This window comes from Rhodococcus sp. MH15 (assembly GCF_019266045.1).
GTDB lineage: Bacteria > Actinomycetota > Actinomycetes > Mycobacteriales > Mycobacteriaceae > Rhodococcus_F > Rhodococcus_F qingshengii.
The window spans coordinates 1-53,864 of sequence record NZ_LPNP01000059.1; the positions used below are offsets into that span (position 1 = coordinate 1).

At 61.0% G+C, this 53,864-nt stretch carries 60 protein-coding genes, 1 pseudogene and 1 riboswitch; of the genes and pseudogenes, 42 read left to right on the plus strand and 19 right to left on the minus strand.

Annotation, left to right across the window (positions count from 1 at the left end):
* Positions 1-311: pseudogene (locus ATN37_RS06340) on the plus strand (acetyl-CoA C-acyltransferase); the annotation flags it as partial.
* 85 nt (positions 312-396) lie between these two features.
* On the opposite strand, the gene ATN37_RS06345 reads toward ATN37_RS06340, so the two are convergent.
* Positions 397-612, minus strand: coding sequence for a BldC family transcriptional regulator (locus tag ATN37_RS06345; protein ID WP_003945782.1), 216 nt, complete (start codon positions 610-612; stop codon positions 397-399).
* Between the two features lie 111 nt (positions 613-723).
* On the opposite strand from ATN37_RS06345, the gene ATN37_RS06350 reads away from it, so the two are divergent.
* Positions 724-1,131 carry a RidA family protein gene (locus tag ATN37_RS06350; RefSeq protein WP_007734708.1) on the plus strand — a complete coding sequence of 136 codons (408 nt, stop codon included), beginning with the start codon at positions 724-726 and terminating at the stop codon, positions 1,129-1,131.
* Positions 1,132-1,153: 22 nt separating this feature from the next.
* Here the strand turns inward: ATN37_RS06350 and ATN37_RS06355 are convergent, their stop codons facing one another.
* On the minus strand, positions 1,154-1,423 hold the full coding sequence (locus tag ATN37_RS06355) for a DUF4235 domain-containing protein (RefSeq protein ID WP_218694927.1): 270 nt from the start codon (positions 1,421-1,423) through the stop codon (positions 1,154-1,156).
* Positions 1,424-1,610: 187 nt separating this feature from the next.
* On the opposite strand from ATN37_RS06355, the gene ATN37_RS06360 reads away from it, so the two are divergent.
* The gene (locus ATN37_RS06360) at positions 1,611-1,826 is read left to right on the plus strand and encodes a hypothetical protein (protein WP_003945874.1); all 216 of its coding nucleotides are present in this window, start codon (positions 1,611-1,613) and stop codon (positions 1,824-1,826) included.
* A 7-nt stretch (positions 1,827-1,833) separates the two neighbouring features.
* Here the strand turns inward: ATN37_RS06360 and ATN37_RS06365 are convergent, their stop codons facing one another.
* From ATN37_RS06365 to ATN37_RS06380, 4 genes are all read right to left on the minus strand, one after another.
* Positions 1,834-2,991, minus strand: coding sequence for an AI-2E family transporter (locus ATN37_RS06365; RefSeq protein WP_064688488.1), 1,158 nt, complete (start codon positions 2,989-2,991; stop codon positions 1,834-1,836).
* A 64-nt stretch (positions 2,992-3,055) separates the two neighbouring features.
* On the minus strand, positions 3,056-3,532 hold the full coding sequence (locus tag ATN37_RS06370; protein ID WP_003945539.1) for a hypothetical protein: 477 nt from the start codon (positions 3,530-3,532) through the stop codon (positions 3,056-3,058).
* A gap of 135 nt (positions 3,533-3,667) precedes the next feature.
* The gene (locus ATN37_RS06375) at positions 3,668-3,823 is read right to left on the minus strand and encodes a DUF6131 family protein (RefSeq protein WP_003945564.1); all 156 of its coding nucleotides are present in this window, start codon (positions 3,821-3,823) and stop codon (positions 3,668-3,670) included.
* A gap of 164 nt (positions 3,824-3,987) precedes the next feature.
* Entirely contained in the window at positions 3,988-4,389 is a 402-nt protein-coding gene (locus ATN37_RS06380; RefSeq protein WP_007734703.1) for a nuclear transport factor 2 family protein, read from the minus strand.
* 101 nt (positions 4,390-4,490) lie between these two features.
* Between ATN37_RS06380 and ATN37_RS06385 the strand changes: the two genes are divergently transcribed.
* Positions 4,491-5,831 (plus strand): DUF1254 domain-containing protein, encoded by a 1,341-nt coding sequence (locus ATN37_RS06385; RefSeq protein ID WP_217018462.1) that lies wholly within the window; start codon positions 4,491-4,493, stop codon positions 5,829-5,831.
* Between the two features lie 50 nt (positions 5,832-5,881).
* On the opposite strand, the gene ATN37_RS06390 is transcribed toward ATN37_RS06385, so the two are convergent.
* Together ATN37_RS06390 and ATN37_RS06395 are read right to left on the minus strand one after the other, a co-directional pair.
* On the minus strand, positions 5,882-6,673 hold the full coding sequence (locus tag ATN37_RS06390; protein WP_217018461.1) for an SDR family NAD(P)-dependent oxidoreductase: 792 nt from the start codon (positions 6,671-6,673) through the stop codon (positions 5,882-5,884).
* A 166-nt stretch (positions 6,674-6,839) separates the two neighbouring features.
* Positions 6,840-6,998 (minus strand): hypothetical protein, encoded by a 159-nt coding sequence (locus ATN37_RS06395; RefSeq protein WP_155419158.1) that lies wholly within the window; start codon positions 6,996-6,998, stop codon positions 6,840-6,842.
* A 156-nt stretch (positions 6,999-7,154) separates the two neighbouring features.
* Between ATN37_RS06395 and ATN37_RS06400 the strand changes: the two genes are divergently transcribed.
* From ATN37_RS06400 to ATN37_RS06430, 7 genes are all read left to right on the plus strand, one after another.
* Positions 7,155-8,012, plus strand: coding sequence for a siderophore-interacting protein (locus ATN37_RS06400; RefSeq protein ID WP_217018460.1), 858 nt, complete (start codon positions 7,155-7,157; stop codon positions 8,010-8,012).
* Between the two features lie 41 nt (positions 8,013-8,053).
* Positions 8,054-8,235: riboswitch (cobalamin riboswitch) on the plus strand.
* A 57-nt stretch (positions 8,236-8,292) separates the two neighbouring features.
* Positions 8,293-9,306, plus strand: coding sequence for an ABC transporter substrate-binding protein (locus tag ATN37_RS06405; RefSeq protein WP_042452430.1), 1,014 nt, complete (start codon positions 8,293-8,295; stop codon positions 9,304-9,306).
* Positions 9,307-10,059, plus strand: a complete 753-nt coding sequence (locus ATN37_RS06410) for a trans-aconitate 2-methyltransferase (protein WP_217018459.1) — start codon at positions 9,307-9,309, stop codon at positions 10,057-10,059.
* Positions 10,056-11,096: an iron ABC transporter permease gene (locus tag ATN37_RS06415; protein WP_042452436.1), complete on the plus strand. Its 1,041-nt coding sequence runs from the start codon at positions 10,056-10,058 to the stop codon at positions 11,094-11,096. Before ATN37_RS06410 ends, ATN37_RS06415 begins: the two co-directional genes overlap by 4 nt.
* A complete protein-coding gene (locus ATN37_RS06420) occupies positions 11,093-11,866 on the plus strand; it encodes an ABC transporter ATP-binding protein (RefSeq protein ID WP_075832411.1) in 774 nt (257 codons plus the stop codon). Before ATN37_RS06415 ends, ATN37_RS06420 begins: the two co-directional genes overlap by 4 nt.
* 25 nt (positions 11,867-11,891) lie before the next feature.
* Positions 11,892-12,752, plus strand: a complete 861-nt coding sequence (locus ATN37_RS06425; RefSeq protein ID WP_165639142.1) for a hypothetical protein — start codon at positions 11,892-11,894, stop codon at positions 12,750-12,752.
* A 138-nt stretch (positions 12,753-12,890) separates the two neighbouring features.
* Positions 12,891-14,093 (plus strand): CaiB/BaiF CoA-transferase family protein, encoded by a 1,203-nt coding sequence (locus ATN37_RS06430; RefSeq protein ID WP_217018458.1) that lies wholly within the window; start codon positions 12,891-12,893, stop codon positions 14,091-14,093.
* On the opposite strand, the gene ATN37_RS06435 is transcribed toward ATN37_RS06430, so the two are convergent.
* Positions 14,051-14,659, minus strand: coding sequence for a TetR/AcrR family transcriptional regulator (locus tag ATN37_RS06435; protein ID WP_007734687.1), 609 nt, complete (start codon positions 14,657-14,659; stop codon positions 14,051-14,053). The genes ATN37_RS06430 and ATN37_RS06435 overlap by 43 nt on opposite strands.
* A gap of 115 nt (positions 14,660-14,774) precedes the next feature.
* Between ATN37_RS06435 and ATN37_RS06440 the strand changes: the two genes are divergently transcribed.
* The 6 genes from ATN37_RS06440 to ATN37_RS06465 all read left to right on the plus strand — a co-directional run bounded on the left by ATN37_RS06440 (position 14,775) and on the right by ATN37_RS06465 (position 21,014).
* Complete coding sequence (locus ATN37_RS06440) at positions 14,775-16,331, plus strand: long-chain fatty acid--CoA ligase (protein ID WP_063315142.1); 1,557 nt, start codon at positions 14,775-14,777, stop codon at positions 16,329-16,331.
* Positions 16,332-16,343: 12 nt separating this feature from the next.
* The gene (locus ATN37_RS06445) at positions 16,344-17,528 is read left to right on the plus strand and encodes an acyl-CoA dehydrogenase family protein (RefSeq protein WP_217018457.1); all 1,185 of its coding nucleotides are present in this window, start codon (positions 16,344-16,346) and stop codon (positions 17,526-17,528) included.
* 59 nt (positions 17,529-17,587) lie between these two features.
* The gene (locus tag ATN37_RS06450; protein WP_081557457.1) at positions 17,588-17,959 is read left to right on the plus strand and encodes a YidH family protein; all 372 of its coding nucleotides are present in this window, start codon (positions 17,588-17,590) and stop codon (positions 17,957-17,959) included.
* The gene (locus tag ATN37_RS06455) at positions 17,956-18,270 is read left to right on the plus strand and encodes a DUF202 domain-containing protein (protein WP_217018456.1); all 315 of its coding nucleotides are present in this window, start codon (positions 17,956-17,958) and stop codon (positions 18,268-18,270) included. Before ATN37_RS06450 ends, ATN37_RS06455 begins: the two co-directional genes overlap by 4 nt.
* A 132-nt stretch (positions 18,271-18,402) precedes the next feature.
* Positions 18,403-19,728 carry an MFS transporter gene (locus tag ATN37_RS06460; protein WP_083058333.1) on the plus strand — a complete coding sequence of 442 codons (1,326 nt, stop codon included), beginning with the start codon at positions 18,403-18,405 and terminating at the stop codon, positions 19,726-19,728.
* Positions 19,729-19,802: 74 nt separating this feature from the next.
* A complete protein-coding gene (locus tag ATN37_RS06465; RefSeq protein WP_217018454.1) occupies positions 19,803-21,014 on the plus strand; it encodes a serine hydrolase in 1,212 nt (403 codons plus the stop codon).
* Positions 21,015-21,029: 15 nt separating this feature from the next.
* Here ATN37_RS06465 and ATN37_RS06470 read toward each other — a convergent pair whose 3' ends face one another.
* Positions 21,030-22,406 carry a wax ester/triacylglycerol synthase family O-acyltransferase gene (locus ATN37_RS06470; protein WP_042452456.1) on the minus strand — a complete coding sequence of 459 codons (1,377 nt, stop codon included), beginning with the start codon at positions 22,404-22,406 and terminating at the stop codon, positions 21,030-21,032.
* Positions 22,407-22,775: 369 nt separating this feature from the next.
* Between ATN37_RS06470 and ATN37_RS06475 the strand changes: the two genes are divergently transcribed.
* The 3 genes from ATN37_RS06475 (at position 22,776) to ATN37_RS06485 (ending at position 25,171) form a co-directional block, all read left to right on the plus strand.
* On the plus strand, positions 22,776-23,648 hold the full coding sequence (locus ATN37_RS06475) for a hypothetical protein (protein WP_058038890.1): 873 nt from the start codon (positions 22,776-22,778) through the stop codon (positions 23,646-23,648).
* A 70-nt stretch (positions 23,649-23,718) separates the two neighbouring features.
* Positions 23,719-24,507, plus strand: coding sequence for a hypothetical protein (locus ATN37_RS06480; protein ID WP_003945568.1), 789 nt, complete (start codon positions 23,719-23,721; stop codon positions 24,505-24,507).
* Between the two features lie 49 nt (positions 24,508-24,556).
* Complete coding sequence (locus ATN37_RS06485) at positions 24,557-25,171, plus strand: hypothetical protein (RefSeq protein WP_054827310.1); 615 nt, start codon at positions 24,557-24,559, stop codon at positions 25,169-25,171.
* Positions 25,172-25,295: 124 nt separating this feature from the next.
* On the opposite strand, the gene ATN37_RS33115 is transcribed toward ATN37_RS06485, so the two are convergent.
* Positions 25,296-25,769, minus strand: coding sequence for a MarR family winged helix-turn-helix transcriptional regulator (locus tag ATN37_RS33115; protein WP_374103510.1), 474 nt, complete (start codon positions 25,767-25,769; stop codon positions 25,296-25,298).
* Between the two features lie 47 nt (positions 25,770-25,816).
* Between ATN37_RS33115 and ATN37_RS06495 the strand changes: the two genes are divergently transcribed.
* Together ATN37_RS06495 and ATN37_RS06500 are read left to right on the plus strand one after the other, a co-directional pair.
* The gene (locus ATN37_RS06495; RefSeq protein ID WP_054827312.1) at positions 25,817-26,692 is read left to right on the plus strand and encodes a haloalkane dehalogenase; all 876 of its coding nucleotides are present in this window, start codon (positions 25,817-25,819) and stop codon (positions 26,690-26,692) included.
* A 168-nt stretch (positions 26,693-26,860) separates the two neighbouring features.
* On the plus strand, positions 26,861-27,499 hold the full coding sequence (locus ATN37_RS06500; protein WP_218694931.1) for a PAS and ANTAR domain-containing protein: 639 nt from the start codon (positions 26,861-26,863) through the stop codon (positions 27,497-27,499).
* A gap of 139 nt (positions 27,500-27,638) precedes the next feature.
* On the opposite strand, the gene ATN37_RS06505 is transcribed toward ATN37_RS06500, so the two are convergent.
* Entirely contained in the window at positions 27,639-27,785 is a 147-nt protein-coding gene (locus ATN37_RS06505; protein WP_003945804.1) for a hypothetical protein, read from the minus strand.
* A 181-nt stretch (positions 27,786-27,966) separates the two neighbouring features.
* Between ATN37_RS06505 and ATN37_RS06510 the strand changes: the two genes are divergently transcribed.
* The 4 genes from ATN37_RS06510 to ATN37_RS06525 all read left to right on the plus strand — a co-directional run bounded on the left by ATN37_RS06510 (position 27,967) and on the right by ATN37_RS06525 (position 31,202).
* Complete coding sequence (locus tag ATN37_RS06510; RefSeq protein WP_054827313.1) at positions 27,967-29,154, plus strand: zinc-dependent alcohol dehydrogenase; 1,188 nt, start codon at positions 27,967-27,969, stop codon at positions 29,152-29,154.
* Between the two features lie 114 nt (positions 29,155-29,268).
* The gene (locus tag ATN37_RS06515) at positions 29,269-29,796 is read left to right on the plus strand and encodes an SRPBCC family protein (RefSeq protein WP_058037542.1); all 528 of its coding nucleotides are present in this window, start codon (positions 29,269-29,271) and stop codon (positions 29,794-29,796) included.
* A gap of 51 nt (positions 29,797-29,847) precedes the next feature.
* Positions 29,848-30,435, plus strand: coding sequence for a TetR/AcrR family transcriptional regulator (locus tag ATN37_RS06520; protein WP_007734655.1), 588 nt, complete (start codon positions 29,848-29,850; stop codon positions 30,433-30,435).
* On the plus strand, positions 30,432-31,202 hold the full coding sequence (locus ATN37_RS06525; protein WP_003945779.1) for a glucose 1-dehydrogenase: 771 nt from the start codon (positions 30,432-30,434) through the stop codon (positions 31,200-31,202). The genes ATN37_RS06520 and ATN37_RS06525 overlap by 4 nt, the downstream gene beginning before the upstream one ends.
* 44 nt (positions 31,203-31,246) lie before the next feature.
* On the opposite strand, the gene ATN37_RS06530 is transcribed toward ATN37_RS06525, so the two are convergent.
* A complete protein-coding gene (locus ATN37_RS06530; protein WP_058037543.1) occupies positions 31,247-31,732 on the minus strand; it encodes a hypothetical protein in 486 nt (161 codons plus the stop codon).
* A 384-nt stretch (positions 31,733-32,116) separates the two neighbouring features.
* Here ATN37_RS06530 and ATN37_RS06535 point away from each other — a divergent pair, with 384 nt between their 5' ends.
* The 3 genes from ATN37_RS06535 (at position 32,117) to ATN37_RS06545 (ending at position 36,781) form a co-directional block, all read left to right on the plus strand.
* Positions 32,117-33,004 (plus strand): class I SAM-dependent methyltransferase, encoded by an 888-nt coding sequence (locus ATN37_RS06535; RefSeq protein WP_047269285.1) that lies wholly within the window; start codon positions 32,117-32,119, stop codon positions 33,002-33,004.
* A 191-nt stretch (positions 33,005-33,195) separates the two neighbouring features.
* Positions 33,196-34,437 carry a serine hydrolase gene (locus tag ATN37_RS06540; protein WP_308125197.1) on the plus strand — a complete coding sequence of 414 codons (1,242 nt, stop codon included), beginning with the start codon at positions 33,196-33,198 and terminating at the stop codon, positions 34,435-34,437.
* 1,165 nt (positions 34,438-35,602) lie between these two features.
* Positions 35,603-36,781: a glutamate--cysteine ligase gene (locus ATN37_RS06545; protein WP_064688501.1), complete on the plus strand. Its 1,179-nt coding sequence runs from the start codon at positions 35,603-35,605 to the stop codon at positions 36,779-36,781.
* On the opposite strand, the gene ATN37_RS06550 is transcribed toward ATN37_RS06545, so the two are convergent.
* The gene (locus ATN37_RS06550; protein WP_003945912.1) at positions 36,775-36,930 is read right to left on the minus strand and encodes a DUF6131 family protein; all 156 of its coding nucleotides are present in this window, start codon (positions 36,928-36,930) and stop codon (positions 36,775-36,777) included. The two genes, ATN37_RS06545 and ATN37_RS06550, sit on opposite strands and share 7 nt — an antisense overlap.
* Positions 36,931-37,075: 145 nt before the next feature.
* Here ATN37_RS06550 and ATN37_RS06555 point away from each other — a divergent pair, with 145 nt between their 5' ends.
* The 3 genes from ATN37_RS06555 to ATN37_RS06565 all read left to right on the plus strand — a co-directional run bounded on the left by ATN37_RS06555 (position 37,076) and on the right by ATN37_RS06565 (position 39,675).
* Positions 37,076-37,279 carry a hypothetical protein gene (locus tag ATN37_RS06555; RefSeq protein ID WP_003945456.1) on the plus strand — a complete coding sequence of 68 codons (204 nt, stop codon included), beginning with the start codon at positions 37,076-37,078 and terminating at the stop codon, positions 37,277-37,279.
* Positions 37,280-37,356: 77 nt separating this feature from the next.
* Entirely contained in the window at positions 37,357-38,439 is a 1,083-nt protein-coding gene (locus tag ATN37_RS06560) for a M48 family metallopeptidase (protein ID WP_042452503.1), read from the plus strand.
* 201 nt (positions 38,440-38,640) lie between these two features.
* Positions 38,641-39,675: a hypothetical protein gene (locus ATN37_RS06565; protein WP_007734628.1), complete on the plus strand. Its 1,035-nt coding sequence runs from the start codon at positions 38,641-38,643 to the stop codon at positions 39,673-39,675.
* Between the two features lie 40 nt (positions 39,676-39,715).
* On the opposite strand, the gene ATN37_RS06570 is transcribed toward ATN37_RS06565, so the two are convergent.
* Positions 39,716-40,882, minus strand: coding sequence for a MinD/ParA family protein (locus ATN37_RS06570; RefSeq protein ID WP_003945525.1), 1,167 nt, complete (start codon positions 40,880-40,882; stop codon positions 39,716-39,718).
* Positions 40,883-41,191: 309 nt separating this feature from the next.
* Positions 41,192-41,899: a hypothetical protein gene (locus ATN37_RS06575; RefSeq protein WP_218694932.1), complete on the minus strand. Its 708-nt coding sequence runs from the start codon at positions 41,897-41,899 to the stop codon at positions 41,192-41,194.
* A gap of 220 nt (positions 41,900-42,119) precedes the next feature.
* Between ATN37_RS06575 and ATN37_RS06580 the strand changes: the two genes are divergently transcribed.
* The 4 genes from ATN37_RS06580 to ATN37_RS06595 all read left to right on the plus strand — a co-directional run bounded on the left by ATN37_RS06580 (position 42,120) and on the right by ATN37_RS06595 (position 45,925).
* Positions 42,120-42,650, plus strand: a complete 531-nt coding sequence (locus ATN37_RS06580; RefSeq protein ID WP_218694933.1) for a hypothetical protein — start codon at positions 42,120-42,122, stop codon at positions 42,648-42,650.
* 108 nt (positions 42,651-42,758) lie between these two features.
* Complete coding sequence (locus tag ATN37_RS06585; protein WP_063314929.1) at positions 42,759-44,189, plus strand: PepSY domain-containing protein; 1,431 nt, start codon at positions 42,759-42,761, stop codon at positions 44,187-44,189.
* 25 nt (positions 44,190-44,214) lie between these two features.
* Entirely contained in the window at positions 44,215-44,715 is a 501-nt protein-coding gene (locus tag ATN37_RS06590; protein ID WP_063314930.1) for a copper chaperone PCu(A)C, read from the plus strand.
* Positions 44,708-45,925: a Dyp-type peroxidase gene (locus ATN37_RS06595; protein WP_063314931.1), complete on the plus strand. Its 1,218-nt coding sequence runs from the start codon at positions 44,708-44,710 to the stop codon at positions 45,923-45,925. Before ATN37_RS06590 ends, ATN37_RS06595 begins: the two co-directional genes overlap by 8 nt.
* 80 nt (positions 45,926-46,005) lie before the next feature.
* Here ATN37_RS06595 and ATN37_RS06600 read toward each other — a convergent pair whose 3' ends face one another.
* Positions 46,006-47,142: a GIY-YIG nuclease family protein gene (locus ATN37_RS06600; protein ID WP_047269279.1), complete on the minus strand. Its 1,137-nt coding sequence runs from the start codon at positions 47,140-47,142 to the stop codon at positions 46,006-46,008.
* Between the two features lie 45 nt (positions 47,143-47,187).
* Positions 47,188-47,775 (minus strand): TetR/AcrR family transcriptional regulator, encoded by a 588-nt coding sequence (locus ATN37_RS06605; protein ID WP_223304676.1) that lies wholly within the window; start codon positions 47,773-47,775, stop codon positions 47,188-47,190.
* Between the two features lie 178 nt (positions 47,776-47,953).
* On the opposite strand from ATN37_RS06605, the gene ATN37_RS06610 reads away from it, so the two are divergent.
* The 3 genes from ATN37_RS06610 (at position 47,954) to ATN37_RS06620 (ending at position 51,161) form a co-directional block, all read left to right on the plus strand.
* On the plus strand, positions 47,954-49,519 hold the full coding sequence (locus ATN37_RS06610; RefSeq protein WP_218694934.1) for an LVIVD repeat-containing protein: 1,566 nt from the start codon (positions 47,954-47,956) through the stop codon (positions 49,517-49,519).
* Positions 49,516-50,172: a DUF305 domain-containing protein gene (locus ATN37_RS06615; RefSeq protein WP_007734614.1), complete on the plus strand. Its 657-nt coding sequence runs from the start codon at positions 49,516-49,518 to the stop codon at positions 50,170-50,172. The genes ATN37_RS06610 and ATN37_RS06615 overlap by 4 nt, the downstream gene beginning before the upstream one ends.
* Before the next feature lie 65 nt (positions 50,173-50,237).
* On the plus strand, positions 50,238-51,161 hold the full coding sequence (locus ATN37_RS06620) for a DUF2797 domain-containing protein (RefSeq protein ID WP_054187969.1): 924 nt from the start codon (positions 50,238-50,240) through the stop codon (positions 51,159-51,161).
* 7 nt (positions 51,162-51,168) lie between these two features.
* Here the strand turns inward: ATN37_RS06620 and ATN37_RS06625 are convergent, their stop codons facing one another.
* Positions 51,169-51,639: a hypothetical protein gene (locus ATN37_RS06625; RefSeq protein WP_003945723.1), complete on the minus strand. Its 471-nt coding sequence runs from the start codon at positions 51,637-51,639 to the stop codon at positions 51,169-51,171.
* Positions 51,640-52,343: 704 nt separating this feature from the next.
* Between ATN37_RS06625 and ATN37_RS32420 the strand changes: the two genes are divergently transcribed.
* From ATN37_RS32420 to ATN37_RS06640, 3 genes are all read left to right on the plus strand, one after another.
* Positions 52,344-52,712 (plus strand): hypothetical protein, encoded by a 369-nt coding sequence (locus tag ATN37_RS32420; protein WP_020906454.1) that lies wholly within the window; start codon positions 52,344-52,346, stop codon positions 52,710-52,712.
* Positions 52,713-52,824: 112 nt separating this feature from the next.
* Entirely contained in the window at positions 52,825-53,190 is a 366-nt protein-coding gene (locus ATN37_RS06635) for a pyridoxamine 5'-phosphate oxidase family protein (RefSeq protein ID WP_047269305.1), read from the plus strand.
* Between the two features lie 78 nt (positions 53,191-53,268).
* Entirely contained in the window at positions 53,269-53,832 is a 564-nt protein-coding gene (locus ATN37_RS06640; protein ID WP_371734681.1) for a hypothetical protein, read from the plus strand.
* Positions 53,833-53,864: the final 32 nt, after the last annotated feature.

The window sequence follows — 53,864 nt, forward strand, 5'->3', positions numbered from 1 at the left end:
CAGGACGAAGGCATCCGCGCCGACACCACCACCGAATCCCTCGGCAAACTGCGTCCCGCGTTCAGCAAGGACGGCACCATCACCGCCGGCTCCGCCTCCCCGATCTCCGACGGCGCCGCCGCCGTGATCGTGATGAGCAAAACCAAAGCCGAAGAACTCGGCCTGACCTGGATCGCGGAAATCGGCGCCCACGGCGTCGTCGCCGGACCCGACTCCACCCTCCAGTCCCAACCCGCCCGGGCCATCGCCAAGGCCTGCGCGAAGGAAGGCATCGACCCCACCGACCTCGACCTCGTCGAAATCAACGAAGCNNNNAAGGCCTGATTACTTCCTGCTGACCAGACAGGTCGCCGAGCCCTCATCATGCTCGGCGACCTGTCTGTTTCGTGCCGAAGGTTATTGGTGATCGAGCGTCGTCGAGCGGTTACGCAGCAACGTCTCGATCTCCGATCGCCGGTACCTCCGATGCCCGCCAAGCGTTCTCAGAGTGCCGACTTTGCCCTCCCTCGCCCATCTGGACACCGTGGTCCTGTCGACGTGGAACAGTGCTGCAACCTGTTTGGTCGTCAGCCACTCGTCGACAGGTGCTGTGTGTTCTTCTTCTCGGCTCATTGGCAGTCATTCGTAGCTGCCGACTGAAGGGATGGGTCCGACGATGAATTGGCAACCCCTGGCGTGCTGTGAAAGACTCGCTGCAAAACTTTACTATTCCTTGGGGAAATAATGTCGAAGTCGGTAACTCTGATCCGTTCCACGTCACTCTCTTCGGTGGCTGAATATGCCTATGCAGCAACGGCTCCCGCCGATGCACGACTGATCTTCCTGGCCGGATCCTGCCCGTTGAACGAGGACGGCTCTACTGCCGCCATCGGTGACTACGCAGGACAGGCAGCCAAGGCCGTCGACAACCTGAGAACAGCTCTCTCGGACGCGGGCGCGTCCATCACCGACGTGATCAACACCCGCGTCCTGGTGGCGTCGAGCAATCAAGCCGACCTCGTTGCGGCGTGGGAGGTAGTCCGCGACGCGTTCGGTGATCACGACGCCCCGAGCACTCTGATGGGTGTGACCGTTCTCGGTTACGACGATCAACTGGTCGAGATCGAGGCAATCGCGGCCGTCGTCGACTGAACTCGAACCGAACCGGGCGTTCCTACCGAGGATCTTCGTGAGCAAGGGCCCGGTAGCCCTTTGCCCCCGCACGATCCACTGCGGCTCGCACAACAGCGAAGATGGCTCCCTGCAGGGCTGCGGCGATCAGGACTTCCTTGCTCGACCTGCTCAAGTCTTTGGGCTCGGGCGCATTCTTGTCGTCACCGATGCGCTTCCACACCTGCTGGAAGACAGCGCCGGCCAAGATGCCGCCCAGGACGCTGGTCGCCGGTGAGAGTGGCTTGTACATCGCTTTCGATACTGCGCTCATTGCGCGGATCCTCCGTGGTTCGATACGTACCGCCTGAGCGGCTGACCGACTCTCACTACCCAGCAGGCGAGGTGTCGAAACATTGCTCCGGCAAGGCACGAAGACGACTGTCGCACGTTGTGTTCCACGGGTTTGCCACTTCTCGAGCCGGGTAGGATCGTCTTAGCGAAAGAAGGTTGTGTAAGTCATGGAAAACTACAGAATCGAACTACCGGACGGTACAACGGTGATGGAAGATTTCGTCTCGGATCGCGCCGCAATCGCATACGCGGTCGATCTGAATCACGGTTGTAGCGAGAAAGTCTCGGTATTCCGTATCACCGCCGAGGGAGAAACCATCCCGACTCGGATGTGCCCCAAGCCGAATCCTGGTTCTCGGCGTCGCGCGCGAAGCGTCCGATAGAAGCCGGTCAAGAAGCGTCGAGGCGCGGAAAGAGCGTCTCCCTTGCAAGCAGCAGCAAGGCCGCAGCGACCGGAATCGCCAGCAACGCACCGACAATACCGAGCAACGCTCCACCCAACAGAACCGCGACAACGGTCACCAGTGCCGGGACCGCTACCGTCTTCCCGATGATCTTCGGAACGAGCAGGTAGTCCTCGAGCAGACGTAACGCAATGAAGAACGCAACTGTCGCCAATGCCGTTGGGACAGAGACTGTCAGGGAGACCAGGGCGACGACAACCCCTGCGATCGTGGAACCGACTATCGGGATCAGATCGAGCAGAGCGACCAGCAGCGCCAGGATCAACGGATACGGCACGTCGAAGATCAACAACCACACGAAGGTGCACACTGCGGTGATCACGGAGATCAGAACATTGCCGAGGACGTACCCACCCACACCTGCCAGTATCTGATCACCGATGGCGATTGCTCGTGGCCGCCGCGAATGTGGCACCAGCCGATACAGATTCGTGCGGATTCGTGGGTAGTCGATCAAGAAGTACGTCGTCAGTACAGCAACGATTCCAGCGTCGGCGACTGCGCTGAACACCGCCCGCCCCGCTCCGAGCAAACCCGTCGCGAGCGCAGACCCCGAACCGTCCAGTTGGGTGGTGAGGTGCTCCTCGAGGTGATACTTCTCGTCGAGGTCGCTGACGATCGGATACCGGTCACGAATGTGTGTCAGAAGTTCGGGAGCGTGTGATGCGAACTGACGTCCCTGCTCGACCAGCGGGGTGATCGCAGCAACCAGAAACAGCGCCAACATCACTGCAATTCCGAGGAGTACCACGGTGACTGCGATCCAGCGTCGGAAATGTCTCCGCTCCAGCCAGACGATCATCGGTTCGATGCCCACCGCGAGAAACAGCGCGACCACGATCAGGATCAGCATGCCTCGCGCCGCCAGGAGCACTTCGATCACCGCGTACGTCACGGCAACACCGGCCGCCGCGCTCAGACCGATGAAGAACGGTGAACGACGATCGAACCTCGGCCCCGGTTCGCCCAGCGGCCGGACGGGAGTCGCCAATGCTGCGGCTTCACGTTCGGCTTCCGCCATCGGATCTGCAGCTTTGACTTCACTGTCGGAATCCGGTGAGGTGTCCGCGGAACTGGGATCCATTCAAGCCACCTCACGATCCGCGCGACTTCCCGGCACGGGAGTGAGTACCCGTGCCGTGGCCGGATCAACCTCGAGGCTTCTCCGCTCCGCTTCGGGTCAGCGCGAGACCGGTTCCTACCACTCCGATGATCGACACAGCGATGGCGATGCTGGGCCAACCGTCGCTCTGCCAGTAGACGTCGTCGAGAGTGATCAGTAACGCAGCCTCGTCGACGATGAGCCCGAGTGCGATGCCCAACGCGATGCCCATCCATGTTCTTGCGCGAGGGCTTCGGTCTACGAGTCCGAAGATCGCCACCCCGGCCAACAGCAGAATTCCCCATAAATAGTGATGCAGATGAGTGCCACCGGCGCTGATGTCGCCGACGTCTCTGGTGTCGATCTGGATCAACCACGTCACCAGACGTGCTCCGCCGAACGTCAACGTGAAGGCCACCCACGCCAACACCAAACCGCGGCGCGATTCGTCAACCTGATTCCATCTGCGAGGGAATCTGAATCGCTCGGCAGATTTCTCTTCGTCATGGTCTCGAGAAAGCATCCTTCATGTTTACCCGATGCCGCTCAGATCGATAATTTGGGGTAGAGAGACCGAAAACCAGTTGGAGCACAAAAAGCGGTACCCGATCTCCGAAGAGATCGGGTACCGCCTTCTCAGCTACTCGCGCAGTATTGATCAATACCAGACTTTTCGTCCGCCCACTGCGCGCCCGGTAGCACCGAGGATGGACAAAACTGCACCTACGACGACCAAGATGATGCCGACGGTGGTCAGAATGCTCAACCCCGTGAAAAAGCCGATCAACGCCAGAATAATGCCGAGAACAATCATGTGAGAACCTCATCCGGTATGCGTATCAAAATGATCTACTCAACTGACGCTACTACAGAAACTTCACAATCGATAAATCCGATAAATACATTCATAAATGCGAAACTCGTATTACTACCCAATAGTGTCACCGTTAAAACATCAGCCTTTCTCTTATCTCTACGTCATAGTTCCACGTCCTCGATCTTCGCCTCGACCGCCGGCGTGATGTGGCTCAACACGCAGCACCAACGACCGTCTCGCCGCGCGAACACGTCGGTGGTCCACTCGTCGGCGTCGTATTGTCTGCCGCCGTAGTGCGCGGTATTGACGATCCGCGTAGTGAACAGTGCGACGTCACCGAAGAAACGCACGCGAGCGCTCCCGACGCGGTCCATCGCCGAATGAGTCAAGTCGCCCGAGGCCACGAAGCCCAGGAACTCCGCTTTGGTCGACACTCCGGATTCCGAGACGATCACCCAGTCGTCTGCCATGAAATCGCCGATCCGTTCGGCGTCGTTCGAGCACATCGCGACGTTCCACTCGTCTGCGACAGCGACCAATGCCGCACTCTCCTGATCCGACATGTCTTCTCCCTCTACCGTCGTCACCCTCGGCGGGTGATGCCCCGACGGCAGGGTTCCCGCAGGGTGGACTTCGAACCGACGTGCACGACGAGAGGGCAGAGATGACAGACACCAGTCGCACCGAGCTTGCAGCTCAGGCGTATATCTACGGATTTCCCCTCGTTTTCAATCTCGACCAGGTCCATCGGTATGTTCACAACGGTGTCGGAGCGAACCCCGCCGCACCTTTCAACACCTTCAGCCACGCCCGCACACTGGCCGGGCCGGCAGACACTTTCGTCACGATCAACAACGACACCGTGTATTCCATGGCGCAGATCGATCTCTCTGTCGGCCCCGTTGCGCTGCACGTCCCCGATACCGATGGCCGTTACTACGTCCTCCAGTTCGTGGACGCCTGGACAAACAATTTCGCTTACGTCGGGCATCGGGCCACCGGCACGAAGAGCGGAGACTTCCTTCTCGTCCCACCCACCTGGACGGGAACCCCGGCGGACCAGACCACGGTGATCAGATTTCCCACGAACATTGCGTCGATCGTGGGCCGGTGGGCATGCGGTGGCGACGACGACCTCCCTGCGGTGCACGCCTTGCAGGACGCCACCACACTGACCGTCGTCGACTCCACCGGAAACTCGGCGGGTCTCCCAGTGCCCGAACCCGGGGTAAGCCAGGACCTCCTGTTCCTCGAGAAACTCCGCATCTGGTCACAGGCGTTTCCGCCGGCCCCGCGAGATCGAGAACTCCAGGATTCCTTCTCCCTGATCGGAATCACCGAGCACGGGGCCTCTCCCTACGTATCGCTGTCTGCCGACGAGGCAGCCGCGTTGGCTGACGGATTGACGATCGGTGAGAAGAACCTGCTCGAGGCCCTCACGAAAGGCTCCAGCCCCGAAGTCAACGGATGGAAGCTCACATTCCACGCCTTCGACTACAACCACGACTACTTCGAGGTCGGCACAATCGACGATTCACAATTCAAGATCGCCGATCCCAAGTTGCGCATCGTCGAACGCGCCGCGGCTGCCAAGGGCGGGCTGTGGGGCAACCACCCTTACGAAGCGGCGTACATCATGACCTACGTCGACGATCAGGGCGAGCAGTTGAACGGAACCCACACCTACACAATAAGACTCGACCCCACTCCGCCGGTGAGCGCCTTCTGGTCGCTGACGATGTACTCGGTGCCGGACTTCTTCCTCGTGGCGAACCCCGTCGACCGATACTCGATCGGCGACCGCACTCCAGGAATCGTCCACGACGCCGACGGTGCGTTGACGATCACGATCAGCCACGAGGAGCCGAAAGATCCCACGGCGAAGGCAAACTGGCTGCCCGCACCGCGCGGGGATTTCCGACCGGTACTGAGAATGTACGAACCTTCGCCCGCCGTGCTCGATCAGTCCTACGTCGTCCCCGCCATCACTCGCTCGCGAGAATGACGGCTCGCGTCTGACGGCCTGCCTGTGCGGGCCGTCAGACGGACGCAGAATCAGGCGTGCGTGCCGCCGTCGATCCGGATCTCCGTGCCAGTGATGAAGGCACCATCGTCGGATGCCAACATCGCGATAACTCCCGCAACACTTTCCGGCCCGGCCATGGGGGCACCACCGGACTCCAGATCAGTGCTCAGAATCGGTGACAACTTGCCGAAGAGCGACCAGTCGGTGTCTTCCGGCAAGTACGACGCCGTAGTGTCGGTGATCCCGCTCTTCACACTGCCCGGAGCCAACGCGACGGCACGCAGACCCTGCTTGCCGTATTCGAGAGCCAGTGCGTGAGTGAAGGACTGGATTCCTCCCTTACTTGCGGCATACGCGGCCATGTACGGGTGCGCGAAGGCCGCGGAGGTGGAACTGAAATTCACCACGACTGCGTTGCCGGTGGCAAGGAGAGCCGGCAGTGCCTGGCGGGTAACGAGGAAAGTGCCCGTCAAATTCACGGAGAGCACCTGATTCCACAGGTCCAGCGAGGTCTCGTGGGTGTGCCCACCACGCAGTATCCCGGCGGCGTTGACCAGTACGTCCAATCTCCCGAGAGACGAAATCGCCTGACCCACAACCCTGATGACGGAACCCTCGTCACCGATATCGACGACGAGGGTGTCGAGGCGATCCTCCGTCGAAGCATGTTCTGCCGATTTCCGGGTGTTCGCCAAACCCTGCTCGGAGATGTCGGCAGCGACCACGCGGCCACCTTCGGCGAGCAACCGCAGCGCGGTGGCCTGCCCGATTCCAGATCCTGCGCCGGTGACGAGAATACGACGACCTTCGAAACGATTCATTGCTGTGTACCTTTCACGAAAACGAGTTGGCTGGCATTCCAGGCTCGGTGGCGCCGACACTCACAACTCACCCGCGAGAAATCTCAGGTACGGGAAATGCGCAGCACTGCAACAGGTGTGGCACTGCAAAATCCCGGCGAGGCAATGCTCGCCGAAGTGGCGAATGTCAGACGGATCCGGCCGGTGCGGCCAAGGCTCTTTCGATCCAGACAAGACCGGACGGGCGGCGGTCGATCGCCTTACGCCCACGTCGGAAAGTCGCTACGCCGAATCGGGCCGTGCGCAGTGCACGGCCGGAAGCGAGAGAACAGCGGCGTATGGACATCACAGGCACGGTAGCAGCGCCGGCACCACTCGCTCAACCGCGTCGTTTCGAGACCCGAATCATTCAGGTAATCAGATGTCACTTCTGGACAACTCGCTCGACTTAGGCAGCACTAACCTGGCGGCATCCCGAAAACCCGATCCAGGAGCACAGTCGATGACACATGCAGACGCCTCGCGCACAACAACTCCCCCGACGACCGTCCTACGGACCGCTGACCACAATCGCGGACTCAACGACGTTCTCGCGATCGTCGAAGCACTGGAGCGACCGAGCGATCACCTGCTGCGGATCACGGCTCGTTTGACGGAGTCGACCGACGATCCGACCTGGTCACGCCCGAATGTGACCGTACGCATGAATCTCGGGCCGGCCTTCGACGACGCTTCGCGCGTGTACACGGTGCGTTCCTACGATTCAGCGAGCGGATCGATCGTCGTCGATGTGGTCCTGCACGGACAGACCAGTCCGATGATGAGGTGGGCAGCAGCGTTGGCCGTCGGTGACACCTTCGGCCTCACCGGTCCGCGGCCACACTTCTTGATCCCTGATGTTCCTGGTCGACGTATCGCACTTTTTCTGGACGGCACCGCAATACCCGCATTGCACTCGATCATCGAGCAGTTACCTACCGACGTCGTCGGAATCGGCTGGGTCACAACAGATGACGAGGTCGCCTTCGCCGAACTGCCCGCCCTCCCCGGCCTGGAGCTTCACCGCGTGAGCGCAGATCCGGCCGAGCCCGACGGCCCACTGGCGGTACGAGCACGCGAGCTCGCCAATCCCGCGAGCTACGTCGTGTGGGGCGCCGGTGAACGCAACGAGATGCGCGCAATCCGGAAGCACTTTCGATCGACCGTCGGACTCGACAAAAACGACGTCGCGATATTCGGATATTGGAAGGAGGGCGTCAGCAACACCGAAATCGACCTCCGTCGACGCGAGAACTACGAGCGCATCCTCGCCGACGGCGGAACCCTCACCGACATCGACGACCTGGCCATCGAGATCTGATTGCCTCACACCAGCCGACCTGACCGGCGGTGCACTGCGGTGATAAGTTCCTCTGTGCCAGCGGACCTCCACACAGGGGGTCAGGGAATCCGGTGTGAATCCGGAACTGACGCGCAGCGGTGAGGGTGACCGCCCGGGCTTACGCCACTGGATGAGAATCTGGGAAGGCGCTCGGGTGGGGCGATCTCGAGTCCGAATACCGGCTGGCAGCAGGGGTCAACAGGCGCCTGTTCACACGGTAACGGGCTCCGCGAACGAGCCCCTGCGAGAACGAGATTCCATGCGTCTGTCCAGACTTCGCCTACCCGCCGCCGCCGTCGCTGCCCTGTTGAGCGCGTCGTTGGTTGCCTGCTCCTCCGACGACAGTGCTGCCCGACAATCCAACTCTTCCGAACAATCGCGCGTGACAGTCCAGAACTGTGGCCGAGACGTCACGGTGGAGCGACCGATCGAACGGGCAATCGCGGTAAATCAACCTGCAGCAGAGATGCTGTTCGCGCTGGGAGTGCAGGACCGGATGGCCGGGTACGCCATGAGCGATGACGATGTCCTCCCCGAACTGCGCGAGGCGCGTGGTCAGGTCCAGGCGTTCGACACCGAGTTCCCGTCATTCGAAAGTGTCCTCGAACGCGAACCGGACATGGTCTACACGACGTTCAACTACACGTTCACCTCGGAGGGCATCGCCGACCGGATCAAGTTCACCGACCTCGGTGTCGCGACATATCAGTCACCCAGCGAGTGCACCGGTCAGGATGCCGAGCAGAGCAAGGCCCTCACGCTCGACGACTTGTACGACGAAATCGACGACGTGGCAACACTGTTCGATGCCAAGGACAAAGGTGTCGAGCTCACCGAGAGTTTGAAGGATCGCGCGGCCACCGCCACGGCGGCACTGGGAGCTGAGAACGTGACGCTGGCGTGGTGGTACGCAGCCACGAAGACTCCGTACTTCGCCGGGTGCTGCGGTGCACCGGGAATCATGACCGACGCGGTGGGTGCGAAGAACGCCTTCGACGACAACAAGCAGTATTGGCCCGAAATCGGTTGGGAGAGTGTGCTCGATCGAGACCCGACCGTGCTGGTGCTCGCAGATCTCGACCGCGGTGGAGACGGCGACAGTGCCGCAGACAAGATCGCGTTCCTCGAATCGGACCCGGTCGCCAGCAAGCTCACCGCAGTGAAGAACAAGCGTTACATCATCCTCGAAGGAACGACGATGGATCCCTCGATCCGCAATGTCGGTGGCATCGAACAGCTCTCCGACGGGCTGCGCCAGTTGGGTGTGGTCTAGATGTCCGCGGAGATCTGTGAACTGGTGCGTCGGTGGGACGACCAGCAGGCGGCATACATCGCCGACCGTGAGAAGCGCTTCGACGTGATTCTCGACGTTCTCGAATTGCAGCACGCGCACACCCCGTTCACGGTTGTCGACCTGGCCTGCGGGCCGGGTTCACTGAGCGCCCGAATTCTCGAGAAGTTCGAGCATGCGAGCGTTGTGGGGATCGACTACGACCCGATGCTGCTGGAGCTCGCCCGCCAGTCGTCGACGCGTTTCGGTGACCGACTGCAGCTGATCGACGCAGATCTGGCGGGAGCCGATTGGCCGAATTCGGTGGCTGCGCCGGTTCAGGCGATAGTGTCGACAACCGCGCTGCACTGGTTGCAACCGCAGCAGCTCGTCGAGGTGTACCGGCAGTGCCGCGAACTGCTGAGTCCGGACGGAGTCCTGCTCAACGGTGATCACTTTCGTTTCGACAGCCGCTTCCCTGTCATCGGGCGATGGGCGAAGGCTCACGACGAGCAGACGCAACGCTCCGCCTTTGCTGCCGGTGCTCCCGAGTGGGAGAGCTGGTGGGAGGAGTTGCGGGCAACTCCCGGCATCGGACCAATGACCGACGAGCGAGAGCGCAGATTCGCCGGACGTGACGCCACTGCGCCCACGGCCGTCGACTTCCAGTTGGCGGCGCTCGCGCAAGCAGGTTTTCGGGAGTCGGGGACGGTCTGGCAGCTGTTCGACGACTACGTGGTCTACGGCGTGAGATGACGACAAGAGTTCGGCTGCGTGACAACCCGACGACCGTCACCCTGCTGTGGATGATCGGTGTTGTCACGCTGGCCGGATCGGCTGCCGTGGCAATCACGTTGGGGCCGGCCGGTCTGTCGGTCGGTGAGGTGGCTTCGATCGTCGTCGGCCATCTCGGCGGTACCGCGGCGGACGTCACCCCTATCCGTGACGGCATCGTCTGGGACCTCCGTCTGCCGCGTACCCTGCTCGCCGCGCTCTGCGGTGCCGGTCTCGGGTTGTGCGGTGCGATCATGCAGTCGCTGCTTCGCAATCCGCTGGCCGATCCGTTTGTCCTCGGTATCTCGTCCGGCGCCTCGACCGGTGCCGTACTGATCGTGATCCTCGGAGTCGGGTCGGGAGTGATCGGCTTGTCGAGCGGCGCCTTCATCGGCGCGGTGATCTCCTTCGCCCTTGTGTTGCTGCTCGCCCATGCGGCCGGCGGCACGCCGGATCGGGTGATCCTGGCCGGTGTCGCCGCGACCCAACTGTTCTCCGCGCTCACCTCGTTCATCGTCATCACCTCGGCCGATCCCGAGCAGACCCGCGGCGTGATGTTCTGGCTCCTGGGCTCACTCGGCGGCGCCGACTGGCTCGACGTCGCACTCTGCGCTGCGGTGGTCGCAGTCGGCCTCGTGGTCTGTCTGACTCACTCCCGCGCACTCGACGCCTTTGCCTTCGGCGAGGACGCGGCGTCGTCGCTGGGGGTGAACGTGTGGCGGGTGCGTGTGACCCTGTTGTTGGCAACAGCCTTGATGACCGCAGTGATCGTGAGCGTCGCAGGCGCCATCGGCTTCGTGGGCCTGGTCCTCCCGCACGCGGCGCGGGCTCTCGTCGGTTCGAACCACCGCCGACTCCTGCCCGCGTCCGCACTGATCGGCTCCATCTTCCTTGTCTGGGTCGACGCTGTGGCACGCACAGCCATTGCGCCGCAGGAACTCCCGGCCGGTGTGGTGACCGCGCTGGTCGGTGTGCCTGCGTTTGCCGTCATCCTCTGGAGACGGAAGGCCAGGCCATGACACTCGAAGCTACCGGCGTCAGTTGGCGGGTCGGCGGGGCGCTCATAGTCGACGACCTCGACGTCTCGCCTACAACCGGAAGTACGGTGGGGCTTCTCGGCCCCAACGGTTCGGGGAAATCGACGCTGCTGAAACTGCTTGCCGGGCACAATCGTCCGACATCCGGTGTCGTGACCCTGGACCGAACCCCGTTGTCCGACTGGAAACGCCGCGACGTCGCGCGTCGGATCGCGACCGTTGATCAGCACAGCAACACCGAGATCGATCTGACGGTCGCGGAGGTAGTCGAACTCGGACGCACACCGCACCGCGGACTGTGGGGTGGGCAGTCGGATTCCGATCGCGACGCCGTTCGGGCAGCGATCGAACACACCGATCTCGCCGGCATGCTGGACCGGTCGTGGCACACCCTGTCCGGCGGGGAGCGCCAACGCGTCCAGATCGCGCGCGCCCTCGCTCAGGAACCTCATGAGTTGCTACTCGACGAGCCGACCAATCACCTGGACATCAACCATCAACTCGAATTGCTCGCGCTCGTGCGACGCCTCCCCACCACCACGATCATGGCATTGCACGATCTGAATCTGGCCGCCATGTTCTGCGATTCGATAGTGATGCTGAACCGGGGATCCATCGTTGCCCACGGAAGCCCGACCGAGGTCCTCACCGCTGACCTGATAGCCGAGGTCTACCAGGTCGACGCCGAGGTTCGCCTGGACGGTCCCGGCGGAGTACCTACCGTGCGCTACCTTCCGCCTTGCCACATGTAACCGTTCCGAGTGCCAATATGGATACGTGACCCTCGATGATGTCGCCAACGAACTGTACGGGCTCGACCCCGGCGAGTTCGTCGAGGCACGTACACATCATGTGAAGGCCGCCCGGGAGGACAACGACCGCACATTGGCCGCGGAAATCGGCAAACTTCGGAAGCCGACCACCGTGGGGTGGTTGGTCAATCTCATCTCGCGCGATGCACCAGAGGATCTGGATGCACTTCTCGCGCTTGGCGAATCGCTACGCGACGCTCAACGCCATCTCTCGGGCCCGGACTTGCGACGGCTGACGACACAGAGGCAGCAGGTGGTGCGGAGTCTCGCCCACAAATCCGGTGATATCGCGGCTTCACGGGGAAAAAGCGTCGGCGAGGATGCTTTACGTGATGTCGCGCAGACCCTCAATGCCGCTCTGGCCGATGAGGAGACTGCCGCGCAGGTTCGACTCGGACGGGTCGTGACCGCGGCGAGTTACAGCGGTTTCGGACCCGCCGGGCTCGCCGTGGTGAATGAGAAATCACCGCAGCACGCCGCGATTGAAGAGCCGACGACTCCGAAGTCGAAAACTCCGGAACCGAAGGCCGAACAAGCCAGAGCAAAAGCAGAATTGAAGGAAGCCACGGCGCAGGCCGACGAGATCCGCCGCCGGGTGAAGTCCGAGACCGCCGAACTCCAGGAAGCCAGAACGACGCTTTCCGACGTCGAACGGCGCGTTGAAGAACTGCGCACCGAACTCGAGCACGCTGAGCAGCAACGGCAGTTCGCACGGAACGCCGAGAAGACCAGTGACGCTGCGGTTCGAGAATCCGAGAAGGAACTCCGTGTTGCTGAGCGTCGCGTCGACAAAGCAGAACAAAACCTCGCCGCAATCAATTCGTAGACATCCTGTTCATTAATCGATAGTCTGCCAATTATCGATCAGGTTGATCATCCTGGGATCCAGCAGCTACGGACAACGCCATGCCGATGAGGGTTTGGCGCTATCGGCCACTGCCTCGACAGCCTTCGGAGTGTGAACATGGACAGTGACAACACGTCGGAATGGAGTTTCTTACACGGCAAGCGCGTTCTCGACCTCTCTCGCCTTCTGCCCGGCCCGTTTGCGACGACGCTGCTCGCAGATCTGGGCGCCGACGTGGTCAAGGTCGAGAACCCGAAGCGACCTGATCCCACGCGGGCAGCTGGTGAACGGATGGCCTCGTTGAACAGGAACAAGCGATCGATCGCGCTCGATCTCCGTCTCGAATCCGATCGCGAGACGTTCCTTCGACTAGTCGAGACTGCAGATGCAGTGGTCGAGGGGTTCCGGCCACAGGTACTGGCAGGCATGGGACTCGGCTACGACGTACTTCGAAAAGCCAACCCACGCATCGTATTATGTTCGATCACCGGTTACGGGCAGTCCGGACCCTATGCCGACAAGCCGGGGCACGAATTGAACTTCCTCGGCCTTTCCGGCTTTTTCGCAGTTCCCGGGTGCACCGACGGAGTCGTCACCCGCCCTGGTATCCGGGCCGGTGATCTGGTGGGTTCGATGTACGCAGCACTGTCCATCTCGGTTGCTCTCGCCAGCGTGGACAAGCACGGACGCGGACAACACATAGACATTTCCCTCGCCGAGGCTGCAACCGCCTGGTGCGCGCCTTTTGCGCTCATGATCCGCGATATCGAGAACCCTACCGATTCACCGACCGTCCAGGGAGACAACGACATTTTCGAGACGTCCGACAGTTGCTTGCTTTCACTTGCCACTTTCGAAGACAAGTTCTGGATCGAGTTCCGCACAGCATTCAGCGCTGAGTTTCCGGCACTGAACACACTGCGCTACGACGATCGATGGACCCGAACACAGCACAAGGCAGAGTTGCGGGAACTCCTGGTCACCACCTTCGGTACGCACACATACGGGTGGTGGGAAAAATCGTTGACTGCGATCAATGCCCCGTGGGCGCCGGTGTTCACCGACGCCGGACAACTGATGAGCGATCCCCATGTCGTCGCTCGAAACCTGTTCAGCGAGGTCGCGACCGAAAACGGAGAAAGCTGGCCCCAGATGAGATTCCCGGCGCAATTCAGCTTGGGACTGAACAGTTTTCGACTTCCGACTCCGTACGTGGGCGAGCACACCGAGTCGGTTCTCGACGAAGCCGCCGCGGCAACGGCGAGACGTGACAGCGGCTATTCGGATTTCAATTCGCCGTCGAAACCCGAAGACCAGTAACGTCCCCGCAACGAAAGTTCGAGCAGCATCTCGGTGACTTCTTCCGGCGTCAGCGGTGGCGGGTCGGACTCGAGCCACCACTGCATGACCGCGATCTGTTCACCCACCCATGCCCGCGAGAGTACTTCGATGTCGATTCGCGGAGTAACCCCGAGCGCTTCTGCCCGTGCGGAAAATATCCGCACAGCGGCGACGCTGCGGTCTTCGACGAACTTTCGCAGCGCCTTGCCATCCCCCTCACCACGCAGGATCACACGGTAGACGTCACGTTCCTCAGCGGCATGCCTGAACATCTCGAGCACAGGCTTGCCGGTGAATCCGATCGAAGAGGCGGGAATGAGTGGACCGAGCCGCTCTTGCAGGTCATCGGCCAGATCGGACACGACTTGACCGAGCAAATCGTCTTTGTCGGTGTAGTGACTATAGAACGTCGCCCGACCCAAATCTGCGCGGTCCGTGATGTCTTCGACGGTGATCCCGGCATATCCCCGTTCCAGAACGAGCGAGACCAAGGCATCCCGCAGCAATCGTCGGGTACGCCGGACACGTCTGTCTTCTGGAGGCATTGGGTTCCCTTCCTTCGCACTGTTGTACGAAGCATAGTTCAACATTGACAGGACGATCGAATATAGACAGACTGTCCATTAACATTCGTGATGTCGATTTTCTCTGGAGATGTCCATGAACCTCGGTACTTATCTCGCCCGAAGCGCCAGCTACTACCCCGATCTCGAAGCCCTTGTCTGCGGCGAAGGCCGGTGGACCTACAGCGAGCTCGATACGGCCGCAAACCGTCTCGCGTCCGCTCTCGCAGTGACCGGGACACGGCCCGGACACATGATCGGAACCTTTGCCGGAAACTGCGGGGAACTCGTAGTGACCGAAATGGCCTTGTACAAGGGAGGATTCGTCAGGGTGCCGATCAACGCACGACTGGGCGCCGACGAACTCGGGCATATCCTTGCCGACGCCGATGTGCGTGTCCTCTTCGTCGACCCCGCCCATGCCGAGATGGCGCTGAAGGTCGTCGCCGACGCAGGGCTGAACTGCAGGGTGATCGACTACAGCACTTCGACTCCCGGCGCGGACAGTTATCACGAACTGACGACAAGGGGCAGCGAAGACAACGTCGAGGTGGACGTCGACATTGACGCCCCGGCTGTCCTCAACTACACATCCGGGTCCACCGGCAAGCTCAAGGCTGCGGTCCAGAGTCACGGCAACCGCTTGGCGAACATGCGCAAGCGACTGATGAGCCCCGAAGGCGCGCCGACTGTTGGTGATCGCTACCTCGCCCCCGGCCCGATCACACACGCTTCCGGCATGGTGATGCTCGGAATGTTCGCCAGGGGCGCCGCAGTGGTGATCCTGCCGGCATGGGACACGAGGACGTTCCTGCAGACCATCGAACGTGAGCGGATCACCACCACCATGGTGGTCCCGACGATGCTCAACTTGCTGATGGACCATCCGTCGGTTACCGAAGTCGACCTGAGCTCTCTGCGCTGCATCGGCGTAGGCGCAGCGCCGGTTTCTCCACAACGGTTGCGCGACGCGGTAAAGGTGTTCGGTCCCATCGTCATTCAGGGATACGGGCTCGGCGAAACGACCAGCGTCGTCACTGTCTTGACCGCTGAAGACGTGGTGCGCGGTATCGAATCCGACCCTGAGCTTCTTCTCTCGTGCGGCCGGCCGGCATACGACACCGATGTTCGCGTGGTCGACGACAACGGCGTACAGGTCCCGGCCGGCACGATCGGCGAGATCGTAGCCAGTGGTCCGGACTGTGTCCGCGAATACTTCCACGAACCCGAGCTGTCGGCTGAGACGTTCAGGAACGGCTGGGTCCACACGGGCGATGTCGGCTATTTCCGCGAAGACGGCTACCTGTTCATCGTCGACCGCAAGAAGGACATGATCATCTCGGGCGGATTCAACATCTACTGCAGCGAGGTGGAGGCCGCTTTGTACGAACATCCTGCCGTTTCCGAAGTCTGCGTAGTGGGAGTTCCCGATCCGAAGTGGGGCGAAGCAGTCAAGGCTGTTGTCGTGACCAGAGATGGAACTGACACCACCGCAATGGAATTGATCGCGCACTGCTCGACGCGTCTGGCAAGCATGAAGAAGCCACGTTCGGTCGACTTCGCAGATTCGTTGCCTGTCAACCGAAACGGCAAGATCGATCGCCGCGCGATTCGCGCGACCTACTGGACCACCGCTGACCGTCACGTCAACTGACAGGAAATAGACATGTCATTCGCTCTCACCCCTACCTACGAAGACAATCCAAGACTTCAATCGCTCGTCGAGCGTCTACGGGACTATCTCGACGGCGAACTAGCCGAGTACGAAGCCGAATTGGGTCTCACTCAAGAATCCCACTACATCCGTGAGACGCTCGAGCCAGTGTGGAGACGCAGCCGCGAACTCGGCTTCTACGGAATACACCTCCCCACTGAACTCGGCGGCCAGAACCTCACCTTTACCGAACTCGCCGCACTCAAAGAAGAGGTCGGTGCATCGCCGCGGGTCCTCGCGACGTCCGTGCTCGGAGACATGGGTGGCCCACTCCGCGCGGGATCGATCTTTCAATACGCCACCGAGCACCAGTTGGAAAAGTACTTGATTCCGGTGCTGCGAGGAGAGAAGGCGTGCTGCTTTTCTCTCACCGAGAACGACGCAGGTTCCGATGTTCGCGGCATGCTCACCACAGCTACCCCGGACGGTGCCGGATGGCGCCTGAACGGCCACAAGGTGTTCTCGTCCGCGGGCCCCTTCGCCGACTTTTCGGTCCTGATCGCAAAGATGGCATCCGACGGCGACGGACCGGATTCGTACTCGGCCTTCCTGGTCGACTTGGATTCTCCTGGCTGCACAGTGGCGGACGGTGACGTCCCGATGTCCGGTCAGCACATCGAAGCGGACATCATCCTCGACGGCTGCTACGTGGGGCCGGAACAGCTTCTCGGAAATGTGGGCGAAGGCTTGAGAATCGGACTCGGTCGAGTCACAGTCAACCGGTTGTTGCACTGCCCCACCGTCCTCGGCGGAGCCCGCCGAGCACTGGAATTGTCGTTGAAGTACAGCAAGACTCGCCAGGTGCAGGGCGCTCCTCTTGCGATGTTGCAGTCCATCCAACACAAACTCGCCGACATGGCGACCGACTACTACGCTGCGCGCTCGATGACCTACGACGCACTCGCCACACTCGATGCCGGTGGGAGTCCGCGTACCGAAGCATTCATGTGCAAGCTGTTCGTTGCCGAGAAGGCCTTCACCATCGCCGACCACGCAGTTCAGATTCACGGAAAAGCCGGGGTCATCCGTGGTTCGGAGGTCGAATCACTGTTCCAGCGGTTGAGGATGTTCCGAATCCTCACCGGCTCCTCCGAGATTCAGAAGAACGGAATCGCGCGTCAATTACTCACCACCTGAAGATCATTCAAGGACAGTCGTATCCAATTTCGCGCCCGCCAGGTCGTCATACGCTCGACGTGACGGCCTGGCGGGCACTCGACATTTCGGAGGCAATCACCGTGATCGATCACGAACCGGACTACAGATTCAGTCTTGCGAACGAACGAACATTTCTGGCTTGGATACGAACTGCGTTGGGGCTGTTGGCAGGCGGCGTCGCAGTCGGTCAGTTCTACGTATCCGAAAACGACAACAATATGTACAAAATGCTCGGAGTCGTGTGCACCGTCGTGGCGTCGGCTGTAGCGCTCGGCGCGCTCAGACACTGGAAGGCCGTCCAAACCGCGATGAGGCGTGATCTTCCCTTACCCACGTCACCGATGATCGCGCTTCTCGTCGGCGGGGTGTGTGTCGTTGCGGGTCTCGGCGTAGGGATGACCGTGTTGTGACGAAAAACGAGCCGCCCGGACTGCAACCCGAGCGAACCGTGCTCGCCTGGCGACGAACTGCCCTCTCCTCTGTGACTGTGTCAGTGATCATCGGTCGCGAAATCGCTTTGCATCCGTCCGTTCTACGAATCGCAGTGTTCGCCACGCTCATCATTACGACTGCCGGAGTCATCGTGGGCACGACAATCCGTCATCGTCGACTCAGTCTGGACGACAAGGATTCTCGAGAAATACCGTTCATTGTCATGGCGACTTTGGCCGTAGGCGTCACGGTTGCGGGACTCGGCACCTGCACTGTCATCCAACTTTGAACAAAGAGATAGACAGTATGTCTATTTATGTATATTGTCTCCATTAATGCTCACTGTGACTCAGTGCACAGTCGACCGCCGAGCGCTGCCCACCGCGCCCAAGCAATCATCGGCATTTTTCGAGAGGGAACAATGACCACAGAACTTGCGGCACCTACTCAGTTTCCACGCAGTCGGCGAGGTAAGAACCTCGCACTCCTGACCGGCTCCACGGCAATGGACAACGCCGAAAGCAGCGTGACGTCCGTGCTCTTCCCTCTCATGCGCGAGGCCATGGGATTGTCATCGGCGGCGCTCGGCACGATCGTTGCAGTGGCCAAGGCCGTCGGGGTCTTCACGGCAATCCCCTGGGCGTTCCTTGCCCGACGATATTCTCGTAAGTCGGTACTTGCCATCTGTTCAGGGTTCTGGGGTGTCTGGGTAATCCTGGCCGGATTTTCCGGCAGTTTCACTCAGTTTCTCGTCCTCTATGCGATCGGCGCCGCAGGTTTCGCCGGCGCCGGCTCGATTGCATTGTCCATCCTCGGAGATCTGTACGAGGACGCCCGGAGGGGCCGCGCAACGGGATTGGTATACGGCGGCGTCGCCGTCATCACCGGCGCGACCGCCCCGATATTCGGGCTTTTGTCTCGCTTCGAAGATGGATGGCGCTACGGATACATCATCACCGGTGCAATCTGCATCGCCATCGGTGTGCTTATCATGCTTTTCCTCGACGATCCTGAATCCGGCGATGCGCCCGCACAGACGACCACCGACGATCTCGGCTCCAAAGCAAGATTCTGGCGCGAAGGGATACGAGAGCTACTCGCTATCAAGACATTCCGATACCTACTCGTACAACGCGCATTCTCGGGCCAGAACGTCATCATGAGCTTCAGCATCGTATTTCTCGTCGAGGAGCACGGATTCACGACCGCAACTGCTTCGATCATCGCACCGCCCTTCGCAATCGGGTACCTGCTCGGCACGTTCGTCGGCGGACGAGTCAACGACGCCGTACACGTCAAACGACCCCGAAACGGCCGCATCATCATGCTTCAGGCCAGCCAACTCGGATTCGCGGCCGCAGCACTGATCGCTACGCAGATTTCCTGGAACAGCATCGGCGCCTACGCGGTCTTGTTCGGGATCGTCGGCGTCCTTCAAGGTCAGGTCCCAGTGGTCAATCGGCCGATTATCATGGCCGTAGTTCGTCCGGAACTGCGAGCCCTGGCCTTTGCCGTCTCCGTCTCGACAGTCGAAGCGCTGGCCTACGCCGGATACGCTGTCTTGGTCGGAACTCTCGGCGACAGAATCGGATTGCAAGGCGCGCTCTTCATCGTCACCGTAGTGCTGACCACCGTCAACGGGGTCGCTTCAGGCGCACTGTATCGCCCCTACGCCCGCGACAGTGCGGCCCTACTCTCCGGGCCATCCGCCAACCCCCTACATGAACAGAATGCGCTTCGGCACTAGGCAATTCAGTTCATCAACTACGAACGCGGCAATCAACACTCCAACTCGGCAATCAAGACGGAAGTAGACCTCAGATGGCACAAAACATCGCAACGGGTGACATCCCCTGGGCGCGCGGATTCACCGACCCGGCCGACGTGCGCCAACAAGCCACAACCATACGAGAGATGGTAGCGACTCGCCGTGTGTGGCGCGGCGACGGACCCAAATGGACCCTCCCGACCGACTACACGGATCTGTCCGGTGTCACGTTGAACCTTCCGGATCAACCGAAGCAGACGGTGTCCGAGTTCCTCGCGGGTGCGCACAGTGACGGTATCGCAGTGCTACATCGGGGGCGCATCGTGTACGAGAGTTACTTGCACGGTTGCAAACCGCACGAACCGCACCTCAATGCATCGATGGCGAAATCCTACGTCGGTTTGATGGCTGCACTGGTCGAAGCACAAGGATTGTTCGACCGCGACGATCGGGCGTCGAAATTCATTCCCGAGTTGGCAGGAACTGCGTTCGGAGACAATCGGATTCAGGACCTTCTTCACATGGGCACTGATGTAACGTACGGCGGTCGGCCGTTCCATCGCACCATCGAAGCCAGCCGTTTCTGGGCCGTAGTCGCCCCGAAGCTGCGCCCCATGAATTACCGCGGCCCGGAGACCATTCTCGAGCACCTCGCCACGGCACGTACTGCGGGCCCGACCGGCGTCGAATTCCGCTACGAGAACGGCAATGTCGAGACTGTCGGAGAAATACTGCGCCGCGTGACCGGAACTTCACTCGCCGAACTACTCAGTGAGCTGGTCTGGTCAAGAATCGGAGCCGAAGAAGATGCGTTCTACATAGTCGACTCCGCTGGAACGGAAATGGCGGCGGGCGGATTCAGTGCGACCCTTCGAGACGTGGCCAGAGTGGGTGAGATGATTCGTTGTGACGGTGCCGTCGAGGATCGTCAGGTGATCCCACCGCACATCGCGCGATCGATGACCGCGGGAGTGCCCGCAGGCTATCCTTCGGAGGTCAGAAGCCCGCGTGCCCCTGTCGATTCCCCCGCGACGATGAGCTACCACGACTACTGGTGGATCCTCAATGATCCGTTCGGATCGTTCATGGCAAGCGGAATCCATGGCCAGAGGCTCTTGATCTCACGCGACCTGGAGTTTGTGGTCGCGCATTTCGGAGCCCACATCCTTTCGCCTGCAATCGACACCCCGAACTTCGTACCCGCGTTCCTTCAGATCGGCACTCACTTGGTATCGAACGCTCGCGGAGCGGTCCCCGTCAGCTGAGGTTTCCTCACACATTCAACCTGCGGCGGCTTCGAGCTCACTCAAGGATTCCTCGAGATGGCCGAGGAGCCGCTGCAAGTGCGGAACATTGCGGCGGCAGCCGACGAGCCCGAACTGCATGGTGTCCGCGTAGCCGATGACGGTGATGTTCATCGCCTGCCCGTCCAACGGAATCGATGCCGGGTAACAGCTCTCGAGTTTCGCGCCATTCCAATAGCGCGTCGTTGTCGGGCCGGGGACGTTGGAAATCACCAGATTGAAGACTGGACGCCCAGTGATCAGTCGGGATGAACCAGGGATCAGCGGCAGCCCGAGACCCGCGACGTTCAATGCACTGAGCGCCGTGATCTGCAGGGGCGTCAGGCCCGACATCAGGGACTTGGCGCTACTCATCGAGTCGTGAACTCTCTGAAGTCGGGCCGCCGGATCTACCAATTCGGTTGCCAGATCACACAACACCGCACCCACGGCATTGCCGGAAGCCTCACCCTCTTCGCCTTTGCGAAGGGATACCGGCACCATCGCGATCAACGGTTTGTCCGGCAACTCGTCCAGTTCGATCAGGTATCGCCGTAGCGCACCCGCGCACATTGCCAACACCGCATCGTTGAGCGTCACGTCTGCAACGCAGCTGACCTTGCGCAGGCGCTCGATCGGCCACGACTGCGCGGCGACACGCCTCGCTCCGGTGATCGGGACGTTGAAGATCGATTTCGGGGCAGCAAACGGCAACGGTGCGACGTGGTCCTTCACTGCCGAGGCAGCGGCGTTCACTATCGCAGGGCCGACCCCGACCACATCTTGCACGGTCTCGATCACGGAGCCCACCCGCCTCTGCAGGTCCAGCCCGCGACCGGCACGAACCCGCCCCGAAGAAGGTCGTTGCGCCCATGGAGGCATCGAATGTCGATCGTGCGGATCCGACGAGAGGCTGCGGTACCACGCCTGAACAGCAGACACACCATCCATGAGCGCGTGGTGCGTCTTCATGTACACGGCAACTCGGCCGTCGGCGAGACCTTCGATCACGTACGCCTCCCACAGCGGCCGATGCCGATCGAGCAGCGTGCCGTGGAGCATGGAGGTCAGCTCGAGCAACTCGCGGACTCGACCCGGCTTGGGCAGCGCGAGCAACCGGACGTGATACTCGAGATCGACGTCTGCGTCCTCCGTCCAACGCACCGGCGCGAAGTTCGACAAGAACTGCACCGGCTTGCGGCGAAAGAGTGGCCGAATCGAGTCGACGTCGGTGAGCGAACGGTAGAGCGACCTGGCAAATTCGCCGTCGTCCCCTTCCGGCGGAACGAAAAGCGACAGGCCACCGACGTGCATGGGATGCTCCCGTGACTCCATCAGTAGGAACATCGAGTCGAGCGGCAGCATCAGCGTCATGGCGATCCGTTCTCTCGGGCAGCTGCCCGGAGTACCGATCAGCCGCTGTTCGACAAAGTTACTCGCCCTGACTTCCCTCATTGGCGACTCCGACAAAACATTGCCCCCTCGATTTCGACAGGAGTCCGATATTCCCGTCGACGAACGCCTTTTCGGGTCGAAGCACCTCACAGCGATTCGCGGGTGAATGACGAGACACAGAGCACTGCAACAAATTTCAATCCTCACAGCCGCAAGTAGTAGCGGAGGCGATCGCAGTAATACTTTTGTCGGAATTGTTTCAAATTGTCTGTACATCCAAGTCACACGTGACTACCGTCACTCATCATCACAATCCCGACTGGTCGGTTGTACCCAAAGGAGAAATACATGTCCCGACGTTCGACGTCGCGTGGGCTTTTCGGCGCACTCGCCACCGCAACTGTGTTCACCACCGCCGCTGCGGTGGGAAGCTTGTCAGCAAGCCTTGCAGGAGCCGCCCCGGCAGCGGAGATCCCCTTCGGCGGTTGGGATTCATGTCCGATCGACAATCCCGAGACCAGCACCTGTATGGACGTCACGGTCACCGGCGGAAACATGAAGATCGGCAAGCTTTCCGTCAACATTCCCGCCGGGGCGATGCGCATCGCAGGCGGAGTTGCATACCGGGAGAATCCAGAGGCTGAATTCGGATTCGACCAAGTATTCATCCCACCCAACGACAACAGTCGGGGGATCTACGCCAAACCCATCGACATCCCCGGGGGCGCACTCGGAATCGACCTGCCATTCAACAATCTCTTCGGACTGAACAAGGCTTCGGCCACCGTAGAGTCGACGTCTGCACTCCCCACCGTGGACGCATTTCAGCTTGGTGTGAAGCTACCCGTCAAACTGAAGATCGCGAACCCTCTCCTCGGCGGCAAATGCTACCTGGGCTCGGACAACAACCCCGTCCAACTCAACTTGGATGTGACCGAATACGGTGTCCTCGAAGAGGTTCCAGGTTTCCCGGACACTGCCGTCGTTCGAAACACCGGGCACACCGGACAGCCCTTCGCGGTCCCGACAGCTTCCGGGTGTGGCCCGTTCGGCGTTCTGAATCCAATCGTCAACTGGCGCGCCGGGCTTCCCTCGTCCACCACGTCCAACTCCCTCGCCACGACGAGTGACGTCTACAACATCGGTGCCGACAGCCTCAGGCCCCAGCCGGCAGGCTCACCCGAACCCGCTGCCGTCGTTGCCGAACGTAGTGCCAACTAGCAATCCAACCCACTGCCACAGAACCGTCATCGACGACAGATTGCCACCTCGAAACGGAGTTCACTTGTCCATGCGCACAATACGATTCAGAGCCGCGCTCGCCGTCGTCGCAGCGGGAGTCCTCACTCTCGGGGCGGTGTCAACCGCGACGGCGGCCCCGCTGCCCAATGCGCCGTTCGGGGGCTGGGGAAAATGCCCGATAGCCAATCCGGAGACAAGCACCTGTGTCGATGTCGTCGTCAAAGGCGGCGAAATGAACATCAACGGGCTCAAAGTACCGATTCCTTCCGGCTCGTTGAATATCGCCGGCGGTGTCGCCTATCGCGAGAACCCCGACGCTGAATTCGGGTTCGACCAGATCTTCATTCCTCCCACTGACGGCACCAAAGGCGTCTATTCCACCCCCATCGAGGTACCAGGAGGAATCTTCGGGCTCGGTATACCGTTCCCCGGCGGCTTGACCACCATCAAGGCAACAGTCGAACCGGTCGCGTTGCCAACAGTCGACGCATTCCAACTCGGTGTCACACTTCCGGCAAGATTGAAGATCTCCAACCCCTTGCTGGGCGGCAACTGCTATCTGGGTTCTGCGAGCAACCCGATCATGTTCAAACTCGGAGTGTCCGAAAATGGTGTCCTGGAGGAAGTTCCAGGATTTCCGGATACCGCCGCCGTCAGAAACGTGACGCACGCCGACCAGACGTTCGCGGTACCGGGCGCATCTGGATGTGGACTGTTCGGCGCATTGAATTGGGCAGTCAATCTTCGCGCCAACGTTCCGTCTTCGAGTGGTCACAACTCGTTGACCACCACAAGCGATGTGTTCAACATCGGCGCCGACAGCCTGCGGACGCAGTAGAGCAAGCACCGGCGACTCACGAAGTATCACCGACAACAAGGAGATATCGATGTCCCATGCAGTTCGCCGCACCACCATCGTCACAGCTGCCGCCGCAGCCGCGATTGCAGTCGCAGCCGGCACCGCTCTGGCTTCGACCGTCGTCACTCCAGCGGGTCAAACCGTGACTGCTTCGAGCAGCAATCTCAGTATCAAGACAGGAACGATCACACTTACCTGCTCCAGTACGACGGGCTCCGGGACCATCCCATCCGCGCCGGGTAATTCCAACACCGGCACCGGCGGAGTCAACGTCAATATCGGCACCCCCAGCCTGACCGGGTGCAAGGCTAACGGCCTACCCGCTGTGGTCACCACCTCCGGCTCGTGGCTATTGAACGTCTCGGCAGACACCGGATCGGCTCAGGGATCCCTGGTCATTCCTGCAGGAGGCGCAGTCGTGACGATGCCCGGATCCACGTGCACAGTCACCGTCGGGGCCAGCACTATCGGACCGCTGCCATTCGATATTCCCAACCAGCGCGTCGTGGCCAGCAACACCGGCACTGTGAACTACACGCGTACCGGCACCGGGCCCGTCTGCCCCGCCGCAGCCACTGGCACGGCAACCATGTCCGGCACACTGCAGTTCGCGTCGGCCTCGCCGATCAACGTGACGCCGTAACGATCGACAGCTAGACAATAGGCTCGTTGGGGGATCGACGCTTCCGTCGCTCCCCCAACGAACGTCCTGTGGACCGGGTCCGCACACGATCGCCTTCGGTTACGCCACGAAGCGGACCGGCGCGTTATCCATCTCCTGCTTCGGTGGCGTCGAGTAACGCGCCAAGGGCGCGGTGGAGCTCGGCGAGTTCCCGCCCTCCGGTTTTCGTCAGCACTTCCGTATTCTTTGCATCGAATTGGCGGACAATGTCTTTAGCGAGCTCTATGACTCGTTTGCCCTCGTCACTGAGATCGAGGCGAACGGCTCGCGCATCGCGACTATCGCGTTCACTGACAACAAACCCGCTCTTCTCCAACGCTCGCACGAGCTTGGATATGTAGATTCGCTGCAATCCTGTGTGCGCTGAGAGTTCTCGCTGACTCGGCCTCTCCCCCGCACTCACCAGACCATGCAGAGACGCGAGCACTGAATACTGGGCGTGAGTCAACCCCAGGTGCGCGATCGCTCGGTCAACCCCCGCCCGCCAGCGCAAGCCAAGGTGCCACACCAGCGACCCTGTCGTCCATGTTTCTCGATCTTGCATACAAATAGAATACATGGCTACTATCTCAATTAGAGTATATGGAAACTATTTGAGGAGTCGCAATGCCCACAATTCCCGTGCTCGACTCGACCATGGCCTACCGCTCGCGCGGTGAAGGACCACCCTTCGTACTCATCCACGGAAACCCCACATCCTCGCACTTGTGGCGAAACATCCTGCCGCAGATAGGAAATCTGGGCCGTGCACTTGCCCCTGACCTCATCGGAATGGGGCGGTCAGGCAAACCGCCAATCAACTACGGCTTCCTCGACACCGCCCGCTACCTCGACGCCTGGTTCGACCAGATGGAACTCGACGACGTCGTACTCGTCGGACACGACTGGGGCGGGGCACTTGCACTGGACTGGGCTGCCCGCCACCCCGATCGCGTCCGAGGTGTGGCCTTCTTCGAAACGATCCTTCGTCCGATGACCTGGGACGAACACTTCCCGGGAGAGGCACGGGCACGGGTGGAAGCTCTGAGGGACTCCGACACAGGAGAGACGAAGGTACTCGACGAGAACTTCTTTCTCGAAATAGCGCTTCACAGAACGGTTCTCGGTGAAATGACCGAAACCGATGCCGAGGCCTATCGCTCCCCTTATCCGTCACGAGAGAGTCGCCGACCCCTTCTCGAGTGGCCACGATCCTTCCCCATCGAAGGAACTCCCGGTGACGTGAATGCACGTGTGGCGGCGTACAGCGATTGGCTCGCAGAAAGCACCGACGTACCCAAACTTCTTCTCACCTTCAGCGGCCCCGCAGAACTTCTCATGATCGGACCTGACGAAGTCACGTGGAGCCGATCGAATATCGCAAATCTCGAGGTGGAACAGTGCGGTCCCGCAGGACATCTCGCCCCCGAGGATCAGCCTGCGGCCATCGCGGCGGCGATCACCGAATGGACACAGCGGCAACACTGTTTCAACCGCGAGTGACGTGGGACTGTCGCCAAGTACTCTGAGCGCCGGTTTCCCCGACCCATGCGGTAGCGATCCAGACAATGCTCCGAAATATGGGACCGACACCACCTCCGCCGGATTTGTCCGATATAACTAACTGGCGAGTACGCCGGTTGGGACGAGGTCGAGAACGAGGGGGCGTGTGTGGTGAACGAGGACGGGTTGGGGCGAACGTCAGGATCGGGGGCTCAACACCGGGTGGGCGGCTTTCTCTATCACCGCAACGGCGACCGGTGGGAGTGGTCGGACGAAGTTGCACGGATTCACGGATACGAACCCGACCAAGTAGCTCCGACGACAGAATTGATGCTCTCGCACAAGCATCCCGACGACCGAAGACACGTTGCTCAGACACTGCACGCCATCCGCACTTCAGGCGGACCCTTCAGCAGCCGCCACCGCATCATCGACACAGCAGGGGACACTCACTCGGTAATCGTCGTCGGCGACAGCGTCGTGGACGAGTCGGGTGCCGTGGTCGGCAGCTCAGGCTTCTACATCGACGTCACCGAAACCCTCGACAGTACGGTGAAAGCGTCTGTCGACGTGCTGGTCAACGAAATCACCGCTTCTCGCGGAGTAATCGAGCAAGCCAAAGGCATGCTCATGGTGATCTACGGCATTTCGGCCGATCGCGCCTTCGACATCCTCGTGTGGCGTTCTCAAGAGACCAACGTGAAACTCCGGGATGTTGCCGAACAGTTGATAATTCGAACGCTTGACGACTTCCGGGTCCCGACACTACTGCGGACCCGATTCGATCACGTGCTGTTACAGGGTTGAATGACAACAGGGTTGAGGGATCTGCTTAAGGCGGTTCCCGTGGCTGGCTGCTCAACCTCGAGGAACCTCGCCCGCATTGATTCCGGGACGGTCCGATGCGGCCTATCCCCGTTGTTACCCAACGCGGAGTAAAAGGAAACTACTCGTCGTCAGACTTCTCGTCGGAGGTCTCCTCGACCAGTTCAGGCGCCTGTTCTCGCGTTGCCATTCCCCCGTCGCCGCCCTTGTCCACGGGTCCTGGGTGCCCGCCCTTGGGCGACTGGTCGTTGTCGTCTTTGTCGGTCATGCGATCGTCCTCATCATCTCGTCGTCTCGGTCCTGGAGCCGGCGCAAAGAGACCGGGACCCAGCTCCATCTCAATCTAACGCGCTCAGGACTTCTCGCAACCCTCACCGATTTTGTTTGCATTTCAGTGCTTTCGGGCAGGTGACTGCGAACAGCATTTCCACGATGAGAGGTCGATCCCAGTGCGCGCAGTGACTTGGCAAGGCAAACGGAAAGTAAGCGTCGATACGGTTCCGGACCCGAAGATCGTCGAACCCACCGACGCAATCATCAAGGTCACCACGACGAATATCTGCGGATCCGATCTGCACCTGTACGAGACTCTGGGTGCGTTCATGAATGCCGGCGACATTCTCGGCCATGAACCGATGGGCATCGTCGAAGAAGTCGGTTCGGAAGTCACGAATCTCGAGATAGGTGACCGCGTCGTCATTCCGTTCCAGATCTCGTGTGGCAACTGTTTCATGTGCGATTCGAGCCTCTACACACAGTGCGAGACGACGCAGGTCCGCGATCAGGGAACGGGCGCAGCATTGTTCGGCTTCTCCGAGCTCTACGGCTCGGTGCCAGGCGGGCAGGCTGAGTACCTCCGAGTACCGCAAGCACATTTCACACACATCAAAGTTCCCGAAGGTCCAGCGGATTCGCGATTCGTCTACCTCTCCGACGTGCTCCCCACAGCCTGGCAGTCGGTCGAATACGCCGACATCCCGCCGGGTGGGTCCGTGACAATCCTCGGCCTCGGACCGATCGGTGACATGGCGGCTCGTATCGCCCACCACAAAGGGTTTCGAGTATTCGGTGTGGACCGTGTACCCGAACGCCTTGCGCGCCTTGCCGAACGCGGTATCGAGACCCTCAACCTGGACGACTACGGCAGCAAGATCGGCGATGCCATCAGAGACGCGACAAATGGCCGCGGAACCGATTCGGTGATCGACGCTGTCGGTATGGAAGCGCACGGGTCTCCGATCGGAAAGCTCGCGCAGCAGTTCGTCGGACTCCTTCCCGATGCTCTTGCCGCACCTGCGATGCGTAACGCAGGAATCGATCGCCTTGGCGCTGTCTATTCGGCCATCGACATCGTTCGGCGCGGCGGAACCATCTCTTTGATCGGTGTCTACGGCGGAATGGTTGATCCGCTGCCGCTGATGACCATGTTCGACAAGCAGATTCAGCTCAGGATGGGCCAGGCGAATGTCAAGAAGTGGGTAGAGGACATCATGCCCCTGCTCACTGACGACGACCCACTCGGCGTCGACACCTTTTCCACCCATCAGCTGCCGCTCGATCAGGCGCCACACGCCTACGAGATCTTCCAGAAGAAGCAGGAAGGCGCGGTCAAGATCCAACTGAAACCGCACCTGTAGTTCAACGCCGATCAGTTCGACGGTTCATCCGCCACGTCCGCATCTTGTTCGCGAAACCACCGATCGTCATACTCACACCTCACACACGCTCGACAGAAAGAACCTGAAACCGAAATGGCTCGCGAACTTACCGTCTCCGACAGCATCGTCGTCAGCTCCCACGCGCTTTCCCTCTACGAGGTCATCAGCGATCCCACTCGTATGGGTGCCTGGAGTCCCGAAAACATAGGCGCAACCTTGCGGGGAGACCGCGAAAGCGCTTTCCTGGGCATGGAGTTCGACGGGCACAACAAGCGTGGGCGCGCGCAGTGGACCACGCGATGCACAGTCACCGCTGCCGAGGCCGGGAAGCTCTTCGAATTCCGTGTTCACAAGATCGGCCTCGGTACTCCCCGGATCCCCGCCTCTATCGCAACCTGGCAGTACCGATTCTCGCCGGTGCCCGACGGAACCCGAGTTACCGAAACGTGGACCGACGACAGGCGCGGCTGGCCGGACTTCGCCGCCGACATGTTCGACAAAATTGCCACCGGAGGAAAGACCTTCGCCGACTTTCAGCGCGGCAACATCCGCAAGACGCTCCTGAACCTCAAGAACGCAGTTGAGCAGGAGGTTTCCGGAATCGAAGGTAACGTCGGCTGACCGGCCGACACCATTTGTGGCAGTTTCTGCCACTTTTGGTACAGTGCGGATATGGCAACAGCCCGCCGCACTGCACTACTTCTCCGCGTCTCGCAGAGTTGTGCTGCCGCTTTCGTCGAACGCGGCGACACTTCGACGACCATCGCAGAGCTCGCCGAGCGGGCAGAAATCTCCGAGCGAACGTTCTACCGTTGCTTCGCCACCAAAGAGGAGAGCATCTGGCCGATGCTCGACGAGGGAAACCGCAGTCTGGCCACGGCACTCAGCGCGCAAGCCCGCGAATTCGGGCTCGCAGCGGCTGTGAAGAATGCCTTTATCGCATCGGTCGGCGAGTCCTTCGAGCCGATGACCCGATCACTGATGCCCATCATCTTCGGTGATGCGGCACTCCGGAGAGTTTGGGAATCAGCAACTTTCGAGACGATGGAACTGATTCGCCCAGAAGTCGCACGCCTGATCGACCGTCCGGAAACCTCGCTCGACACCACAGCGGCTTCGGGCCAGGCAACACTTGCGGTAGTCGCCGCACTGCGTGAGATGGCAGACCTCCGGACGCCCGCACCCGAGGCCATCACCCGCGCGCTCGGGGCGTTCTCGAAGCCATATCTCGCAACACCAACAGGTAAGGAACAATCATGACTCAGGATCTCTCCGGAAAAATCGTTCTCGTCACCGGCGGCGCACGCGGCCTGGGCGAGGCGTTTGCCCGCGGCATCGTCGCGGGCAACGGCCGCGTCGTCATCGGCGACCTACTCGACGACGACGGTCGAGCAGTGGCCGAATCTCTCGGCGACGCAGCGCGTTACGTTCACCTCGACGTCACCGATCCAGCGTCTTGGAAGTCCGCCGCCGAGTACGCGGTATCCGAGTTCGGCGCGATCAACGGTTTGGTCAACAACGCCGGAATCTCGGCGTCCGGCCAGACAGTCGCCGAGGAACCACTCGAGACGTTCCAGCGCATCATCCAGATCAACCTGGTGTCCGTGCACACCGGTATCCACACGGTAGTGCCGTTCATGAAGGCAGCCGGCGGCGGATCCATCGTGAACATCTCCTCGGCCGCCGGCCTGATGGGCATGGCTCTGACCAGCGGTTACGGCGCAGCCAAGTGGGGCGTGCGTGGGCTGAGCAAGATCGCCGCCGTCGAACTCGGTCGCGACAAGATCCGGGTCAACTCGGTTCACCCCGGCATGGTCCTGACGCCCATGACTGCACCGACGGGTATCAGCCTCGAAGAGGGCGCATTCCCCAACAATCCGTATCGCCGTGTCGGTCGCCCGGAGGAGTTGGTCGGCGCGGTCACCTACCTGCTTTCCGACGATGCCTCGTACACAACGGGTTCCGAGATCGCCGTCGACGGCGGGTGGACTGCCGGCCCGTCGATCGAATACATCGCCGGCCAGTAAGGCAGGGATCCGTTCCCGCCCGAATCTGCGCATTCCGAACGCCCTCAGGTGAATACCAAACTCTCTCTGATTGCATTCGGAGAAGACAACTTTCGCAGTCGCTGCAGCGCCCGATGCAGGTTGAGTGACACCTCGTCTGTCGTACGGGCAAGCGACGTTGCGGTCGCCTTTGTATCGAGCCCGACGATCAGCCGCAACACCAGGACATCGCGTTCGACAACCGGGAGCGTTGTCGGAGGCGGGAGCGATCCACCGCTGAACCCGTCGGATGCCGCCCGAGCAATCGCGATGCTTGTACTCGCGTACAGCACGCGAAGAAAAGGCTGATACGTCTCCGATCCGTCGCACACTGCCGTGAGAACGGCGACGCACGCGGCATCCGCGGCGGAATCGGAAACCGCCTGATCAAGCTCGGCGCGGCACCGCAGCACAACCATCGGACGAAACGCCGCATACAAACTGGCCATGGACTCACGGCTACCGCGCCGCGCCGCGGCGGCCAATACATCCAGCGAGCCTTCCTGCAACATGGGCTTACACTCTCTTTCTCGACGGGACATTCGTTGTGCGGTCCGAGAGATCAGCTCGAACCGAACGGTCCCACGAAGTAGTTTCCGGCGGATGGACATGGCACGATCAATCCCCTGCCCGAAGGATTCTCGAGGCTCTCTCTCAGCTCTGAGGCACACACCAGTGAAGTCCTGCATCCTTGCCGCTCACTGGCACTGACCTGGCAAATTCCTGGCAGGATGCTGATTCAAACCGAACGCCTTGCACTGCAGAATTTTTCGATCCAGTCAGCGTGTATTTGCTGATCCAAGTCCGACCGTTCCGTTCCAGGCGACGAGGGGTCACACGGGCGTATGGTCGAGAGAGTTCGGCTCAGTCGTCAAGAGCGGAAGGACACCCAGACAATGCGGAGCGATGGAGATACGTGGGACATCGTCAGTAGCGTCGGACTTACCGCGCTGGCAGTGGCAACGTTCCGGGCACTGGAGAGCACCCGTCCGGACGCGATCATCGAAGACAAGTTCGCATCGTGGTTCGTAGAAGCTGCAGCCGAGCCGCATTTCACAGCTCTTCTGAAAGATCCCACACTCCTCGAGGACACCCCCTTCGGCGGTTTCATGGGGTTGCGAACCAGGTTCTTCGACGAATTCTTCTCGTCGTCAACCGAATCCGGAGTAAGGCAGGCGGTAATCGTTGCAGCAGGGTTGGATTCGCGTGCGTACCGGCTGGATTGGAGCTCAGGATCGACGGTATTCGAAGTGGATCAGCCAAAGGTGCTGGAGTTCAAAGCCGAAGTGCTCGCGGCGCACGACGCCCAGCCGAAGACCGATAGACGCACTGTGCCTACTGATCTGCGAAACGACTGGCCGGCCGCACTCGAGGAGGCTGGTTTCGACCCGAACGAACCCACAGCCTGGTCGGCGGAAGGCCTGCTCGCCTATCTCCCCGGCCCGGCCCACGACGCCCTGTTCGAGCGGATCGACGAACTCTCGGCCACCGGTAGTCGCTTGGCGGTGAACGACTTTCCGGCCGGAACCGACCCGAGCAAGCTTGCGGCCATCAGATCCAAGTACTTCGCCAAGGACCCGTTCGGAGACCTGGACATTTCGCAACTGTTCTACAGCGACAAGCGATCCGATCCGGGCCAGTGGTTGGCTGAACACAATTGGACTGTCCGACGCTTCAGCTCGGTCGAGTTGGCAGAACTGTACGATCGTCGGATCCCCGAACTCCCCGAAGAAATCGCAGCGCTGTCAACGCAACCGTCCTTTTTGGCCGCGACCAAGAACTAGCTCTCGCAGTCATCACGAAAGTTCTTCGAGTGCAGCCTTTCTCCCATTTGTCCAGCGGCAAGGCGCGTGTCACCACTACAAGTGGTTAACGGTACTCGAGGATGAAGCAATTCAGTACCTCAGGCTGAGTATGTCTACACCTCAGACGGACGCGCGCCGAAGCCCCCACCGCGGCACCCGCTACGGTCACGATCCCTGACACCTCCGTCGGCAAGCAGATCACCTGGCTTCTCAATGCGTTCAACACGAGCACGCCGTTGACCCAGGAAGAAATCGCCGAACACTTCGGGCCCACTGCATCCGTCGTCCTGACACCTCCGGACTTCGACTCCATCCGAGCCGGACAGCCTTGGACAACAGTGAAGTACAAGGGAGGCGACTCCGACGGCACAGTTTCCATCACCAGCACCACCGGCGGTGCGTTCGACGTCAACGTCGTCGTCGACGGCAACGGGCTGATCCTCGGAATGGCGATCACACCGACCAAGGACGTTCATGTGCCGGCCGCATCTTGGCAAGAACTCGAGGCAGCCGTCAAAGCGCTTCCCGCGCCGACCAATCTGACCGTCACCGAGGTCACCGAGGGAAAGAACGCCGAAGTCTTCAGTGTCGGCGACACCTCACCACAGCCCACAGGGTCAACGATCAAGCTGTACGTTCTCGGCGCGGTCGCGACGGCCGTCCAAAACGGGACACTCTCCTGGGATCAGAAGCTCACCATCACCGACGACCTCAAATCGATGCCCGGCGGGACCATGCAGGACCTGCCATCGGGAACTGGAGTCACGGTCCGAGATACCGCCGGCACGATGATCTCGATCAGCGACAACACCGCCACCGACATGCTGATCGCTGCTGTCGGGCGCGAGCAGGTAGAAGCCGAATTCGCCCCGATGGGCATGGCAAATCCTTCGCTCAACATCCCGCTCAAGCCGACCCGCGCACTGTTCCAACTCGGCTGGGGTGACCAAGGCGCACAACGTATCGCTTGGCGCGACGGAACTCCGGACGAGCGTCGAGCGATACTCGCGGCACTACCTGGCGGCCTGGTGGACATCCCGGCGTCAGCATTCACCACCCCCGCATGGCCTTTCGACATCGATTGGTTCGCCTCGCCCGCCGACCTGCGTGCCGCGTTGGTCACGTTGCAAGAGAAGGCGAAGACCGAGAGCGGCGCACCGGTTCGAGACATTCTCGCCGAGGATCCGGCGCTCAGCGACGAGTCCGCGAAATGGTTCACTTACGGCGGATTCAAGGGCGGCAGTTCCATCGGGGTCCTCGCGGGTGCCTATTACGTGGAACACGACGATCGTGCCTGGGTTGTCACCATGCAAACTCATGGTGACGACGCTGCATTGGTTGCCGACCCGGCTCTGTACTTCGATCCGGTCGACGACGCGATGCTCTTGATCCAGACGGATGCAACCAGTTAGTGCCCAGTGGCGGGCCGAAACCACGCACGCCGATTCATTGCCTTCGCCGATGAAGGCGCCGGATACAGAGAAGCCGCTGCACATCCAGTGTCATCCGGATGCACAGCGGCTTCGCTAAGTCTTAGCCCGTGGGGGTCTCGGTCTCGTCCGACGAGAATCCGTCGAAGAATGCGATGACCTTCTGAAGAAGTGCCGCGATGTCGAAATCTTCCAAGCTACCCATTGCGTTCGTCCTTTCGTTTAACACTGAGGATGAAACGTGCATCTTGCAATTTCCAATGTAAAGCATGAAAAGCATTATTTCTCGACCGCGCGACACTTCGGTCGCAAATACGCCACTCAGCAAGATATGGGCAAATCACCGGAAATAACAGCTCCCACCCGCAATATTTCAGTCTTCTGCAACCCGCTGAATTCCCCAATTAGCAAGTGGGTAAATCTTGAGAAAAATTTCCCGGCGCGTCGATCACGAAAGATATTCCTGGTGAAACTCTCAATCCAAGAACACAAAGACAGAGGAAGCTCCGACACAGCTGACACGCAGTTTTGCCCGCCTTCAAGAGTCGTCATCCACGCACATAGTGGACATTCGTCTGCGATAACGAACCGGTAGCAACACAATCCCAGGCACTTTCTCCCATCTTCTGACTTTTACCCATGACCACTGAAGATTTGCGCTGGTGAAACGCAATACCAGTTCGAAAGTTCCACAACTTCTCCGGATGCTGTGCACGCGATTAACTGATCAAATATCTGTTGACTCACCGAACCCACACACTCCGCCAGAACGCCACATCCGAATGCTGGACGTTAGTTTAGATGGGTTCGCATTCTCGGAATCTGCTCGATAACGGCGGCCCCACGGATAAAGCCGAGACTGCACCACCGCAGGCCGCCAGGTCATGATCCGCGACTCGGCGAAGGGCGTGCGGACAAGTCCACACGAGGGTGAAATAGGGGGTGAGACATGCCTTGGGGTCTCGTTTTACCGAGTCCGACACAGTACGTTTTCCCAGGCACGCCAGTCCCCAGATTCATACGGTGTGCAAGGACTCGTTGACGCTTCCGAGATGTTGGCAAGGCCGACCACAGGCCCCGTTCTCCCGACGAGAACGGGGCTTCCTCGGGTCGGTTTCCGCCTTCGACCGACCGGGTAGACGCGAGCATGGGCGCCACCTGCTCGACCGAATCCACCGCTGGCCGCCACGAATCGACGACCCCGACTGTCGGCGTCGAAGAAGAATTCATCCTCGTCGACCCGACCTCCTGGTTGCCGTCCACCGACAATGTTGCGGTTGCGGAAACCGCGTCGACACTGGGGTTGGATCTTCAGCTCGAGTTGTCCCGCTGCCAAGTCGAGACCAACTCTCCCGTGTGCCATGGCATCGACGAACTCCGAACCCACTTGATCGACATGCGTCGGCTCGCGGCAAAAGCTGCCGAGTTGAACGGCTGCAGGCTGTTGGCCGTCGGCGCACCGCTTTCGGGGCCTTCGCGTTTCGAGATCAGCGACTCGCCTCGCTACCGCCGGATGGGCGAACGCTTCGGCGCCCTCGCTGCCGAACAAAGCATCTGCGGTTGCCACATCCATGTGGGCGTCGCTGATCAAGTACAGGCCGTGCAGGTCTGCAATCACGTGCGCATCTGGTTGCCCGCCTTGTTGGCACTGAGCGCCAATTCCCGTGTCCACCAAGGAGTCGACACCGACTTCGCGAGTTGGCGGGCGATCCAATGGTCCAGGTGGCCAGTCGCCGGGCCGCCGCCGTACTTCGAGACCACCGGGGACTTCGACACCGCGGTTGCGAAGATGGTGGATTGCGGCGTGATGCTCGACAAGCGGATGGCCTACTGGGATATCCGACCTTCCTGCCACCTACCGACCGTCGAGATCCGAGTCTGCGACGTTCAACCGACAGCAGAGGATGCAGCGCTACTTGCAACCCTTGGACGGGCTCTGGTGGCAACTGCGTTACGCGCGATAGACCGGGGCATCGAGGCTCCGAACATTTCCCTCGAGAGCCTCCGCCTCGCAACCTGGGTGTCCGCGAAGGAAGGCGTCCTGGGAGCGTCGATCGATCCGATTACCTCACAAAGAATTTCAGCCACGGAACTGTTGCACCGGCTCCTGATCCATGTCCGTGACTCCCTCGACGAGGGAGGCGAGTACGCGAGCGTGGAGTCGGCGCTGCAGCTCAAGTCAGTCACAGGCAACGGCAGCGACTGGCAACAGCGAACGCTGCGCCAGGTCTGCCTTCGGGAACTGATTGCGCGTGCCGTTCAGCGCACCGTACCGACCGCGCCGACTGGCACGGATACGCACGACGAGCCGACAACGGATCAGTAGTAATGCCGCCGACCACCGATGGCGTGCCCGGCCGCGCCCAGCGCGTACAGGATGATTCCGATCACCAGCAAGACGACACCAATCGTCCACAGGATCGGAATGTTCACCACGAAACCGATTATCAGCAGGATCACGCCGAGGATGATCATCACAAGCTCCTTCAGTGCGTTCACTCGGGCGGATACGCCCGCCTCGAGCCGCATACACCGTGGATACCCGTCGGCAGAGCGTTTCATACCCACTCTGACCGGGTATTTCGCTGGGCACCATAATATTTGAAGAATCGAGCCCGCCATGATGAGAATTGTGACTCTGATCGTTCTGATCTGGCTGATAGTCGGGGCCGTCGCGGCCGGCCAACGCGGCTACTACAGCAGTTCGCCGACCAACTGCGCCGGCGTCGGGACCATCGCGCTCACGGTCATCGCGGGTCCGCTGAACTACTTCGGCGTCAACCCCAAAGTCACCGATTGCACGCTCCCCCAGCCCACCGAGTGAGCTGCGGGAAATCCACGCTAAACCGACTAGTCGTTACCCTGGAGGTGAGTCGACACACATCGAAGTGAGGGGCCACCATGACCACTGCACCAGATCGCACCCGAATCGAGTTCCCGGACATCAGCTCGCGTGCGTGGGAACACCCAGCCGATCGGGCTGCATTGGTGACGCTCCGGACGCTTCGGGGGTTCGACACTGTCCTGCGGACGCTGTCCGGACTGCTCCAAGAACGTCAGCACCGCCTCATGTACCTGGCCACGTCGGTGCGAGTCGACGAACGCCAGTTCAGCGACCTGAACGACCTGCGCCGTGACTGCGTCGACATCCTGCAGGCCGACGAGACACCCGAGCTGTTCGTACTCCAGACCCCGATGGTCAACGCCTTCACCATCGGCATGGACAAGCCGTTCATGGTGGTCACTACCGGCCTATTGGACGTGATGAACTACGAGGAACAGCGGTTCATCATCGGCCACGAACTTGGCCACGCGCTGTCCGGTCATGCTGTGTATCGGACCATCCTGATGCATTTGATGCGACTGGCCGGAACCATCGGATGGCTGCCCGTCGGCGGATGGGCATTGCGCGCGATCATCGCCGCCCTCATGGAATGGCAGCGCAAGTCAGAACTGTCCGGTGATCGTGCCGGACTGTTGTGCGGGCAGGACGTACACACCGCGATTCGCGTCCAGATGAAATTGGCGGGCGGATCCCGAGTCAGTGAAATCGACATCGACGCGTTTCTTGCCCAGGCCGCCGAGTACGACGCCAGCGGCGACCTCCGCGACGGTGTACTCAAGCTCCTCAACATCGAACTGCTCTCTCACCCGTTCTCGGTGCTTCGCGCCGCCGAGCTCAAGAAGTGGGTGGACAGCGGAGACTACGCCGCGATTCTGCGCGGAAACTACCCCCGTCGCGGCGATGACGACGGAGCGAAGATCAGCGACGAGTTCAAGAATGCAGCCAAGACCTACAAGCAGAACTTCGACGAGTCGGAGGACCCTTTGATCCGCATGGTGCGCGACATCGGTAGCGGATTGGGCGGTGCGGTCGGCGCCGTGGGGAATGGCGTCGGCGATGTAGCGTCGGACATCAAGGAACGATTCACCCACTGGCGCAAGAGTTCCGACAGGTCGAAGGGCACCGACGACGCCGAGTAAGCAGAATCGGGACCTGCCGCCGAAGGCAGTCGGCGGCAGGTCCCGGGCTCTTGGCGTGAAGGTGATGCAGGCTTCCCTCTGCACCACCCTCACGTTCACAGACAGTACCAGCAGTCGAACAAACGTGCGAACTGAAAGCGGTCGTGTCGAATCACCGGTTGTCGGGTACGCGGCATAGGACCACTACAGAAGGGAGCCGACATGCATGCTGGGCGACTGAAGAAGGTCGGTTCGAGTGACGGCCCGTTTGCCTCCGTGTACTTCGAAGACGTCCGTAACCGGGAAGATGCGCGCGAGCGCTTCGAACTCGAATGGCGCTCGATGCGCAATCAACTCACGAAACAGGGAGCATCGGAATCGCTGATCGCACGACTGGACGAGGTGAAGGACAACCATCACGGCATCTCAGGTCGCGCCGGACGCGCGATCGTCGCCACTTCCGAGGCAGTGCTGATCGACGATATTCTGCTCGAACCTGCCGGCTCCACTATCGCGACCTTGGGCGAACTGCCCTACCTGATTCCACTGATCGCACACGGATACGACACCGAACCGTTCCTCATCGCCAAGGTCGACCACACTGGCGCGGACCTGTGCGTGCGCGATGCTCGCGGGCGTGACGTGTACGGCGAAACGGTAGACGGAGACGGCTTCCCGGTCCACAAGGCACACGTGGGCGGTCAGGAGCGATACACCGACAGCCAAAGCCTCGTGGAGGAGAATATCCGGAAGAACCTGACTCAGGCTGTGGAGCGCGCGGCGGCACTCGCCCGTGAACACAAGGTCGCGCTGGTAGTTGTCATCGGAGAAGTACAATCCCGCAAAGCTTTTGCACAGCTTTTGCCGTCGACGCTACGGGTGGTGGACGTCGAAAAGGGTTCGCGTTCAGTCGGTTCGACACCCGCCGAGGTGTCCAAGTCGATTCGTGAACTGATCGACACGCAGCGACTGCGCAGAATGGATGTGGAAACCGAACGCTACGTCGCAGAGCAGGGCCGGGACTCCGGCCTCTCCATCGACGGGACCGCACGCGTCCTCGACGCCCTCGAACAGGGCAAGGTCGAGACGCTGCTGCTCACCGATCCCGACGACAAGGAAGTCACCAGTGGAGAGTTGATCGGGCCCGCCGATCGCGTACTCCCTTACATCGCAATCGGGACCGGCACCGAGTTGGTACAGATCGACGAACGCCTCGTTCTCGCCGACGGATACGGCGCGATACTTCGGCACCCTTGAACGCCGGAGCCTGCTGATCAGATTCGGTGGCGAGCACGTTCTATCGAGAAGCGTGCTTGCCCACCGAGTCCGGGAAACCATCGGCAATTGCTGCGACGAGTTCCAGATATGCCCGTGCCGTGCGCTTGTTCAACAACTTCAAGTCGATCGGACCGCCTTCGCCCAGGTGATCGTCGTAGGGCAACGTCTTGACCGCTCGCACTCCACGCTGAGCGAAAACGTCCTCGAGTTGATCGAGGTCGAGCGAAGACGAACCCGGCCGCGTCGAATTGATCGCCACGACCGACCTGCTCACCAGATCTGCGTATCCGTGCTTGGTCAGCCAACTGAGCGTTGCTGCAGCACTACGGGCACCATCCTGAGCTGTCGGGCTGACGACAACCAAAGCATCTGCTTCGTCGAGAATTCCGTACATGGCCGAGTGCATGATTCCGGTGCCACAGTCGGTGATGACGATGTTGTAATGCACCTCGAGAATTCGGAGAGTATCGAGGTAGTCCTGCTCGTTGAACGACTCCGAAGTTTCCGGATCTGCCTCACTCGCAAGGATTTCGAGTCGGCTGTCGCCTTGCGAGGTGTAGTAGCGAACATCGCTGTACGTACGAATGTCACCGTCGGCCAACAGATCACGAACGGTCAGGTGATGTTCACGTCGTTCGCGATCAGCCAGGGTCCCCAGGTCGGGATTGGCGTCGATGGCTACGATTCGATCCCCACGGATCGATGCGAACGTCGAACCGACAGTTTTGGCCGCCGTGGTTTTCCCCACTCCACCCTTGAGTGAGATGAAAGCAATCTTGTACACGCCGCGCACCGTTCGGTTGGCACGGCGCACGAGAGCCTGGTGTTCGAGTTCGGCAGCCGACTGCCCGGTGTTGATCCGGCCCCCGGTGAGTTTGAACAACACACTGCCCAAACCGCGTTCGGGTGGACGCTTCGCCCGCTTGATGATGTCCAGGTCGTCGACGGAGGTCATAGGCCTGGGCGTCGAGGTCCGGAAATCGGTCGGCTCTTCACGACGTTGCTGGCGCATCCGCTGACTGGGCAACGGTTTTGCTGCAGGCTCGTCGAATTGTGGTGTGAAGGTGACGGTTCGAATCGACGTTGCATAGCCGTCGTCGGACGCGTCGAAATGGCCGTCGCCCTGAGTCGTTCCGGAGTTGTTCCCCAGGACTCCGTTATTCGAACCGTTGTTATCGCTGCGCACCGTTTTCCTAGGTCGAGTTCGGAATCATTTCGGACATAGCCTCTCGGACGCTATCACTCTGGCGGGCTTGCCGTTCTCTGCTCAATACCGTCGTGGCACAACAGACCGTTACACCCGCACTTCGATGACTTTGGTCCCCAAGCTTGTGCCGATCTCAGCAAATACGAACGTCGGAACGATATGCGGCACAGATATCTTCATCTGCCGCTAGAAACAGCCTTCCGCAATGTCAGGGCAAATCCCTTGGTAACAAACGAGAAAAGGGAGGGCGATCGCCTCGGCGATCGCCCTCCCTTCATGGACAAGTGTTCAGCTGCTGCAGAATTCCGAACTACCGAGACTTCCGAAAATCGTCGACAGATCCACACTTCCGAACGAACTGCCCGTATCGCAGCCGTCGGCAGTGAGCGCGAAGTCGACACCGGTGACGTCATTCGTGCTCAGATTCACCGGAATTACTGCTGGATCGGCACCGCATCCGCTGCCGGGAACCACTTCTACGGAATAGCCGTCCTTGGCCGGCTTGTACTGAAAGAAGTAGTCACCGGAATCATCCGTCGTTGTCGTCGCGATTTGCGTGCCGGCATCGAGGAGATTCAACGTCACGTCAGACGCGCCGACCCCGTCGGCACCCGGACACCCGGTGACAGTTCCGACGATGCTGAACACCTTCACCAACTCGAAGTCGATCCCGGTCGCGTCGGACGTCGTCAGATCTACCGCCGTGCTGTCGGGTACGGATCCGCATCCAGCCGGCGAGTATGGACTGACCGTGTAATTGCCCGGAGGAACATTCGTGATCGTGTATCCGCCACCCACCCCGACAGTGGCCGAGGATATCTGCGTCGAGCCATCCCATACGACCATCCATATCCCGACCGGATCGCCAGTATCGCTACACGAGTTGACAAGGGTGCCCGACACGGAGCGTGTGACCGGGTCCGCCGAGGCCACCGAAGACAGGAAGAGACCGAACGCACCCATCAGGGCGAATATCGCAAAGAATCGACGCCTCATGAAACTCTCCTATGTGTTTGCCCTGCCGTCGACCCGTTGCCGGCGACCAGAGCCAAGTCTGGCACCGGAAAATGACCGTCACGTTTGTTTCACCCGGTCCTCGGCAAAGTTTGGCGAATCGGACAAATCCCCCACCTAACGCGTTCGTCGGTCGGCCACCGAAACGATCCCGACCGATCACCTACTAAGCCCGGTAGTAGGCGCCTGTATCCTTTCGCGTATGACGCCGGGTCCGAAAGATGTCGCGCAGCTGCGCGGCGCTTTCGTGGGCGGCACCTCCGGCGCGGTTTCCGTCGCAGCCCACGCGCTCGGTGGTGGCGGCATGGCCCCGTCCGAAAGCGCTGTCGTGTTGCTGATCCTCGCCTGCGTGAGCGTCGGCGCGGTGGTCACGTCCATCGACACCCGTCGCTCCCCCGCGCTCTTGCTCGCCCTCATGCTCGCTGCGGGTCAGGCCATCGGTCACGCGACGTTGACCATCGCTTCGGATCATCAACACGGCCTGCTCCTGTCCCTTCCGATGCTCGCGGCACACATCGCTGCCGTCGGAGTGTGCGCAGTGCTGATCCGCGGCGCAGAACGCGGATACGTCGTGGCCGCATCGACGGTAGCGGCAATCGTCGCCGTTCTATTGCGCCCGTGGGCAGCTGAACCGTCACCGTTCGCTGCACGTACTCGATACCGCGCCAAAGTTGTTCTACGTCAACTTCTCACCTCAGGCCTGGGCACTCGCGGCCCACCGGCATTCGTGTAACTCACCTCCCCTTTCCTTTCACGCACGTGATTACGTGCGCCACTTTGCTGTGCGCCTTTATTAACCGCCCGCGGTTAATAAAGGCGCACAGCGGGATCGAGTACACGCATGTCCGCACCCGAATTGGAGCGCGCACAGACGCGCGCGTCCAACGACAGTTCTCCCCCGAAGAAGCAGGTCGGCGGCGCCAGACCACTGATCCTGCGTCTGCACTTCTACGCCGGCGTCCTGATCGGACCGTTCATCCTCATCGCCGCTTTGAGCGGTGGCCTCTACGCGATGGCACCCACCATCGAGAAGTTCGTTTACAGCGACTACCTCCAGACCGACACCACCGGACAGATCGCGTCACTGAACGACCAGATCCGTTCCGCTCAGCAGTACCGCCCCGACTTGACGGTCTCGGCAGTACGTCCGTCCCCTGCTGCCGGCGAAACCACCCGAGTCCTGTTCACCGATCCGTCACTGGGCGAATCGGAGAGGCTCGCCGTGTTCGTCGATCCGGTGCTCGCACAGCCGGTCGGCGAGTTGGCGGTCTACGGAAGCAGTGGTTCGCTGCCACTGCGAACCTGGATCTCCCAACTGCATCGCCACCTTCATCTGGGCGAACCCGGCCGCCTCTACAGCGAATTGGCCGCGTCGTGGATGTGGGTGGTCGCACTCGGCGGTGTCTACCTCTGGTTCCGTCGTTACCGCACCGCCCGGAACGCTCGACTGCTCACGATCGACCGAGCATCCACCGGACGAAGCCGGACCCTGAACTGGCACGGTGTCGTCGGCATCTGGATAGCAGTTGCATTGGTCTTCCTCTCGGCGACCGGCCTCACGTGGTCGACCTACGCCGGAGAGAACGTCAGCAATCTGAGAACCGCGTTGAGTTGGACGACGCCCTCAGTTGTGAAAACTCTCGGCGACGCTCCCCCTCCGGCGACAGGCGGGCACGAGGGTCACGACATGGCCCCTGCCGCCACCGGCACGCTGACGGACACCAACGTCGGACGCGTCGACACCGTCCTCGGTATCGCCAGGTACAACGGGATCACCGGTCCTGTCGAAGTATCGATACCCGCGAACGCCGAGACGGCGTTCACCGTCGCCCAGACACGTCAGCCCTGGGTGTACAGCAACAACACCATCGCAATCGACGGAGCGACGCAAAAGGTCACCGACGAGTTGTGGTTCTCGGATTGGCCACTCGCAGCCAAACTTTCGGCCTGGGGAATCCAACTCCACATGGGCCTGCTGTTCGGTCTTGCCAACCAGATCGCACTCGCCGCACTGGCACTCGCACTGGTCAGCGTGGTCATTCGGGGCTACATCATGTGGTGGCGCCGACGCCCCACTCGTGGCTCCGACTGGGCAGTCGGCCGGGTTCCTGCCCGCGGCGGAATCCGCAACCTCTCCCCGGTCGGCCTCGTTGCGCTCGTCGCGATCACGGCGTTGGTCGGTTGGTTCGTTCCGCTACTCGGCATCAGCCTTCTCGCATTCCTGCTGATCGACCTGTGCCTTGCGGCGTTCAAACGCCGTGCCACCACCTGACACTTCACGAATTACGGAGACACACATGACTGTTCGCACAAAGATATTCGCAGCTGTTGCACTGTCCGCAGCTCTCGCCCTGACCGGCTGTTCTTCCAACTCCGACAAGGAAACCGAAGCTGCACAATCCATCACAGTTCAGGATCAATGGGTCAAGGCCGCGCAGGAAGGAATGAGCGCGGCGTTCGCCGAACTCGTCAACTCCAGTGACAAGGACGTACGCGTGGTCTCGGCCACCAGCCCCGCGTCGTCTCGACTCGAACTGCACGAAGTCGTGACCGGCGACGGCGGAACGATGACGATGCGTCCCAAGGACGGCGGTTTCCTGGTCCCTGCCAACGGGTCCGCCTCCCTCACCCCGGGCGGTGACCACCTCATGTTCATGGACCTGTCCGCGCCGCTGCTCCCAGGCGCAGAAACCGACCTCACCTTGATCTACGACGACGGTTCCAGCACCACGTTCACAGCCCAGATTCGCGACTTCTCCGGTAATCAGGAGAACTACGACCCGAATCACGGTGGCTGAGAACACGAACCCGCCCAGCCGAGCAGTCAGTCGGCGGCGCCTTCTCGGAGGAGGCGCCGCCGCGCTCGGCGTGGCGGGAATAACCTGGGGCGCAACCACAGTGGTCGAGCGCAGCCAACAGGAGCAGCAAGCAGGCAAGCTGGTGGAACCGTTCTACGGAGTCCACCAAGCCGGCATCGACACCACGCCGCAAGCGCACGGCACCTTCATCGGGTTCGACCTCTTGCCTGGAACCGATCGAGCAGTCGTCGTCGGAATCATGAAGATGTGGTCCGAGGATGCGTCACGGCTCACCGCGGGCAACCCGGCGTTGGCGGACACCGAACGGGAACTGGCTGTGGATCCGGCACGCTTGACGGTGACCGTCGGCTACGGTCCTGGCCTGTTCACCAAGCTGGGATTGCAAGCACGTCAACCGGACTGGTTCGAGCCGTTGCCGAGCTACGAGATCGACCGACTTGACGACCGATGGGGCGGGTCGGACCTGTTGCTGCAGATTTGTGGCGACGATCCGGTGACCATTGCTCATGCTGTGCGAGTTCTGACCAAGAACGTCCGATCACTGACGACAATCCGGTGGACACAAAAGGGATTCCGCAACGCTCGCGGCACCACGCCCGAGGGAACCACGATGCGCAATCTCATGGGCCAAGTGGACGGGACGGTCAATCCTGCTCCGGGAACAGTGGATTTCGATTCACTGATCTGGCACGACGGCGCCGGTCAACCGTGGCTGGCGGGCGGAACCTCGTTGGTACTGCGACGCATTCGCATGGAAATGGATACCTGGGACGAACTCGACCGTTCGGGGCGCGAACTCACGATGGGGCGCACGTTGTCCAATGGCGCTCCGCTCAACGGAACCAACGAATTCGACGAAGCGGATTTCACACTCACGGACAAGTTCGGGATTCCGGTGATCCCGCCAGGATCACACATCGCGCGAGCCCACCAGACGCATGAGAAGGAGCAGTTCTTCCGTCGGGCATACAACTACGACGACGCACCCGAGAGCGGGCAGACCTCGAATTCGGGATTGATCTTCGCAGCATTCCAACGGGACATCGCCGAGCAATATCTACCGGTCCAACAGCGATTGAGTGACTTCGACGCACTCAACGAGTGGACGACGCCGATCGGTTCTGCGGTGTATCTCATTCCGCCGGGATGCACCGAGAACGACTATCTGGGAAGCGGATTGCTCGGCTGACAACCCCGGGCAACGATATTGTGGGGGCTGGATCCGAACGGATCCCGCCCCCACAATTCCTTCTACCTGAAGTTGTTGCGTTACTTGGACTTACGAGGTCCCGGCATGACCGCACCTGGACGGGCGGTAGTCAACCTCGTGACCCAACCGCTGACGGGCCACTTCTTCAGGCCGACGTTGTGCGGGGTGACCTCGGTTCCGACGTACTTGGCAGCAAGCTCGTCGTCGACGGTTCCGTTGAACCGCCACAGTTGGCTTCCGTCGGCATTGCGGGTGGACACCTCCCATGACTGAGCACGGAAGGCACCACGAATGATGCTGTCGGCAAACACCAGAACGGGGATTCCGATCTCGGCACGAACGGCCGCACCGGCAGACCACTCGGCGCGCGCGAGTTCGTAGATCTCTTCCGGCGTTGCTCCCGGACGGGCGGAGGCCGGTACGTGGAGGACGATGCTCGGCGTCGGGAGTTCCGGCGCGGGATCAGCCGAGTAGCGCAATGCGAGTTCCTCGACGCGCGTCGCACGGGCGTCCTTGTCCGAGGTATCGCCTGCGAGATTGGTCAGACCCTCTCCCGCGTCGGTGATCCGCAAGGCTTCCACGATGCCTCGGACGACCTCGTCGGTAGTGGCGGCCGAATCCGTGGCGGCAGAGACCGAGCGGAGGAGTACGAAGTGCTCCACCGCCGAACCTGCGTCGTAGATCTCGCGGATCCGAGCGATCTTGGCTGCCGTCACAGCAGCATTCGACTCGGCCGGAGCGTCCGCTCCTTCGAGGTTCGCGAGTTCACCGAGCGCTTCGAATACCGGCGCGAATACTTGATTTCCCGTGCCGTGCCCGACATGGAACACCTGGTCGTTACGCGGGTCACGCAAAGCAAAGACATACTGCCCCAGCCTCTTCCCGACCTTCTCGGAGAACGGCTGCGGAGCGGGCTTCCTGACGACGACCTCGGTGGACAGAGTGCGCATCACGGCCAGACGTAGTGCGTCTGGCACGCTGGTGGAACCGGCAGCACCGGAAAAGATTGCCGCCGAAGCAGCGCTGATCGAGGTGAACGTGCGGCCGACTTGCTTCTCGAGAGATGCAGAGACCGTACCGACCGCAGTCAGTTTTGCATCGAGGGTGCCGTCACCCTCGACAAGGAACTCCTTGATCAACGGAGCAACGAGCAAAGTGGAGCCGATAGCGCGAGGAACTGTCCAGACAATAGCCATGCCACGAGCCTAGGCGATCACCTCGAGACGCGAGGCGAACGCGACTCAGCCCGCCGCTGCCGGCCCGGCCAGTCCCTGCACAAGTAGGTTCCAGGCCGAGTGCGCGACTTCTTTTCGCGAGCTCTCGGCAGTCCGTTCCATGATCGCGGCGAACATGGCGATCGCCAGGATCACGTCCTCAGCAGTCACGGACTCGCGTATCTTCCCAGCTCGACGCGCCTCCTCGAGGCGTCCTTCGAGGAGATCGGTCAGGCGGGTGCCTGCCGAATTCAGTCGTGAGTCGCCGAAGGAGACGGGCTTGATGACCTCCACGAACACGATGGAGGTGGTGATCTGGTCTACCAACAATCGAAAAAGATCGTCGAGAGTCGAATCCGGATCGGCAGCCATATCTTGCAGCTCGACGATGTTCTCGTCGAACACCGCGAGTGCGAGGCTTTCGCGAGTGGGAAAGTGCCGGTAGAGGCTGCCCTGACCGACGCCGGCCGTGCGGGCGATCAGGCTGAGCGGAGCAGCAAAACCCTGAGTGGCGAACACCTCACGAGCTGCTGAGACGAGTGCCGCACGATTGCGCGCCGCATCTCTCGGCCCTCTGTTGAGAGATCCGCTATTGACGCGGCCAGACGATGTCACGCACACTACGATACCAACCGGACAGCATTGTCCGGTTGGTTGCGGCCCGACACCGGTTCACACCCCGACCCGATCGTCGTGAGCGCTCGAACACGCGCCTGCCCTCCGTGCTGCCTGTCCGTGAGATACGTCTGCCCGTGAGATACGAAAGGCAATCCCGCACCGGGAGTTGGACTCGATGAAATCGTTCACGACCATCAGAACCAGATCTGCCATCGCACTCGTCGCCTTGATCACCGTCCATCCCGTGTGCGTCGCGTCGGCTGAGCCCGCCACTGCCCCGGGCTCGATCCACGAGAATCCGGGTGTCGCTTCCACCGCCGCAAGCCGCGCCGAATGCGGCCCGGGATCGATGCCCGAGACCGGGTTGCAGGGTGATGTTCCGGCCGAGGACCGAAACAGCGGACGCAGCCGAGACGGCTACAGCTGCAACATGTCTCAGATCGGCGGCTACTCGGGTCGCGGCGGCGGGATCACGTCCACCAACTTCGAACACTGCTCGTACGTCGGCAGTTTCTTCCCCGGGAACCTCCTGGGCCCCGCACAGGGCGTCCAAGTTCTCGACGTATCGGATCCTGCCAATCCCGCTCTCACCGCCACGCTGACCGAACCCGCGATGCTGGCCGGAACGTGGGAGAGCCTCAAGGTCAACACCGCGCGAAAGCTGCTGGTGGGCACGGGCGTTCCGCTCTTGACCGGCGTCGGCCTGATGTCGGTCTACGACATCTCCGATTGCGCGCACCCGAAACTACTCAACCCCGGACCAGGAACCGATCTGGGGATGCTGCTGCCCATCACCAATCACGAGGGAGGATTTTCACCGGACGGGAACACCTACTGGTCTTCCGGCACCGCTCCCGGCGTGGTGAGCGCCGTCGATCTCACCGATCCCGCCAACCCACGCGTCGTCTGGCAGGACCTCATCGGGTTGTCGACGCACGGCTTCGGAATCAGTCCCGACGGAAATCGCATGTACTTGTCGAACAATCTCGGCGGAATACATGTCCTCGACATCAGTGAGGTTCAGCGCCGCGTCCCGAATCCTCGGGTGCGCCAACTGTCCCAGCTCTCGTGGACCGACGGGTGGGCCACCCAACACAGCATTCCGGTCACCTACGACGGTTCGCCGTACCTGTTCACCGTCGACGAAGGTGGTTCCGGCGGAGTCAAATTGATCGACGTCTCCGATGACGACGAACCGTCGGTCGTCAATTCAGTGAAGCTCGAAATCAATCTGCCGGAGAATCAAGACGCTGCGCTGGCGTCTGCTGCCGGCGGATCGCTGTTCGCGTACGAATCTCACTACTGTTCGGCAGATCGCCCGGTCGACCCGACGGCGCTGGCATGTGGATGGATCTCGAGCGGGATTCGGGTCTTCGATGTTCGAGATCCCTTCGACGTCCACGAAATTGCGTACTTCAACCCACCTGCTCGGACCGGCGGCAATCTCGAACTCGCCAACTCGCCACACGCTCTCGCGTCGCTCATCGGGGTACCCGTTCTCAGCACCCCGGCAATCGCGCAGTCGATCGCGCAGGGCCAGTTCGACCCCGGCCAAGCACTGAGTTCGCGGTCGGGCATGGTCGCTCTCGGCGACATCTCGACCGATTGGTGCTTCTCCCCGCCCGAATGGCGCGGGACCACGTTGTGGGCGACGTGCGCCGACAACGGCTTTGTTGCCATGCAACTCGAAAACGGTGTCTACACACCACCGGCTGACCAGAAGACGACCGTGGGATCATGACGGCACCGCGAGCGGTCAAAGCCGTCGCACTCGTGGCTGCAGCACTGATGCTGCTCGTACTCGGCGCAGCACTACGTCCCCTGTTCGCACCCGAGAACCACACGCAGAGAGCTGTTCTGAGCGAAACCGAAATCGGATTCGTGCACGACATGGCGGCCCACCATCAACAGGCCCTCTTCATTCTCGCGCGTCTGAGTCCCGATGTGGACCCGGCGGTGACGAGACTGGCCCAGCAGATCGACGATGTTCAACGAACGGAAATCGGTGTCATGCTCGGTTGGCTGAGGTTGGCCGGTGTCCCGCCGAACAGTAGAACGCCGATGGCGTGGATGGAGGCGTCGCCGAGCGGCGCCGGCGACTCTCGTCATCACCCGGCAACGCTGGACACCGAGACCGACTCCATGCCGGGTATGGCTACGACCGAAGAACTCGAGAAACTGAGCAGCGCTCGCGGGCTCGACGCCGAGGTCCTTTTCCTTCAACTGATGGAACGCCACCACCGTGGCGGGATCGCCATGGCGCAGGCCGCCGACGCCCTACTCGAGAGCGGGCCGGTGAAACAGTCCGCCCGCGACATGATCAACACCCAGAGTCAGGAATCCGGGCTGATGACGCTGATGCTCGAACAACGTGGGGCACAACCACTGCACTGACCCGCATGTGCAGTGACTACCATAGGTGTCGACCTGCGAACTACAGAAGGAATCGACACTTCATCATGACCCTGCTCGTTCGCGGAATCGATTGGTCGAACCCGACAGCACCGCGGATCCGATGCGTCGACGACACCACTTCCGCTACGACCTTCTTCACTCACGACTCGGTGCTGCGATTCTCCGTCGACGAGACGAAGGGCCGCCGCTGCCTCGGCTGGCGAGATCTCACCGCCGAAGGTCCAGGACACTCGCCGTGCGACCGCGGGGCGACGGTCACCGCAGGACGCCAATGCGACCGATGCCGAAATCGTGAGGGGTTCACCACGGTTCATCAGGCACACGTCAGCGGCGCGCACATTCATCCGAATGTGCGTACCTACCTCGCACAACCACAATGGCTCTACGTCGACGTATTCGCCGGCGGCCAGATGAAGGTGGGGACGGCTTCCGAGTTCCGCAAGCATCCGCGAGTCGCCGAACAAGGGGCAGTCTGCGCATTGTTCGTAGCGCGGTCGACGGACGGTTACAGCATTCGCGCCCTCGAAGCCCGAGTTTCGGAGCACTTCCACTTGAGCCAGGCAATACGTACGTCTCGGAAAATCGAAGCGTTGACAGGGCCCTTGGATCGAGAGAAACTACGAAAGTCGTTGCACCACTTCGTATCGTCGATCAAAGACGAGCTGAATGACATCGGATCGGACATCGACGGAATCGAGATCCTGGAGGCTCCCGAAGAATGGACGGCGCCGGCGTGCGCTGACATGGTCTTCGATGCGGCACCGTTGATCGCGTACCCGCACACTTTCGAGTCCGGCGAACATTCCTTGTATTTGGAGGGCCTTGCCGGTTCGATCGCCTCGCTGCGGATCGACCCCGACTCTGAATCGCCACGCTTTGTCGCGGACGTGTCCGGACTGGTCGGTCGAACCATCACCGTCGGCGAGTTCGAGTCCCCTGGCGTGGCGATTCAGGAATCGTTGTTCTGAAAGTAGGTCAGCAACTTCCCGCAGTCGCTGCGGCGAATCCGCGAGTGACCTCGGCCTGCTCGTCGGCAGACAGGCTCGACCATTCGGGATAAGCCTGGATGGAGGTCAGCATGTCGTTTGCCAATGATTCACGCGTCATGCCCATTTCCTCTCCGGACTCGTCGATGGCCGGCTGGTAGGCGTCGAGGTACCGGAGAACGTCGGAGCACGCCTGCGCGTAGGTCCGTGGCAGTGCCGAACTCACATTCGGGTCGGACGGGACCTCAGCCGGAGCACTCGAGTCGACCGAAGGGGTCTCGGTAGGTATTTCCGACGACGTCGCCGGAGCCTCGGATGACGTCGTCGACGTCGCCGTGGTGGTCGCCGAAGCAGAGGAAGTGAGTGTTCCGACCTCGGTCGGCTTGTCTCCGTCAGAACCGCAGGCAACCAGCGCCACCAGCGAGCAGGCACCGATGAACCCGGTGATCGTTTTCTTCATCCCTCAAGGATGCCAGAGGGCCACTGGCGTTCGAACGGACCGGCATCGCCCGTCAGCGCCAATTGCCCGAGCATCCTGCCGAATCCGAGCGCCTCGCCCTCCCGACTGCGGGATTGGACTGTATGCCCCGTTCGCGAACCCATGCTACGGTGACTTAACTGCAAAATAACTACGGGTGGGATTGTCCGGTCTGCCGCGTTCATCCGGAACGCTCCGATCGGAAATAGTTCGTCTATAAGGGGCTGGAACGAGTGGGACTTTTTCGTCGACGAGGTTCCCGCGAGGAAGACGACGATCGCGGGCAAAACCTCGATCGCAGCGACCCCGGGTACGCCGCCTGGTTCGCGAACGTCGCCGACGCGGGTGGTCAGCCGATTCCGTACAAGCGACCGCTGACCGCACCGGTGTATCCGCAACTCCAGCCGCCGGCCCCGGACTACGAGACGGATACTAGACGGCCACTCAACGCACCCGCCGGAGACGGCTGGCTACCCGCAGACCGCATCGACGAATTCGAGTCGTCGAATGGCCGCCCATCTGCACCGAACGGAACGAGCCCACAAATCTCACAAACTGAAAAGTTGCCGCCCGACCCACTCCCGACGCCGCAACCAACGATTCCACCTCGAAATGTACCGATGACTTCACCACCGAAGCATCACCTGGAGTCGCCCCGCGCGACTCGGCCCTACCAAGGAGAAGCAATGAGCAACATCGACAAGATCCTCGGCGAATTGATGCGCATCGACGGTGCCAGCGGTGCAGCCGTCGTCGACGCCGACAGCGGAATGGTTCTCGGCATGAGCGGCAACCCGTCATTCAGCCTCGAGTACGCCGGCGCCGGCAACTCCGAGGTTGTGCGAGCAAAGCTCCGCACGATGAGTAACTTGGGGATTACCGACACCCTGGAAGACATCCTGATCACCCTGAGCAACCAGTACCACCTCATTCGCGTCCTCGAGACGCCCGGACTGTCGACGCTGTTCGTGTACCTCGTTTTGGACCGTGCGCGTGCGAACCTGGCGCTGGCCCGCCACAAGCTGGGCGAACAGACCCCCAAGATCGAGATCTGACGCTTCCACTCCCTTCCCGACAATGCCCGGTCCTCGCCAACGGCGAGGGTCGGGCATTGTTCGTTCCGAACACTCGATTGGTGAACCTCGCGCCGGCGCCGATACTGGGACCGTGACTATCGCGGATGCTCCTTGCGTGTGGTTGACCACCCTCCGAAGCGACGGCTCGCCGCACACGACTCCGGTCTGGTTCTTACTGCATCAGAACACATTCTGGATACCGAGCGCTGAGCAGAATCGTAAGGTTCGGAACCTGCTGGACGATCCTCGGGTCTCGTTGGCAGTCGACGGATCCGCTGGCGACCCGTGGGTCGCACAGGGCCTCGCGACAATTCATCACGACGTCGGCGAATTCGTCGACCTCCTGAGACTTTTCGGCGAGAAGTACGACGGCTGGGATGCCGCAGACGAAACTCGTGACGGTCCGCGGGTCCTCGTCTCGGTCCCGGTGACTCGATGGTTCCTTCGACCGGACTGACAGACAGTGCCGGTTAGGCCCGAATTGTCGTGAATGACATACTTGTAGTTCATCTCTCGCAGAAATGGACTCTCACACATGGCACGCACGGCACATCACAGGCGCGGCATCACCGGCGTCACCATCGGCATTGCTGCCGTGATCGTGCTGGGAGGTTGCGCCAATTCCAACGCCGACGCGCCCGAAACATCTTCTCTCGGTTCGGGAATCGGATCCGGGGTCACCACGACGGTCGTGACCGAAGCCTCGGCTCCTTCGTCCGCCGCAATTGAACTGCTGGCACAGATCCCCGTCAAGGGACGCGCACCCAAGACCGGATACGACCGCGCGCTGTTCGGTACCGCCTGGACCGACGACGTCACCGTCGAATTCGGCCACAACGGCTGCGATACTCGCAACGACATCCTGCGGCGTGACCTCACCGACCTGACATTCAAGGACGGCTCCAAAAGCTGCTCGGTCCAAACCGGTACGCTCCGTGACCCGTACACGAACAAGACCATCGCGTTCACCCGCGGCCAGGACACGTCTTCTGCAGTCCAGATCGATCACGTGTTATCAGCAGCTTTGTCAAGGAGTCTTCCTCTTTCTGCTGGTCACTATGTCGATGACATGCCGCTCACTGCTGTGGTGGCCTTGTGATGCGCCAGCGCGTGACCGGGGTCGCGGCGGTA

Bases quoted from the DNA above. Each gene is read 5' to 3' on its own strand.
- ATN37_RS06345 (WP_003945782.1), bottom strand. From the start codon at position 612: ATGAGCCGAGAAGAAGAACACACAGCACCTGTCGACGAGTGGCTGACG.
- ATN37_RS06350 (WP_007734708.1), top strand. From the start codon at position 724: ATGTCGAAGTCGGTAACTCTGATCCGTTCCACGTCACTCTCTTCGGTG.
- ATN37_RS06355 (WP_218694927.1), bottom strand. From the start codon at position 1,423: ATGAGCGCAGTATCGAAAGCGATGTACAAGCCACTCTCACCGGCGACC.
- ATN37_RS06360 (WP_003945874.1), top strand. From the start codon at position 1,611: ATGGAAAACTACAGAATCGAACTACCGGACGGTACAACGGTGATGGAA.
- ATN37_RS06365 (WP_064688488.1), bottom strand. From the start codon at position 2,991: ATGGATCCCAGTTCCGCGGACACCTCACCGGATTCCGACAGTGAAGTC.
- ATN37_RS06370 (WP_003945539.1), bottom strand. From the start codon at position 3,532: ATGCTTTCTCGAGACCATGACGAAGAGAAATCTGCCGAGCGATTCAGA.
- ATN37_RS06375 (WP_003945564.1), bottom strand. From the start codon at position 3,823: ATGATTGTTCTCGGCATTATTCTGGCGTTGATCGGCTTTTTCACGGGG.
- ATN37_RS06380 (WP_007734703.1), bottom strand. From the start codon at position 4,389: ATGTCGGATCAGGAGAGTGCGGCATTGGTCGCTGTCGCAGACGAGTGG.
- ATN37_RS06385 (WP_217018462.1), top strand. From the start codon at position 4,491: ATGACAGACACCAGTCGCACCGAGCTTGCAGCTCAGGCGTATATCTAC.
- ATN37_RS06390 (WP_217018461.1), bottom strand. From the start codon at position 6,673: ATGAATCGTTTCGAAGGTCGTCGTATTCTCGTCACCGGCGCAGGATCT.
- ATN37_RS06395 (WP_155419158.1), bottom strand. From the start codon at position 6,998: ATGTCCATACGCCGCTGTTCTCTCGCTTCCGGCCGTGCACTGCGCACG.
- ATN37_RS06400 (WP_217018460.1), top strand. From the start codon at position 7,155: ATGACACATGCAGACGCCTCGCGCACAACAACTCCCCCGACGACCGTC.
- ATN37_RS06405 (WP_042452430.1), top strand. From the start codon at position 8,293: ATGCGTCTGTCCAGACTTCGCCTACCCGCCGCCGCCGTCGCTGCCCTG.
- ATN37_RS06410 (WP_217018459.1), top strand. From the start codon at position 9,307: ATGTCCGCGGAGATCTGTGAACTGGTGCGTCGGTGGGACGACCAGCAG.
- ATN37_RS06415 (WP_042452436.1), top strand. From the start codon at position 10,056: ATGACGACAAGAGTTCGGCTGCGTGACAACCCGACGACCGTCACCCTG.
- ATN37_RS06420 (WP_075832411.1), top strand. From the start codon at position 11,093: ATGACACTCGAAGCTACCGGCGTCAGTTGGCGGGTCGGCGGGGCGCTC.
- ATN37_RS06430 (WP_217018458.1), top strand. From the start codon at position 12,891: ATGGACAGTGACAACACGTCGGAATGGAGTTTCTTACACGGCAAGCGC.
- ATN37_RS06435 (WP_007734687.1), bottom strand. From the start codon at position 14,659: ATGCCTCCAGAAGACAGACGTGTCCGGCGTACCCGACGATTGCTGCGG.
- ATN37_RS06440 (WP_063315142.1), top strand. From the start codon at position 14,775: ATGAACCTCGGTACTTATCTCGCCCGAAGCGCCAGCTACTACCCCGAT.
- ATN37_RS06445 (WP_217018457.1), top strand. From the start codon at position 16,344: ATGTCATTCGCTCTCACCCCTACCTACGAAGACAATCCAAGACTTCAA.
- ATN37_RS06460 (WP_083058333.1), top strand. From the start codon at position 18,403: ATGACCACAGAACTTGCGGCACCTACTCAGTTTCCACGCAGTCGGCGA.
- ATN37_RS06465 (WP_217018454.1), top strand. From the start codon at position 19,803: ATGGCACAAAACATCGCAACGGGTGACATCCCCTGGGCGCGCGGATTC.
- ATN37_RS06470 (WP_042452456.1), bottom strand. From the start codon at position 22,406: ATGACGCTGATGCTGCCGCTCGACTCGATGTTCCTACTGATGGAGTCA.
- ATN37_RS06475 (WP_058038890.1), top strand. From the start codon at position 22,776: ATGTCCCGACGTTCGACGTCGCGTGGGCTTTTCGGCGCACTCGCCACC.
- ATN37_RS06480 (WP_003945568.1), top strand. From the start codon at position 23,719: ATGCGCACAATACGATTCAGAGCCGCGCTCGCCGTCGTCGCAGCGGGA.
- ATN37_RS06485 (WP_054827310.1), top strand. From the start codon at position 24,557: ATGTCCCATGCAGTTCGCCGCACCACCATCGTCACAGCTGCCGCCGCA.
- ATN37_RS33115 (WP_374103510.1), bottom strand. From the start codon at position 25,769: ATGTATTCTATTTGTATGCAAGATCGAGAAACATGGACGACAGGGTCG.
- ATN37_RS06495 (WP_054827312.1), top strand. From the start codon at position 25,817: ATGCCCACAATTCCCGTGCTCGACTCGACCATGGCCTACCGCTCGCGC.
- ATN37_RS06505 (WP_003945804.1), bottom strand. From the start codon at position 27,785: ATGACCGACAAAGACGACAACGACCAGTCGCCCAAGGGCGGGCACCCA.
- ATN37_RS06515 (WP_058037542.1), top strand. From the start codon at position 29,269: ATGGCTCGCGAACTTACCGTCTCCGACAGCATCGTCGTCAGCTCCCAC.
- ATN37_RS06520 (WP_007734655.1), top strand. From the start codon at position 29,848: ATGGCAACAGCCCGCCGCACTGCACTACTTCTCCGCGTCTCGCAGAGT.
- ATN37_RS06525 (WP_003945779.1), top strand. From the start codon at position 30,432: ATGACTCAGGATCTCTCCGGAAAAATCGTTCTCGTCACCGGCGGCGCA.
- ATN37_RS06530 (WP_058037543.1), bottom strand. From the start codon at position 31,732: ATGTTGCAGGAAGGCTCGCTGGATGTATTGGCCGCCGCGGCGCGGCGC.
- ATN37_RS06535 (WP_047269285.1), top strand. From the start codon at position 32,117: ATGCGGAGCGATGGAGATACGTGGGACATCGTCAGTAGCGTCGGACTT.
- ATN37_RS06545 (WP_064688501.1), top strand. From the start codon at position 35,603: ATGGGCGCCACCTGCTCGACCGAATCCACCGCTGGCCGCCACGAATCG.
- ATN37_RS06550 (WP_003945912.1), bottom strand. From the start codon at position 36,930: ATGATCATCCTCGGCGTGATCCTGCTGATAATCGGTTTCGTGGTGAAC.
- ATN37_RS06555 (WP_003945456.1), top strand. From the start codon at position 37,076: ATGATGAGAATTGTGACTCTGATCGTTCTGATCTGGCTGATAGTCGGG.
- ATN37_RS06560 (WP_042452503.1), top strand. From the start codon at position 37,357: ATGACCACTGCACCAGATCGCACCCGAATCGAGTTCCCGGACATCAGC.
- ATN37_RS06565 (WP_007734628.1), top strand. From the start codon at position 38,641: ATGCATGCTGGGCGACTGAAGAAGGTCGGTTCGAGTGACGGCCCGTTT.
- ATN37_RS06575 (WP_218694932.1), bottom strand. From the start codon at position 41,899: ATGAGGCGTCGATTCTTTGCGATATTCGCCCTGATGGGTGCGTTCGGT.
- ATN37_RS06580 (WP_218694933.1), top strand. From the start codon at position 42,120: ATGACGCCGGGTCCGAAAGATGTCGCGCAGCTGCGCGGCGCTTTCGTG.
- ATN37_RS06585 (WP_063314929.1), top strand. From the start codon at position 42,759: ATGTCCGCACCCGAATTGGAGCGCGCACAGACGCGCGCGTCCAACGAC.
- ATN37_RS06590 (WP_063314930.1), top strand. From the start codon at position 44,215: ATGACTGTTCGCACAAAGATATTCGCAGCTGTTGCACTGTCCGCAGCT.
- ATN37_RS06600 (WP_047269279.1), bottom strand. From the start codon at position 47,142: ATGGCTATTGTCTGGACAGTTCCTCGCGCTATCGGCTCCACTTTGCTC.
- ATN37_RS06610 (WP_218694934.1), top strand. From the start codon at position 47,954: ATGAAATCGTTCACGACCATCAGAACCAGATCTGCCATCGCACTCGTC.
- ATN37_RS06615 (WP_007734614.1), top strand. From the start codon at position 49,516: ATGACGGCACCGCGAGCGGTCAAAGCCGTCGCACTCGTGGCTGCAGCA.
- ATN37_RS06620 (WP_054187969.1), top strand. From the start codon at position 50,238: ATGACCCTGCTCGTTCGCGGAATCGATTGGTCGAACCCGACAGCACCG.
- ATN37_RS06625 (WP_003945723.1), bottom strand. From the start codon at position 51,639: ATGAAGAAAACGATCACCGGGTTCATCGGTGCCTGCTCGCTGGTGGCG.
- ATN37_RS32420 (WP_020906454.1), top strand. From the start codon at position 52,344: ATGAGCAACATCGACAAGATCCTCGGCGAATTGATGCGCATCGACGGT.
- ATN37_RS06640 (WP_371734681.1), top strand. From the start codon at position 53,269: ATGGCACGCACGGCACATCACAGGCGCGGCATCACCGGCGTCACCATC.